The organism is Halorubrum trueperi (genome assembly GCF_042662525.1).
In the GTDB taxonomy this organism is placed as follows: domain Archaea; phylum Halobacteriota; class Halobacteria; order Halobacteriales; family Haloferacaceae; genus Halorubrum; species Halorubrum trueperi.
Genome location: NZ_JBHSXI010000001.1, coordinates 111057 through 167472, shown reverse-complemented (window position 1 = coordinate 167472; position 56416 = coordinate 111057). Strand labels below are relative to the sequence as shown.

Genomic DNA, 56416 nt, shown 5'->3' with positions numbered 1-56416 from the left:
CGCTCCGGTATAATGATGTCTCGAACGGTATCGAACCAGTTCGGGTGAGTGGATTCCACGGTGGCGCATTTTCGTGATAGCCGGAACGAGCGCCGGGAGTCGCCCCGCGCGTATCGATGTCGATCACCGTGGGTGGTTTACGAGAACGACACCTTCAACATTGTCGGGGGTATTCTTTCGTACACACCCCGTCACGGTGTATTCCGGCGATTCCGGCGCGGTTCGATCGTGCACGGAATGGCCGGGACATCACCGGTCGATTCGCTTCCGCACGGCCAGAGTTGCGCCACGGAAGCGGGGGTACACGACGGTTCGCTGGTGGGATGGCAGAGCGGCCCATTGCGCCTGCCTTGAAAGCAGGTAGCCTCAACTGCCAAACAAGCCCCTGTATATTGCCGATTTGAGCCTTCTACTACCCTTCTAGATTGACCTATGGGATAAAGCCGGTGGTGTAATGGAACAATACCAATTCCCGTAGAGTTGAAGATCGGCGGGAGAACAAACACAATTCAGCAAATCTATCCATGGGACTAGAATAGTGGATAAAGGAGTTATTCTAGTATTGTGGACCTGTATTCTATATCTCCCGAAACCGTATGACGGGAGGGGGATAACGATTAATATCTTAATCCAAGTTCTTGTAAAATATATCTAGAACGGGGATGTTATTGTCACATATCAGAGACAAACCCAAATTACAGAGATTATGTTGATGAGGATAACACAGGATAGGGATCCATCCTCAAAGCCGGTCGAACCCGGATCGCTCTGATTGAATCCTTGGGGGATAGGGTAGGGTCAACACTACTAGAACGATTCAGATTGATTCTCATTCTGAACTAGGCTAACAGTCCCACTTACCTCATAGTTAGATATAACCCCGATAGAATACACTCTCTCGCGTCTTTGAGGATAACATGAGGCAAACTACCTCTTACACAGAAAGACGCTAAGAGAGTCATACAATTAGATAGACTCAAAGTGAGAGGATCGCTAAGAGATTAGAGACTAAGAGAATAGCAGAGTCTAAGGATAGAATTGAAAGAACAAACAATTTAGTATAAAAATCTTTTGGTTATTCAAAGTTTTAGCCAAAGTTTCTGTATATTTGTTCATAAGTTTGGAGATAAAGATTACTATCAGTTATCTTATGTCAGCTTAGGAGCAAAAGTCCGTATGGATTTGCTCTTATATTCACGTTATTCTCTCCCACATCTGATTTTTGTGGTCACCGTGCGATTTTTACCGAAGAAATCTCTGCTAAAAATTCACAGATATTATTCTCTCTAGAACAAGCCGAGATTTAAAACAGAGAACCAAACCACAGAGCAAATTCACGTCCAAAACTATGGATTATGTTCATCGCTATGGAATAGGATAGATCAAAGAAGTAACTCGGAAAGTCGTGAATTACTCCGGTTAGTACTACTATGATTTTCGTAGCTATTGAAGCCGCGCCTAGTGGTGCAATACTCCCTAGAGGAGCATTACCAAAAGCATAGCCCCCATATGTCATTAGCTGAATTTTTGGAGCGCACTAACTTAATACCTAAACTAATTCTTTTGATGACCAATAAATCTCTATAGAATTTCTAACCCTCCAAACTCTAGGGGTTCAATCTTTGGTTTCTCTAAAATATCCGTTTTAATTATAAAGACTTAAATAGTTATAGGCCTTTGTATTAAACACAGATGTCTGAAATAAATGACGGTCGAAGCGGGCGGGAGTTTACATCTATTAGTCTCTCCAAGGACATGAGAAAGAAGCTCAAGCTTCGCAAAATAGAAGAGGATGTTTCGTCTTACGATGAATTATTGCGGAATAAATTTGAGGATTAGAATATATGTTTGACCTTTTCAAGGATAATAATAGTGAACCGGTGAATCGCGGCATTGATGAAGAGTTTTCTTTTGAGTTTGATAGCAGAGACGCCCGATCCGAAGCGGTCGATTGGGACGGCGCAGTTTCAAGCGAAGAATTAGCCAAGGATCCCGAAACGGTCGATACCGAAGAGGGAGAGGTAGTTTCTCTTGGCAAATTCGCTAACGACGAAACGGTATTGGAGCTAGGCGCAGATACTATTGAACTATCCTTAAGTGAGATTGAGACTCATAGCTCTTTCTTCCATCCCGATGAGATTGAGGAATTATCCCGCGAAAAACATCATACGAATGAATCACAAAAGGATAGCATCGATAAGGTAGAAGAAGCTCTTAACGATCCTGAATATCCCAATACCCGGCGGGAGCTTTGGAACCAGTTAGCAAAGGATGAAGGTAAGTTCGGGTTAGGACAAGAAGAAGACCTTACCGAAGCCGAAAAGGACGCTAAGACTGTCGAAGCTCTGGAACGGCGCGGGATTGATGCTAGTCCCTCTCATCCCGAGAATAAGCAGGTGCAAGAAATGTCTGGCAGCGAGCTAAAAGAGGTAATGCAGAATGCACTTGGCGATTCTGAACCCCAAGAAGAAGAATTATCTGAACCCGAAACCCCCGAAGAGATTGAAGAGCCTGAAATCAATTCGCCGGAGGTAGATGAATTTTCAGAGGGAGCTAGAGCGTGGGAAGAACTAGGGGGCGTATGGTCGGACTTTGCCTCTGATTTGGAAGCGTCTAGCGAGGTACCTGATACAGAGGTTACTACCCTATCGGACGGGAGCAAACTTATCAAAACGTCTTACGACGATCTCAAGGTAGAATTGTGGGAAATGGATTCAAAGAACGATAAGAAAAGTAAGATTCTAGATAAGTCGGGCAGTGTTTTGAAAGCCATTATCGCGCCGGGGGAATCCTATGACTGAATGTCCTGAATGCGGTGAAACAGGGACATATGAGAGTCATAACGAAACTTGGGGACGGGGACAAGTACGGTTCTTTTCAGAGTGTAGTAACTGCGGATTTTGTCCATAACAATGTTTAATCTAGATGATAACTGCCCAAAGTGTACCTCGCCCGATTATAAAGGCGATTTCTCCCTTTCGCATTGGGGATCGGGCAGGATAATCCTTGAGTGCATCACCGACTGTAAAGATTGTAATTTTGGCGGTACCTATAGCACTTCTTTAGAATGATTCAAACTGCTAATGGCTACTTTGAGTATGTTGTAGACGACAATTATCTTGATGAGATTCAAGAAGATTTGAACGAATATGACGATCTAATCGGTTACTATAACGACGACTTAGAAGGAAAAATTACCATGATTTTGAAGGTGCCAGAGGTACCATCGGAGCTAGGATATATCCATTAACAATAAACCAGTAATATTTGCCTCTTTCTACCGGAAATAATTTCTGGTAACTCGGGGTTTAAATATCTTTAGGTTCTACAATAATACAACGATAAACTAACGAATATTAAAATTCGGTCGATATATCTAATCGACTTTTGAAAAAGCGGTGTGTTGGCGCACACCGGAAGAAGCTAGGAATCTATGACTTCACCTGAATCTAACACCCACGACTGTTTAAATGTATCGGATAAGAGCGATAATATTGAAAAATATCTAGAAATATTCGGTGAAACCCCGGTATTCAATTCAGTAAAGGCGGGCGAAAAAGCCGGATTCAAGAATTGGGATAATCCCGATAAGCTCAAAACAGCAAATGAGATCGGCTTTCTGCTATCTCGACATCGTAATATCGGTATCAGGTTGGGGGTTCAAACTGATAGGGGATATACTGTCGTTTTCGACAAGGAGAGTTACGGTGATATACCTGATAATCTTCTAGAATCAATCTCTGAATTAGCAGTAGCTTCATGGCAAAGTCAATCGGGCGGGGACAATAATCTGCTAACAGTCACACAAGAAGCGTATGAATATCTAGACCAATTCAAAACCAAAGTAACCTTTGAGGGGGACAAGCACGACTTAGAGCTTCTAACGTCGGGATATGCGTTAGTACCACCTTCTAGAATCGATGAGGATCACAAATACGACGATCTACGGACTAACCCCGAAGCACCTACAGTAAACATCGATGCTCTGCGGGATATTTTGACCCATATACCCGTTTCTCGAAAGAACGAGGGGAATACATCCAACCAGAGCGAAAAACAGCATACAGCTGTAGAAATCGATACGTTACCCGATTCATTTGATATTGAATCCTACTGCGAAGATAACTTACCGGGGACGGATTCATTCAGGGAGAGATTGAATCACGTTATCACCGACATCGATAAGGTAAACGAACTATGGTTTGCCGAACCGGAAGATCAATCAGAAAATGAAATAGCACTAAGGAGAGAACTAGCATGGTATTTTTACGGAGATAAGATCATAATTCAGTATATATTTGAACAAATGTTACCTGAATTCCGAGGTAAGGAGCTAAAGTATGGTAATAACGAAACACATACGAAAGATGTGTTAGATTTTGAAGAGTATGTTTCACGTCCCTACTACATTAACGCTCTGTCGTTCAATTTCAGAGAACAATTAGCAAACAAGATCCACCAATATGAGACTGTTACTGCTACGAAAATCCATAATGACGGATTGATTAATACTAATACTCTCGAAAAATACGATGCACGAACGATAAGAAGAGGTTTACAACTATTCAAAGAGTTAGATTTAATTGAACGAAACTCTAAAACTGAATATGAGAACAAACGAATTGATGAACAATACTTAGAAGAATTAGAAAAAGTGAATAACAATCCAGATTATATGCCCATCAAACATCCTGATTACTAACTATGTATTATACAGAATACAATACTATACAAGATAATAACTACTATAATACGTCCATGATATGTCCGGAAACGGAATACGGTCCATTTTCGAGGGTTTCAGGCAGGTAACTAGCTGGTCATTTATATACTCCTATCATGAGTGAACTAGATTACCGCGATGTCGCTCAATCAATCCAAGAAGATCGACCGGAGGGGTTCAGAGTATCAGCTATCCATGTGAACTTTCAGGCGATGGACTTGGATATTCAGTCTAAGGTAAGAGATAGGATATGCGATAGGCTGAAAGAAACTGCGAGCTACTACTTGAATGACGATTTAGAGATATTCACCGATAGCAGCATAGACCAAAAATGGACCTTCGATATTGTCCATGAATGCGGGCAAACTCCGATGTATGATGAATTGAACGAACAATATTATTGTCCTATCTGTGTAGAAGAGACAATTTTTGATTACTAATATGATGGTATCAATCGGATCGGTATGTTTCGATGGCGTAGTGGGATTAGGATTAGCGGCTTTGGTATTTAATGTATGAGTTTATCAGTAGAAAATAATAACGATAGCAGTAACGATTTAAAATTAATTCGCTGCGCGATTAGCGACAAGAATTTGATAAATGCTTTTGAGGATTATACTTACGATAAAAACTATGATGAGAAAATGCTGATTGAAGTAGCATTAGGAAAATTCCTTGAAGAAGAGGGTTATCTTAGCTAAGTGCGATCACTAGTTCGCTGTCTGTTGAATACCAATATATACAACCAGTAAAAGAACCACGCTAAAAACAGTCATAAACTTTTGATCGAATCCTTGAAGAGAAACAATAGCAGTAACAGCCTGAATTGAAGCTGCACCTGCTAGTATCCACGTTAATATTACCAGAGAGAGATTGATTTCTTGACTGCTTTTCTTTTGTTCCCGATCGTGAGCTACGTTGAATCCTTCTTTGTTTAGGGTATATATTAGATGTCTTGTTTTTGTACCTGATATTTCAATATGTCCGGGTTCACAATCAACAATTCCCATAGTACTCATTTTATTTAGTATGTCTCTAATTTCTCCGAGGTTTAATCCGGTTTTCTCTGGTACTTCTTCAATAGATGGATGCTCTATTTCATCAGAAACATCATATTCTTCTGATGTTGATAGATGTATCTCACTATTTTCTTTGTATAGATAATTCAGAATCTTGGCCCAATCGGGATCTTCCATAAATGAGCTACAGGTGTTATTGAATTAGTGTTTGTGGCGAGAAGCACATTTGACAAGAAACTATGTAGGATGCTGCATCAGGGAATACAGTAATCAAATAGAATACACACCATGCTATTGCTGTTCAACCCAATATTGAGAAGCATGATGTCAAATACGAACCATAGCAGAAATACGATCGCTGCGATAGCTTGTACCAATTGAATCATGGCAATGAGTTAGAACCAAGATATTATAAAAGTGGTACTATTTCCAAACCAACTAGAACTAAGGTTAGAACGAATAAGAGAAAGGTGAGAGCTAGCAGGTATCTATTGGTTGTTTGTTGCTGTCGCTCTGTTTTGAGATTATGAGCAAATTGAAGTCCTTCTTGTGTAAGTCCGGGTATCGGAACAACAGTATCTTCGCTCATACTAAGATCACTATCTTCTAGCTGATCACTGTAGTTTGTATTTCTATTTACTTTAACAAATCCTATCTCCTCTAAGTCATCAATTATTAACTCAATATTTCCTTCAATTCTAGGTTCAATTTCATTGTAAAATTCTATAGCCGGTGATATTGACTGATTCAATTCTCTGTCACTCACCCAACCCGCAGTTATAGTAGGATCTACAATAATATCATTTTCATACATCAACTCTAGGACTTTCATCCAATCTTTTTTCGTTTTTTCTCTCTTGTTTAAAATCTCATGTATATATCCATTTGAGAAAGTTACATCAGTGACTTTTGTCGAACTAGAGGATGTTTGTTTGCTTGTAGCTGTGGTTTCTAGGGTGTTTTCTTTGCTCATACCGATTTGTTCAGTTACATCTATATTATTATTGGGTTTAATAGACCAGTCTCATTTAAAATCGCCCGACGTGACGGTAATAACACATTAGGGGGTTGTTATGTGTTATATCCCGATATTCTCACGGTTCAGAGCTTCTAAGTACAGTATTCTATTTTAATTACTACTAGTCATTTTTCTGTTTTAGATTATAGATCGATAGGCTAGGGGGATTGTATCAGTCAATATCAAAGGATGCAGGATTTTGAGTTAGGGTGAAATAGGAGATATGGATAGCTGATAACACAATACTCCACGTTATCACGGGATAGACTATACCCTACCCTCAATTTTAGCTTACCGAGGGAGAAACCCAAATCTCCCCTTAAATATCGTCTTTTAACTTATTTGCCCCAAAAATCTGAAATATCAGAATCTAAAAATGAAATGAAGGGGTTAGAAAGTGAACATTTATTCAAAAATATTAAAGATAAATGGACAAACTTTTAAGTTAGTAGATGCTCTTATACGTAAGGGCAAATTCTTGTCCTTTCGTCCGTTTTGCGGGCGATAAAGAAAGCTCTTCATGCTTTCCGGTTCTAGTGATGATAGAGTCGGTTCAGATACCCTCCTTGGGGGATATACAAGGTAAGACGCTTTTCGCGTCTTTTTCTGTTTGTAGAAGGGTGATTCTACAGAACGTGCATTAGGTTCCGCCGTTCGTTTGAAACAAACCCTTTGCTAAAATAGATTAGATCGGAGAGACTAGCCCATACGCTCTAGAGCTTCCTGCCTCCGCTCTGTAGATACATTATCGTATTTCATCGTTGTTTCCTCTCTCAAGTGCCTAAGCTGCGATTGAGCGGCTGCTAGGCCTTCCTGTTGAGCCATATACGTCCCTGTAGAGTGTCGAATAGCATACCAGCTAAACTCTCTCTCAATACCTGCTATCTCGCGCAAATTGTCTAGCAAAACGCGGAGTGATTTTCCAGTATAGGGGTTCCTATGACGTGTTAACCAGAGACGATCTGAATCTTCATATTTGTCGTATATCCTCCTTTCCTCTAGCCATTGCTTGAGGTATTCTGTAGTGTCCGACCGAAGGCTTACTATCCAATTATCCTCGTTCTTGGAGGAATCCTTAGCTGGAATTCGTAAGGCGCAATTCTCTAAATCGACCCAACTCGGCTTTGCTCTTCCCACTTCGATCGGTCGCAATCCAGCATCAAGAGAGGCATATGAAATTGAAACATACTTGTAGCCATTCGCTTTCTTCCAATCTTCTTGCCCAATTTCGTTTGTTGGCTTCCCAAATCGGCGGGCTAATTCTCTCTTCCATTCTTTTCGTTTGTCGGGCGACAACGCGGCATATGCTGGAACACTACCATACTCTAATACTGCCTCTCTAAGCGCCTTTCGCTCCTTTTCAGAAACGAAATCCTTGGGTTGCTTTGCTCCCGAATTAGAAGGTACGGTAATATCAGGATCCCACTCGTTGTTGTTGAATCGGAAATAGGCTTTCAAAGCGAGCTTGGTGTTATGTAGATGGCTAGAAGAATATTCGTCAGATAGAATTAGCTCTCGGAGATAATTTTCTGCTTGGCTGTGAGTCAATTCCAGAGTAAACGAATTGTCTTCATCCCATACGTAACGATGGAATTTGCAAATACCATTCGAGTAGTTCTGATACGTATCCTTTGCATATCCCTGTAGCTTGTCGGGATCTTTCCCTTGGGTGGCTAACCACCTAATGAGCTTTTCACGGTGGCTCTTGTACGCAACAAGTTCCCGTTGATTTAGCCGCTCTTCTACAGGCTCATAGATTAGAACGATACTTTCAACCCGGTCGCGGTTAGACATTGCTATACCCCTTACAAGATCGGGATCGAGCCGTTTCAAGTCCGTTCAACTTAGGCGAAATGGAACAATTCCGTTTCATGCTTAATTTGGTCTTGAAGGCTCAAAACCGCAAGAGGGGACAAGGATCGCAAAGGATCCTAAGGGTGGGATGGCAGAGCGGCCCATTGCGCCTGCCTTGAAAGCAGGTAGCCTCACGGCTTCCTGGGTTCGAATCCCAGTCCCACCGTGAGCGCGCGGCGCACTTCGCGTCGTGCGCGTCTCGTGATGTGAATTCAAATCAGAAAGTGGGAGGTGTCGATTTTGGGAGTGGGGATCTCACTGCGTTGGGGTGATCGGTTATAAGAGAACGAGTGGCGTTGCTGGCGGCTGTATATATATCGTTGCTGGCGCGGTGGACTGTTTGAAATCTGGTGTTGATCGTTTATAAGTGGTTAACTGCGCGGTGAACACGTCCAAAGCCCCAGCCGCACCTCACTCCTCCCCAGCCTCGCGGCTCCCTGCGGTCGCCGCGTCCAGCGAGAATCGAAGATTCTCTGGCAGCCGGCGGCTTCGCCGCCGGCGACGCCACCACCACGTTCATTTATAAACAGTCGTCGCTACCACGCTCATCGCTTTTAAATTCCACGTCGCCGTCGGCGGTCTGCGATCCTTACTCCCGATATCTATCGCCGCTGATCCTGTACGTAGCGGTTCGCTCACTCGGTGAGACGGGCCCGAGAACTGTTCGCCGACCCCTCGCGTTCGGTCAGCGGTTGTAAGCGAGCGAGGCTCCCGTCGTGTACGATTTTTGCACGGCTGCCCGCGTCACGGCGAGCAAAATCGGCCGACGTGAACACGTGATGTCACTTCTGTCGCACAAAATGTACCCATAAGTTATGGATGGTCGGGGAGTGGTTACGCGGATATAGAATTGTGCAGTACAGACACAACTGTTATATTCTCGGATCGGGTACGGGGTACTGTGCAGAAATGTACGACACACGAACTACTGTTCGCGGCGATCGGTGTATAGACTGATGGGGGGACTCGAAGTGCCGACGTGGGACCCGGAGACGGCCATACTGATCGGCACGATCCTCTTCGAAGCGATCGTGCTCTACGTCGGATACGGGGGTCTCGAACGGCTCGTCGGCCCTCGTCTCATGAAACTGCTCGTCGGAGGCGGATCCGATGCTCGGTAGGCTGCTGGGAATCCTCGGCGGCTCTCCCGAGACGATGGCGCTTTTCGTCGGATTCGGACTGGTCGTCGGGCTCCTCTTCGGCTTCTTCGGCATGGGCGGCTCGTTCCTCGTGACGCCCGCGCTGTTGATGATGGGATACCCGGCAACCATCGCGGTCGGGAGCGGAATGGCGTTCGTCTTCGGAACGGCCGTGATCGCGACGCTCAAACACCACGACCTCGGTCAGGTCGATTACAAACTCGGGGCGATCATGATCGCGGGCACGACGATCGGTATCGAGGTCGGCCGCGCGAGCGTGTTCTACCTCGAAGCGCTCGGACTCGCCGGCGGGATCATCAGCGTGGTCTACGTGTTCCTCCTCGGTGGCATCGGGACGTTGATCACCCGAGAGGCTCTCGAAGACGGCGACGGCGACTGTAATGGCGACTGTAATGGCGACTGTAATGGCGACGGCGACTGTAATGGCGACGGCGACTGTAATGGCGACTGTAATGGCGACGGCGACGGTGACGGTGACTGTGACGGCGACGGTGGTGGCGTCGGTCACGACACCGCGGAAAGGGACCTCGATGAATACGAGATTCCGGAGATTGCGACGCGGATCCAAGAGACCGTCCGGATCCCGCCGATGGTCGCGCTCCGCGGCGACGTCCGCGTCTCGGTTTGGGTGATCACGGCCGTCGCGTTCTCGACCGGACTGCTCTCGGGCTTCCTCGGCGTCGGCGGCGGGTTCATCCGGATGCCCGCGATGATCTACGCGATCGGCGCTCCGACCCCGGTCGCCGTCGGGACCGACCTCTTCGAGATCGTGTTTTCCGGCGGCATCGGGAGCTACCTCTACGGCCAGAGCGGCGGCGTCGACCTCGGTATCGTCGCCCCGCTCCTGTTCGGGAGCGCGCTCGGGGCCCGCATCGGCTCCGCCGCGACCGCGGTCGTCGACTCCGACGACATCAAAGTGTACTTCGGCGGCATGCTGCTCGCCGGGGCCGTCGCGGTCGGTATCGGTGAGGTCGGGACTTACCTCGGAAACGATATCCTAGAGGCAGTCGGACTGTTCCTCGTCATCGGAGCCGCCGTCGTCGTGGCGGGAGCGATCGTCGTCACGACGCTGCGGTCGCTCCGTGCGACCCGTGGCCGCGTCACCGCGACCGCGGACTGAGTCGGGCGCACGACCACATTCATATCCCTTCCGACCCGCTCGTTCCTATGGCCTGTCCCCACTGTGACGCGACCGTCGTCGCGTTCGCGGTTCCGCCCGCGCTTCGCGAGCACGCACCGGCGGACGCGACCGCTATCTGCACGCGCTGTCTGCGAACGGTCGCGGCCGACGAGGCCGGAGCGACGCCGGGATCACCACCGGATCTGTCCGCCGTCGATTCCTCGTTCCCCGGCGGTGAGGCCGGGATAGCGCTGGCGCTCGTCTGCGGTCAGCTGGAGTCGCTCGCGCTCAACCGCGCCTCCGTCGAGGCGCTCGTCGAGCACGCGGAACGGGAGGGTGCGGACCCGCTCGCGTTCCTCGATCGACTCGACGCGTCGGCGGCCGCGTTCGATCTCGACCGGCGGCGGTCGACGCTGCTCGATATCCTGTGACCGCCGGTGTCATTGATATCCGCGGTATCGTTCAGGCGTCGACTCCGTCCGGATCGTTCCACTCGTCGTCTTTCGTCCTCTCCTCGCCGTCGCCCTCTCCGACGTCGTCACCGTCGCCCCCGACGACGTCGCCCTCGACGACATCGTCCCCGTCGCTGTCACAGTCCCCGTCGCCTTTGACGACGCCGTTCGCCTCGGTTCCCGCCGGGCCGAGTGCCCGCTCTCCCCGCCGAGATTCGTGGACCGCGAAACCGGCCGCGCGACCGTCGCCGCCGCCGGCGTACGGGTCTTCGGAGGGGTCGTAGTCCAGTTCGGAGCGCTCGAAGAGGTACGCGAAGAACCCGAACAGCGGGACGAAGAGGGCTATGGCGGCCCACTTTCGCCGGCTCATCCCGTGTCTCGGCGCGTCGACGTAGACGTAGGCCGCGAATCCGACGAGCCACGCGAGCGGGACGCCCACAAGGATGGCGGCCGCGAGGGGATCCATACCGACGCTTCGGGCTCGACGCCAAAAGCGCACGGGTCGGTGCCGGGTGTAGGAGCCGTCACGCTTCCTCACTCGTCGTCACGCGTCGGGCCGCCCGGCGGGGCGAGCGCGATCCGAACCGAACGGATCCGACGATTTAAAAGGATCTCCGCGGATACGGACCGCTAATGAGTCTCGTCGTTACCGACACCCTATCGGACGAGCGCGTCGAGTTCACCGCGGACGGCGACGTCACGCTGTACGTCTGCGGGCTGACGGTGTCGGACGACCCTCACCTCGGGCACGCCCGCCTGTGGTTCCACGCCGACGTCCTCCACCGCTGGCTGGCGCACCTCGGATACGACGTGCGCCACGTCGAGAACGTCACCGACGTCAACGAGAAGATCACGGCCAGGGTGGGCGAGCGCGACGCGTGGACCGAAGAGCGGGACGTGGCCGAGACGTTCACGGCGAGCACCTTCGACGCGATGCGCGGGCTGAATCTGTTGCGCGCGGAGGTGTACCCCCGTGTCACGGAGCACGTCCCGGAAATCGTCGACCTCGTGGCGACGCTCGTCGAGAAGGGGTACGCCTACGAGTCGAACGGCTCCGTCTACTTCGACGTCACCAGCTTCGACGACTACGGAACGCTCTCGAACCAGGACGTCGCGGAGCTGGAGGCGCAGGGCGAGCCGGACGAGCGGTCCGAAAAGCGACACCCTGCCGACTTCGCGCTCTGGAAAGCCGACGGCGTGAGCGAGACCGCCGCCCGCGAACACGCGAAACACGACCACGGCGACCGGACGCCCCCGGGCGAGACGTGGGACTCCCCGTGGAGCGAGGGCCGGCCGGGGTGGCACGTCGAGTGCTCGGCGATGTCGACGACGCACCTCGGCGACACCCTCGATATTCACATGGGCGGGCGGGACCTGGTCTTCCCGCACCACGAAAACGAGATAGCGCAGTCGGAGGCGGCGACCGGCGAGACGTTCGCCCGCCACTGGCTCCACGTCGGCCTGCTCGCGATGGACGGCGAGAAGATGTCCTCCTCGGTCGGTAACTTCTGGACGGTCCCGGACGCCCTCGACGAACTCGGCGTCAACGTCGTCCGGACCTTCTACGCGGGGGCCGCCTACCGCTCCGAGCAGGCGCTCACCGAGGAGACCATCGCGGAGGCCGAGGAGCGCTGGGACCGGCTCTCGCGCACCTACGACCGCGCCGTCGACGCCCTCGACTCAGTGGACGCTCGCGCGAAAGCGGCGGACGATGACCTCCGCGAATCGATCGAGACGGCCCGCGACGACTTCGCCGCGGCGATGAACGACGACCTCAACCTCCGGGAGGCGACCGCCGGACTGTTGGAGCTCACCGACGCGGTAAACCGGCACCTCGACTCCGACATCCCGTACGACTACCGCGGGCTCCGCGAGGCCGTCGAGGCGTTCGACGAGCTCGGCGGCGACGTGTTGGGCCTTCAGTTCGACTCGACGAGCGACGGCGATGTCGATCTGGCCGGCGAACTGGTCGAGCTGATTCTCGACGTGCGCGCGGCCGAGCGGGAGTCAGGAAACTACGAACGCGCCGACGAGCTCCGGGACGCGCTCAGCGAGGTCGGCGTCGAAATTGAAGACGGGCCGGACGGGGCGAGCTACCGGTTCGAGTAGCACACGTACTCGGGTATTGATAGAGAGATCGTGGGTACGGCGACGATTGTTGGTGACGGAGCCGCGCAGGTATCGATGATTGAATACTGTACGGTGAACATCCACAAAGCCCCAGCCGCTCGGCTATACCCGATTCGTATCGAACCGTCGGTGAACACCTCCAAAGCCCCAGTCGCGAGGGCGGCGCACGCTCGCTGTCGTTCGAAAATCGAAGATTTTCGTGATGACGAGAGAGCTTTGCCCTCTCGAACCACGCTCCTCACTCGGTCGCTCGTGCTCCTTCGCTGCGGTGTCGCCGGCGCTTCGCGTCGGCTTCAAGAGGGACCTCCGGTCCCTCCCTGCTTGTGTCGCCTCCGCCCGCCTCGCGGCTGCCCCTTTGAGTCCACCCCACCGCAACAGCCCCGTACCTCACGCCTCCCCAGCCTCGCCGCTTCGCGCCTTTAAAAGGTGCTCGCGGCGTCCCTCGCACGGGCTCCTCGCGGGCCAACGGCCCGCTCAGAGGCGTGCGCCACCGCTGGTATTTATCAATACTACGTCGTTGGCGATGGTCGTGACCGCCTTCGGGACGATCCCTACTCCAGCACGTGCTGGGTGTCGTACGAGCCGAGCACGCGGACCCACCCGTTGTCGGCGATCGCCTCGATGTCCGCGACGGCGGCCGCCATGTGCTCCTCGTAGAGCCCGGCGTCGACGTCGAAGTGGAACAGGTAATCGCCGAGACGCTCGCCGCTCGGGCGCGACTCGATGCGCGAGAGGTTGAGGTTGCGGTCGGCGAAGGCCTCCAGCAGTTCGAGGAGGAGACCGGGATAGTTCGCGTTCGGGTAGACGATGAGGGTCGTCTTTCCGCCGGCGTCCGAGCGCGCCGACTCGGGCGAGACGACGAGAAAGCGCGTCGCGTTGGAGGTGCGGTCCTGGATGTCCTCGGCGAGGATGTCGAGGTCGTCGCCGGCGTTGTCCGGGTGACCGATCCCGGCGATTCGGGCGTCTTCGCGAGCGCGCTCGACCCCGCGGGCGGTGGAGGCGACCGCTTCGAGCCCCGCGTTCGGATAGTGCTCCTCCAGCCAGTTTCGGCACTGCGCGAGCGCCTGCGAGTGGCTCGCCACGACCTCGAACTCGGGGCCCTGCGCGAGGAGCGCGTGGCGGATCGGGGTGACGACCTCTCGGGTGACGGAGACGTCGTGGTCGGCGAGCGCGTCGAGGCTCTCCGTGACCGACCCCTCGATGCTGTTCTCGATCGGGACGACTCCCCGCTCGAACTCGCCGGATTCGACGGCGTCGACGATGGCGGTGACCGACTCGCGGAACGACACCTCGGCGGCGACGGCCCGCGCCGCACGGTGTGAGTACGTGCCGGCGGGACCGAGCGTGACGGCGTTCATCGACTGCACGTATCAGACGACGTTAGAAAAACGTGCGGGTGGAACGGACACCACCGCGCCGGGTGGACGAGGGAGTCACGCGACGAACTCCGGCTCGACGAGCAGGTCCCGTTTGGCCCGCCGAACCTCGGGGCCCTCGGGAACCAGTCCGGGGATGACGGCGGGTCCGTCGAACCGGTCCGGATCCGGCCGCAGCGACCCGAGATATTCCGAAAACACCGGCCCGCGTCTACCGGTGATGTGGACGAACCCGCCGTACCGGCGGTCTTCCAGCGGGGTCGCGTCCGGATCCGGGAACGCGTCTCGGATGCAGTCGACGTTCTCGCGGATGTACTCGGCGGCCTCACGCTGTGAGTACTGACACTCCGCGTGGTATCGCTCCCGGTGGCGTCGAGTCAGGTCGGTGTCGTCGTGCTGGGTCGACTCGTACCGAACCGCGGCAGCAGTGACGTCGCCGACGGCGAAGCCCAGGTTAACGGTGAAACAGTCCGGATACCGGAGTATCGCCAAAAAGAAGATTTCGTCGTCGAGCGTGTAGCGCTCCTGCAGTCGGTAGTCGCACTCCTGATAGTACACCGCGAGCGCGCCGATCCAGTCGTCCCGATCGCCGCGGATGTACGCGTCTGCGACGGCGTGGTAATCGTCGCCGGCGAGCTGCTGGAGGCGGTGTTCGAAGCCGCGTCTCGTCTGGGTGTGTTCGTACTCGTACGCCTCGGTGAGCGGGACGTTGGGGTCGGCGAGCAGCTCGCTTTTGTGGACCCTGGCGTCGGCGATGCGCATCATGTGCCTGTGAAGCGTTCGCTCGTCTTCCTCGTTCGCGAGGGGGATCCGAACCGCCCGCTCATAGAGAACGTTCGCGCCGTCCTCCCAGCGATGTCGCCGCATATCCATCGAACACCTCTTAACAGATACTAGTTAATAAGGTGATCATTTACGGTGTGTGTCATAAATGTTGGCCGCAGTTCGCTCGCCGGCGGCGGTCCCACACCGACGATCCCGCGACGACGATCCCGCGCCGTCGACCGTCCGCCACCGTCGACGATCGGCGGGTCACTCCCCGCCGACGGGAACCGCCTCCAACGACGCCTCGACGACGCGAACCGCGGTCGCGCCGTCGCGCCGTCCGACGACCACGACGAGGGCGTCTCCGGCGACGCCGGCGGCCGACACCTCGACGTCGACGGCGGCGAGGCGACGAAGTGCGCCCGCGAGCGCCGCGGCGTCGACCTCGCCGGTCGCGAGGACCGCGGTGTCGCGTCCGCCGTCGGTGACGGCCGCGCCGCCGACGCTGACGAGCGGTCGGCTGTCGCCAGCGGCGGCTGCGTCGGCAGCGGCGTCTGCATCGCCAGCGGCGTCTGCATCGCCAGCGGCGTCGGCAGCGGCGTCGGCGCTCCCGTCGCGAGCCGCTTCGGCGTCGACGACCGCCACGCCGCTTCGCATCGACACGCTCGCGGCGCAATCGTCGGTCGCGTACGCGGGGAGCTCCTCGCGGAACCGGCGGAGTGCGGTCGCGATCGCGTCGCCGTCGCCATCGAGGTCGGCCTCGTCGGCGAGCCACGCGGCGGCGGCGCTGTGATTCACCAGTCCCGCGCGGAGCGCGTCGAGGACGAACGGGTGCTTCCGGACCGCCTCGCGCGTCTCGGCTGCCAGCGACATGGACGATCCTGCGCCGCGGGCGGACATGGCGATTTCGGTCCCGTCGCGTTCCCGCTCACTCGCAGCCTCCGAAGTCCCTAAGAGCGGCGCGCCCCCAGCACGGGTATGCAGTCGCTCGTCATCGTCGCACACGGCTCGCACCTCAATCCGGGGTCGAGCGCGCCGACGTACGATCACGCGGACACCATCCGCGCGACCGGGGCCTTCGACGAGGTGAAAACCGGCTTCTGGAAGGAGGAACCGCATTTCCGGGAGGTGCTCCGCACCGTCGAGGGCGACGAGATCTACGTCGTCCCGCTGTTCGTCTCCGAGGGGTACTTCACCGAACAGGTGATCCCCCGCGAGCTTCGCCTCGACGGCTGGGACGTCGCGGAGTGGGACTCCGACGGACTCTCCGCCGACCAAGCGACCCTCGTCGCCGAGGACATCGACCGCGAGGTTCACTACTGCGGCCCCGTCGGAACCCACCGCGCGATGACCGACGTGATCGTCCGTCGGGCGGAGTCGGTCACCGGCGATCCAGACGTGGGCGAGGGGTTCGGGCTGGCCGTCGTGGGCCACGGCACCGAGCGCAACGAGAACTCCGCGAAGGCGATCGAGTACCACGCCGACCGGATCCGCGATCGCGAGCGCTTCGACGAGGTGGAGGCGCTCTACATGGACGAGGACCCCGAAGTCGACGACCTCCCCGACTTCTTCGAGAGCGACGACGTCGTCCTCGTCCCGCTGTTCATCGCCGACGGCTACCACACCCAGGAGGACATCCCGGAGGACGTGGGGCTCTGTGAGGACCACACCGAGGGGTACGACGTGCCGACCGCTGTCGACGGCACGCGGATCTGGTACGCTGGCGCGGTCGGCACGGAGCCGCTGATGGCCGACGTGATACTAGAGCGCGCGGCCGACGCCGGGGCCGATCTCGGGACCGCGCTCGACGACGTGCGCGAGACGACCCGCGTCGCCACGGGGGACTGATCGTGGCGGACCCGACGCTCGACGCGGCGGCCGAGACGGGAGACGGCGAGCCCGAAGTCCCAGACGTCGACCTCCCGAGTGACGCCTTCGACGCCGTGCTCGACGCCCTCGCCGACCGCGCCCCCAGCGAATCCCTCCGGTTTGAGGGATTCACCGTCGCGCGCGACGACGAGGGAGAGTACGTCCTCGCCAACGGCGACCACCGGGCCGGACTCTCCGAGCGTGACCTCCGCGAGGCGCTCGCCGACCGCGCCGCGGCGGTCACCGACTGGTACGTCTTCGAGTGCGTCGTCGGCGAGTTCGGCCCGCGTCGCGCGTTCCTGCGCTGGATAGAGGACGCGGACGGCGCGACCGTGGCGGCGCGGTACGCCGCCCTCGCCGAAGGGATCGAACGCGCGTGGGGGGAGTTGCAGATCACCGCCACGCTCACCGACCGCGGGGAGCGCCGATACGACGTGCGCCACGCCGACGACGCGGACGTCCCGAGCGAGGAGCTCGACGCGTACGACGACCCCCTCGACGCTCGCGATCTGGTGACGCTCGACGAGACGGGACGGTACCGGCCCCTCAAGACCGCACCGTCGCTCGCGGGCGGGTGGGTCTTCCCGGATCTGGGGCCGCGGGACGCCTACGAGCTGGTGGAGACTATCTACCCCGCGACGGTCGCGAACTGGTACCGAGAGCGCGAGGGCGAACTCGACGTGACGCACTGGCGCGAGACGATGGCGCGGCAGTCGGGCATCTACGGCGTGATCCAGACGTGGGACCGCGGCGGGGGCCACGAGCACGTCGACTGGGTCGCCGAGGCGTGCTGTGACGACTCGCAGTGTCTCAAACGTCGGGAGTGGCAGTACGACGACGACACCGATCTCGACGTCGACGGTGGCGACGGCGTCTTCCCCTGCCGCGAGCCCTGCTCGGTCGTCGTGAGCGCCGCCCGCAAGTGGACCCGCCTCGAGAGCGAGCACCCCCGAACGTACGAGTTCGAGCTGACGCCGAGCGAGAAGGAGCAGGTCGAAGAGATCATCGACGCGGTCGCCGACGGGCGGATCGACGACATCCGCGAGGCTGACACGAAGGACGGCGCGAACCGCTATCGCGCCCGATTTTTGCGCGCCAAGCTGTTCGACGACGAGGGGAACCTCGGCGGCGTGCCGACCGATCCTGACGAAAAATCGTAGAGCGGGGCGCGACACGTCACACCGCCCCCCGAGTTTTCGGAGCTGTTTATAAGGAATCACGAGCGGAGCGGAGACTGTTTATGTATCGTCGGCGGTGCGGTGGCGTGCCTCCGAGCGCCCGAAGGGCGCGAGGAGTCCGCGAGATCGCCGGATTACGTCCGGCTGTCACCGGGCGAAGCCCGGTTGCCCGAGGGACTGTGTCCCTCGCTGCCAGAGAATCTTCGATTCTCGCTGGACGCGGCGACCGGAGGGAGCCGCGAGGCTGGAGAGGTGTGAGGTGCGGGGCTGTGCTGTCCCGCGAGTGAAACGAGCGGGAGTACGGAAGTCGCAGCGCCGAGCGGAGCGAGGCGACCAAGGCGAGACCGAAGGCCTCACTTGCTCACGCGGTGAAACCGCGTGACCGTCTTCCGGTGGTACGGGGTGGGCTTTGGAGGAGTTCACATCCAGGGCAATAATATATAAACGGATAGCCAGATCGATGGCGATCGCACTGACCGACTTTACGGAAGATTCGAGGGGAAAGCCTCGTGCTTCAGCGCGGAGAGGATGTCACGAAGGAACGTTCTGATGACCGCCTGTCCGGACGCTGTGGTCCTGAGTCTTGGAGCGTCTTTACGCGCGTGTGTTCGCACGTCCGCCCGCGCAAGTTTAAGCAGTATCACGAAACGTTTAGACCGAGGACCGGCCTATCTCGGAGTAATGAGTCGCGGCCCCGAACTGATAATCACGGAAAAGGACAACGCGGCGCGCCGCATCGCCGACATCCTGAGCGGCGAGTCCGCGACGGCGGAGCGGCAGAACGACGTCAACGTGTACAAGTGGGGCGGCAAGCGCTGTATCGGCCTCTCCGGCCACGTGGTCGGCGTCGACTTCCCCGCCGAGTACAACGACTGGCGCGACGTGGAGCCCGTCGAGCTGATCGACGCCCCGACGACGAAGCAGCCGACCCAAGAAGGGATCGTCGCCGCGCTTCGGAAACTCGCGCGAAACGCCTCTCGCGTCGTCATCGCAACCGACTACGACCGCGAGGGCGAGTTGATCGGGAAGGAGGCGTACGAGCTGGTCCGCGAGGTCAACGAGGACGCGCCGATCGACCGGGTTCGATTCTCCTCGATCACCGACAACGAGGTGCAAGAGGCGTTCGCGAACCCCGACGAGCTGGACTTCGATCTGGCCGCGGCCGGCGAGGCCCGCCAGGTGATCGACCTCACATGGGGCGCGGCGCTCACCCGCTTTCTCTCCCTGTCGGCACGCCAGCTCGGCGACGACTTCATCTCGGTGGGACGGGTGCAGGGACCGACGCTCAAGCTGATCGTCGACCGCGAGCGCGAGATCCAGGCGTTCGACCCCGAGGCGTACTGGGAGCTGTACGGGAACCTGACGAAGACCGGCGGCGACCCCTTCGAAGCGCGGTACTTCTACCTGAACGACGAGGGCAACGAGGCCGAGCGCGTCTGGGACGGCGACGTCGCGGAGGTGCTCACCGAGGCGCTCGACGCGGCAGAGGCGGCCGTCGTCGACGACGTGCGTCGCCGGACGCAGACGGACGAGCCGCCGACCCCGTTCAACACCACCGCGTTCATCCGCGCGGCTGGCTCGCTCGGCTACTCCGCCCAGCGCGCCATGTCGCTCGCGGAGGACCTGTACACCGCCGGCTACCTGACGTATCCCCGGACGGACAACACGGTGTACCCCGAGGATCTGGATCCGCGGGAGCTGATCGAGGAGCTCCAGGCCGCTTCGACCTTCGGGAAAGACGCCGCGAGCCTGCTGGAGCAGGAGGAGATCGAGCCCACCGAGGGCGACGAGGAGACGACCGACCACCCGCCGATCCACCCGACCGGCGAGCTGCCCTCCGCCTCGGACCTCTCCGAGGACGAGTGGGAGGTGTACGAGCTCGTCGTCCGCCGCTTCCTCGCGACCTGCGCCGAGCCCGCGACGTGGGAGCGCCTCCGCGTCGTCGCGCTCGCGAACGGCGAGGCGACGGCGATCGCCGAGCGCGCGGACGGGCTCGCCGCACTTCGGAACTCCGAGTCTGCCGACGGCCCGGCGGACCTCGTCGCCGACGGCGGCCTCCGCCTGAAGGCGAACGGGAAGCGGCTGTTGGAGGCGGGCTACCACGACGTCTACCCGTACCGTTCCAGCGACGAGCGGATCGTCCCCGACGTCGAGGTCGGCGAGACGCTCGCGCTCGACGACCGCCGCACGGACGCGAAGGAGACCCAGCCGCCCCGGCGGTACGGTCAGTCTCGGCTCATCGAGGAGATGGAAAAGCGCGGCGTCGGTACGAAGGCGACCCGTCACCGCACCCTAGAGAAGCTGTACGACCGCAACTACATCGAGAGCGACCCGCCGCGACCGACTCGACTCGCGGAGGCGGTCGTCGAGGCCGCCGAGGAGTTCGCCGAGCACGTCGTCAGCGAGGAGATGACCGCCCAACTGGAGCGCGACATGCAGGCGATCGCGGCCGGCGAGAAGGACTACGACGAGGTGACCGCGGAGTCGCGCGCGCTGCTCGAGCGCGTGTTCGACGACCTCACCGAGTCGCGCGAGGCGGTCGGCGACCATCTCCAGAAGTCGCTGAAGGCGGACAAGACGCTCGGCCCCTGTCCCGACTGCGGCGCGGACCTTCTCGTCAGAAAGTCCCGACAGGGGTCGTACTTCGTCGGCTGCGACGGTTACCCCGACTGCGAGTACACGCTGCCGCTCCCCTCCACCGGAAAGCCGCTCCTCCTCGACGAGACCTGCGAGGACCACGACCTCCGACACGTGAAGATGCTCGCGGGCCGGAAGACGTTCGTCCACGGCTGCCCGCAGTGTAAGGCCGACGAGGCCGACGAGCAGGAGGATGAGGTGATCGGCGGTTGTCCCGACTGTGGGACGGATCAAGGAGGAGAATTAGCCATCAAACGGCTCCGCTCCGGCTCCCGGCTCGTCGGCTGTACGCGCTACCCCGACTGCGACTACTCGCTGCCGCTCCCCCGACGCGGCGAGATCGAGGTGACCGACGAGGTCTGCGAGGAGCACGACCTCCCGCACCTCCGCGTCCACTCCGGCGACGAGCCGTGGGAGCTCGGCTGTCCGATCTGCAACTACCGGGAGTTCACGGCCCGGGAGGAGGGATCGGAGCTGCAGGCCGTCGAGGGGATCGGCGAGAAGACTGCGGCGAAGCTGCAGGACGCGGGCGTCGCCGGCGTCGACGAACTCAAGTCGGCCGATCCCGACGAGTTGGCGGCCGACGTCGACGGCGTGGGGCCCGACACCGTTCGTGACTGGCAGGCGAAGGCGGATTGACGGAGGAGCCGAGAGAACAACACCGCAAGGACGGCGAGGACGGCGAGGACGGCGAGAATCGCGGGGGTGGTCCGGATACCCGAGCGTTGGGATAATAACCCCGGCATCCGTCGGTTGGCTTACGGATGGGTCGCGATCACGGCGAGGACCGATCAGAGGACGGGGATCGCCCGTTCGAAGACGGCTCGGTGGGTCCACAGGACACGAACTCCCTGGGCGGAGATCTGCCGCCGCCGGCGATTCGGTCGTTCGTGGAGTCGATCCCGACGCCGACGCTCGTCTGCGACCCCGAGACGCGGGCGATCCGAGCGGTGAACGATCCCGCCGCGGATCTGCTCGACCGGGACCCGTCGGCTCTGACGCTGCTCTGTCTGACCGATCTCCGACGCGCGGCGACGACGGCGAGCGGCGACCCGATCGGCGCGGCCGTCGCCAACGCCCCCGACGCCGACGAAACCGTCTCGTTCGAGTGGGATATCGACGCCACCGGCGGCGTCGGTTCGCCTGCCGCGGGGCGACGGATCGAACTGTCGCTCCGCGAGGCGACGATCGACGGGGAGGAGTGGCTGATCGTCGGCCTGGCCGACGTCACCGACAGAGTCCGGACCGAGGAGCGACTCCGGTCGCAGCTTCGCGTCACCGACGCGATCGCCTCGACGATCCCCGCAGCGCTGTTCGAATGCACCGCCAACGGAACCCTCGCACGATGGAACGAACGGTTCGCGGCGGAGGTCGGATACGACGGTTCGGAGCTTTCCGGCTCCGCCCTCCCGTCGCTGTTCGACGAGCCGGACGGCGGGGCCGTCGCCGAGGCGCTCCGGAGCGTGTACGCCGACGGCGCGGTCGTGGAGCGCGACGCGACGCTTTTCACCCGCGCTGGCGAGCGCGTCCCGTACCGGCTCACGATCGGACCGATCACCGACGGCGACGAGGTCGTCGGCGCGATCGGGGTCGGCGAGGACGTGACGGCGGTCTCGCTCCGCGAGGAACGGCTCGCCGTGCTGACGCGCGTCCTCAGACACAACTTTCGGAACGATCTCAACGTGGTGACCGGATTCACGGAGCGGGCGATCGACGCGGTCGACGATCCGGAGCTCGTCAGCGAGCTCGAGCGCGTCGTCGACACCGCCGATCGGCTGCTACGGGTCGGCGAGATGTCGAGGCGGGTCGAGCGACTGCTCGCGGACCGGCCGACTCCGGAACCGCTCGATCTGGAGGCGGCCGTCCGTGAGGCGATCGCCTCGCTCCCGGCGGAACTCCGCGACCGCGCCGACATCGAAGTCGACGTTCCCTCCGGGGTCACCGTGTCAGCGATCGGCTACCTCGCCGAGGCGATCGCGGAGCTCGTCGACAACGCGATCCGCCACAACGACGCGGACCGCCCGCAGGTCAGGATCGCCGCCGCCGAACTCCCGAGCGAGGCGTGGGCGTCGGTGGTCGTCGCCGACGACGGCCCCGGGATTCCGCCCGCCGAGCAGTCGGTGCTCACCGGCGAGGAGACGCCGCTGGAGCATGCGAGCGCCCTCGGCCTGTGGTACGTCAACTGGATCGTCGGTGCCGGCGGCGGGTCGTTCGACATCGCCGAGAGCAAGGCGGGCGGGAGTCGAGTCGAGATCGAGCTCCGGACGCCAGACGGGGAGTGAGCGATGACGGGGGGTTCGACGGACGGTGTCCCGGAACTCGACGGACGATATCCCGGAACTCGACCGTCGAGTCACTCCGCGATCCGGATCTCGTCGCCGACCGTGACCGAGTCAGCCGCGCCCGCGGGCAGTTCGATCACCGTATCGGCGCGGGCGCGGCCGATGCCGACGAACGGCGCGAGTCGCCGTTTCTCCGTGACCTCGTCGTCCACGAGCCACAGCGCGTCGATCGCGAAGGGGACGAACAGCATGTGGAGCCACTGCGTGTCCGCCGCTTCGAACGGGAACACGAGCGCGTAGTCGTCGGGGATCGAGCGGCGGAACATCAGGCCGCGGCCCTGTTCGAACGTCGAGCGCGCGACGTCGACGTCGCTCGCGATGACCGTCTCTTCGGAGTCGTCTGACCGACCGTGGCGGTGGACGATTCGCACGCTCGCCACGTCGACGCGGTCGAATAAATAGCCTCGCGATCGACCGGACGGTCGACGCCTCGGGGCCGGCGTCGTCGGTTCGGTGTTCTCCGTCTCGAGGCCGGGTCAGTTCGCGTCGCCGTACGTCTCGTCGAGGTACTCGACGATGTCGTCGCTCTCGGGCATGCCCTCGATCCCGTGCTCCTCGTCGACGAGGACCGGCACGCCGGTCTGGCCGCTGACCGCCTCGACCTCGGTGCGCTCGCCGTGCGAGCGCGGGACCATCACGGAGTCGTACTCTAAGCCGAGGTCCGCGAGCTTGGTCTTCACCTTCGCGCAGTACGGACAGCCCTCCAGTTCGTAGAGCGTCAGGTTCGTCATCACGATCACATAGGACACAGACGCGTAAAGAAGTACGGTGGTCGGTGCGCGCGGCGCGCTCGGTCGAACGCGACGATTCGCGGGTGAGCGGCGAGCGCCTGCGACGCCCGCCTAGAGGATGACGCCGCCCGTCTGGAGGGCGTAGTACGCGACCAGCACGACCGCGAGCACCCACTGGCCGAGGCGCACGTCGGAGCCCTCACCCATGGCGGCTTTCACCAGCGGGAAGGCGACGATCCCGGCGGCGAGGCCGTCGGCGATCGAGTACGCGAACGGCATGATCGTGATCGTCAGCGCCGCGGAGATGGTCCACGCCGGGTGCGACCAGTCGATATCCGTGACGCCCTGGAACATCATCACGCCGACCACGACGACCGCGATGAACGAGGCGTACGCGGGGATCGCGGCCACGAGGGGGACCGCGATGAGCGACGCGAGGAACAGGACGGCGACGACGAGAGCGGTGAGGCCGGTCCGGCCACCCTCCTCGACGCCCGTGGACGACTCGATGAACGTCGTCACCGTCGAGGTGCCGAGCATCGCGCCGACGGTCGTCCCGATCGCGTCCGCCATCAGGGGCTTTTCGGCCTCGGGGAGGTCCCCGTCCTCGTCGAGGAAGTCGCCGTACTGCCCGACGCCGATGAGCGTGCCGGCGGTGTCGAAGAAGTCGACGAAGAAGAACGTGAACACGATGAACGTGAACGTCACGGGATCGATACCGGACAGCCCGTCCACGAACGCGCCCGCGAGCGGCGTGATGTCGTACTGCGCGGCGGGAAGTGTCTCGGGAGTGACCGTTCCGCGCTCGAATACCCCGCCGAGCGTGAGCGCCCATCCGGTGATCGCGGTGGCGAGGATACCGACGATTATCGAGGCGGTTACGCCGCGGGCCCACAACAGCAGCGTCACCGCGACCCCGACGACGCCGAGGATCGACCAGGGGTCGGAGGCGATCGCCCCGAGCTGAACGAGCGTCTCGGGCTCGTCGACGATCACACGCATCTCCTGCAGCCCGATGAACAGTAGGAACGCGCCGATACCGGCCCCGACCGCGTACTTGACCGGCTCCGGGAACAGCTCGATGATGTACCGGCGCGCCCCGACGGCCGTCAGGATCATGAATATCACGCCCTCGACGAACACCGCGGCGAGCGCGGTCTCCCACCGGACCCCGAGGATGTCGACCACCGACACCGCGAAGAAGACGTTCAGTCCCATTCCCGGAGCCAGCGCGAACGGTCGGTTGGCGTAGACGGCCATCACGAGCGTCGCGATCGCCGATGCGATGATCGTCGCGATCGCGATCATCTGGACCACCTGCATGTACTCGTACCCGGAGATCTCGATCGCGTCGGCCAAGATGAACGGGTTCACGACGATGATGTACGACATCGCGAGGAACGTCGTGAGCCCCGCGATCAGTTCCGTACGGACGTCGGAACCGTGCTCCTCCACGTCGAATCGCGTCGACAGCGTGTCTGTAAGCCCCATTGAACAGGTACGAATTCCTACGGATCGGGTTATAAGTGTTTCTGAAGTTTTCGGTCTAGAGTACACGTGTGTAAACAAATAATCCGGATTAACAGCCGATACGAAACGGAACGTGCGAGAACGTGCGTACCCGGGTTACTCGAACGTCGTCAGCGTGCCGACCGGCGCGTCCGTGATCTCCCGCGCGCGCTCCATCCCCTCGTCACCGACCGAGATGAGCGTGAACACGCCGGTGACGTTCGCGTCGGCCTGTAAGGCGATGTCCAGGAGGAGCTCTTGGGTTTCGCCCGAGCGGATGAGGTCGTCGACGACGAGGACGGTGTCACCGGCGTCGATCGCGCTGGCGGGAAGGTAGTAGGTCAGTTCGATCCCGGAGGCGAGCCGCTGGCGCGATTCGATGAACTCCTCGACGGCCGTCTCCTTTGATTTCTTGGCGTACGCGAGCCGCGCGTCGAAAAACGAGGCCATCGCCGCGCCGAGTGTGATCCCGTCGGTGGCGGCGGTGAGGACAACGTCTGGCGATTCGAACTCGAACGTCTCCGCGGCGACGGGCGCGACGAGATCGAGGAACGACTGGTCGAACACGACGCCGGAGTTGTCGACGTACCCCTCGTCGTCGAACTCGACGCGGGCGATCAGCTCGTCGGCGAGCGCGTCGCGGCCGACCGCCTCGACGACCTCGCTCGCGCGATTGGCACCGGGTAGCACGTGCCCGTTGACGTACCGGTTCAGGTCGCCGGCCGGGAGATCGGTCACGTCCGACAACTCTTCGTACGTTCGCGTCTCCTTTAACATCCGCAACACGGCGACAGCCTGCAGCTGGAGGGCCGCCTTCTCTGCTCGGTTCATGCCGATGATCGTGATCGCACAAGCATGAATATGTCGAAGTGCCTTCCGCGATGAAATAACCATGTACGTGGTTCACACGGTCTCCTCCGGATTGGGGCAACAGGCCGCGGAACGCGCCGAGCGCCGCCGGAAATGCGCCGCAGTACGCCGCCGATCGGAACCGGTCGTCCCCTCAAGCACTCGTCGTCGCGTCGAAGAAGACGTCGGGATCGGTTACCTCGATCTCGACGACATCCCGGTCGTCGAGGGGTCGGAGTCGAAGCGCGAGCGTCCCTTCCGTATCGGCAGCGGTGCGGAGCGTGTCGAACTCGGCAGTTCCGAGGTACGTCGGGACACAGACGGCGATCTCCCCGTTTCCGTCCTCCGCGACGACGAGTCGGTATTCGACGCCGTCGATCGCGGCGGCGTACACTCGAACGGCGTCGATCGCGGCGTCTCCGACGACCTCGTTCGCCTCGTTGAACTCCGGACCGGGTAACAGCACGTCGATCCGCGCCGCGTCGGGGACCGGATTCACGTCGCCCGGATGGACGGCGATCGCGGTCCACTCCCGATCACGATACTCGGTCGCCGTCGCGTCGCTATCGGCGACCACGTCACCCCAGCGCTCGCCCGGATCGACTCGTCGCATGGACTGGGGAAGCCGCCCGTCTCGTAAATAGCTGTTCAGTCATCGTGATAGCTGGTCAGTCATCGTGACAGAAGATCAGGTGGTGTGGCGGCCGAGACGCCCGTCTACGTCGTTAAGTTCATAACGCTCCCTCGTTTGGTCTAGCCTATGAGTCCTGATAACGGCAATCATGTCAACAGGCGGACGATGCTCACGTACGCCGGAACCGCGGCCGCGGTCGGCCTCGCCGGCTGTTCCGGGAACGGCGGCGACGGCGGCGACGGCGACGATGGAAGCGACGGCAGCGACGGCGGCGATGGAAGCGACGGCGGCGACGGCGGCGACGATCCATTCGAGATCGGCGTCACCATGGGGCAGATGGACTCCGGGCTCGATCCGCAGGACCACGCGGAGACGAACACGGAGATCATCGTCGGTCAGGTGTACGAAGGACTGATGGACCGCGACAAGGAGGGTGGCATCATCGAGGGCCTCGCCACAGACTGGGAACGCACCGACGACGGCAACGTGCTGTTCACGCTCCGCGACGACGTCTCGTTCCACAACGGCGACGCGCTGACCGCCGAGGACGTGGCCTACAGCATCCGCCGGATCGTCTTCGAGGACGTCGGTATCGTCAGCCCGCAGGCGAACGACCTCGGCGTCATCGACGAGGTCATCGCGGGCGACGGGGAGGTGACCGTCGACTTCGAGGGGTACAACCCGATCGCGTTCCAGCTGTTCGCGACGAACGGCGAGATCATGCAGCAGTCGTGGGTCGAGGAGAACGACGGCGACTACATCAACCAGAACACCAACGGGACCGGCCCGTTCGTCGTCACCGAATACGACTCCGGAAACCAGGTCGTCTACGAGCCGAACGACGACTACTGGGGCGGCGACGTCGACGTCGATCAGCTCACGATGGGGGCCTCCAGCGAGTCGAGCACGCGGGTGAATCGACTGCTCGCGGAGGAGACTGACATCGTGACGAACGTGCCGCCACAGGAGGTCTCCCGCGTCGAGGACTCCGATGTCGCCGGGATCAGCTCCGTCGCGAGCGCGCGGATCATCTTCCTCCAGATGCGGTATGACGTCGAGCCGTTCTCGAGCCAGCAGTTCCGGCAGGGGCTCAACCACGCCGTCGACGTCGAGAGCATCATCGAGAACGTCCTGAACGGGTTCGGGACGATCACCGGCCAGCCGACGCTCGACGGACACGTCGGCTACAACCCGGACATCGATCCGTATCCGTACGACCCCGACGAGGCCGAACGCCTCGTCGAGGAGTCCGGATTCGCCGGCGCGGAGATCACCCTGGAAACGCCTATCGGGCGCTACCTCGGCGACGTGGAGATCGCACAGGCGGCGGCGAATCAGATCGATTCGCTGTCGAACGTCTCCTGTGAGCTCGAACAGCGGGAATTCTCCTCGCTCGTGCAGGACGTGACCGCCCCGGACATCGAGGATCGTCCGCACTTCAACCTTCTCGGCTGGGGGAACGCCGAGTTCGACGGCAGCCAGACGCTCACGCCCCTGCTCTCCTCCGACGGTGCGCTGACCGTCCTCGAGAACGAGGAGCTCGACGGACTGCTCTCCGACGCGGAGAACACCGAAGACTCCGACGAACGGGTCGAGATTCTCCAGGAGGCGAACCAGCTCGCCCACGACCTCGCGCCGTGGGTGTTCCTCCACCAGCAGTTCAGCGTTTACGGCGTGTCGAACGCCATCTCGTGGGAGCCGCGGAGCGACGAGTTCATCGATCCCGACACGGCCACGAGACAGTAACGCGAACCGAGCGTCTCACATCAGTTATTAATGTCATTCGGTAGATTCGTACTCAAAAGGAGCCTCCAGGGTCTCGGCGTCGTCTGGGGGGTCGTTACCGTCGTGTTCGCGCTCCGGTTCGTCACGCCCGGGAGCCCGATAAACGCGGTCGCTCCCCTCGACGCGAGTCCGGAGACGCGGCAGGCGATCGCCGCCGAACTCGGCTTGGACCAGCCGTTGTACATCCAGTACGGGCAGTATCTCTTCGATCTGTTGCGCGGCGATATGGGGTATTCGTACATTCGCGGCCAGGAAGTCTTCGGACTCGTGTTCGGTCGTTTGCCGGCGACGGTGGAGCTGGCGCTCGCCGCGAGTATCGTCGCCATCGTCCTGTCTATTCCCCTCGGCGTGCTCAGCGCGACCCGCCGGAACGAGCCCATAGACTACGGCGCGACGCTGTTCTCGCTCGGGGGAATCAGCACGCCGAACTTCTGGCTCGGCATCATGCTCATCCTGATCTTCGCCGTCGAGTTCAACGTGTTCAACACGAGCGGCCGCGGCGTCGACGCCGGCGACGTCGCGCTGTCGGTGATCGGCCCGGAACCGATCGTCGGCACGCTGCTCGCGTGGCTCGCGTACCTCACTCTCCCCGCCATCGCGCTGGGGACGTACTTCATGGCGCTGATCACGCGGTTGACTCGCTCGGGGATGCTCGACGAGCTCAGCAAGGGATACGTACAGGCCGCCCGAGCGAAGGGCCTTCCGCGGACGCTGATCCGGTACAAGCATGCGCTCCGGAACACCCTCATCCCCGTGATCACGGTGCTCGGCCTCCAGCTCGGGACCCTGATCGGCGGCGCGGTGATCACCGAGGCCGTCTTCTCGTGGCCCGGACTCGGAACCCTCGTCATCGAAAGCATCAACCGCCGCGACTGGCCGGTGCTACAGGGAAGTCTCATCGTCATCGGCACGAGCTTCGTTCTCGTGAACGTCCTCGTCGACACCGTCTACGCCTACCTCGACCCACAAGTGGTGAATGAGTAATGGTTTCCGAACGTGTTATTCGAAATCTCAAAACGGAGTTCAGAAACAGCGCGCTCGCGAAGATCGGACTGGTCCTGGTGGTCAGCATCCTGCTGATCGCCACGTTCGCGCCGTTCGTCGCCCCGCACGATCCGACGGAACAGCGGCTCGACCAGAGCCAGCTGCCGCCGCTCGGCTTCACCGAGACGACCGAACGGACCACCTCGCAGATGGTCGACGGAGAGATCCGATCGGTTACGGAGACCGTCGAGATAACGCCGGACTCGGACTACGTGCTCGGGACCGACAGCCTCGGGAGGGACATGCTCTCGCGTATCGTCTACGGCGCTCGAACGTCGCTGGCCGTCGGCGTGCTCGGGACGATGTTGGCGGCGATCATCGGCGTGCCGGTCGGCCTGTTGGCCGGGTATCACCGCGGGACGGTCGACGACGTGCTGATGCGCGTCGCCGACATCAGCCTCGCGTTCCCGTCGCTCGTGTTGGCGGTCGCGCTCATCGGGCTCTGGGGACGCGCGGCGGTGGACATCCCCGACCCCTTCGTCGCCGCCGGGCTGGCCCCTGAGATGCCCGAGAGCTTCGTGTTACCGATAACTGTGGTGATCGTCGTCGGGCTCGTCAACTGGGTGTGGTTCGCCCGCGTCGCCCGCGGCGAGGCGCTCTCCTTACGGGGGCAGGAGTACGTCAAGGCCTCGCGAGCCCTCGGAGCCGACGACAACGAGATAATCTGGACCCACGTCCTCCCGAACGCGATCACGCCCATCATCGTCCTCGGGACGGTGCAGGTGGCGGCGATCATCCTCCTGGAGAGCTCGCTGTCGTTCCTCGGCTTCTCCGGGACGACGCTTTCGTGGGGCTTCGACATCGCGCAAGGGCGCGACTACGTCTCCTCGGGACAGTGGTGGATCGCGTCGCTTCCCGGCCTCGCGATCATGTTCTCCGTCATCGGCATCAACCTGCTCGGCGACTGGCTCCGGGACTCCCTCGATCCCGGTATCGAGGGTGAAGGGGGTGCCGCATGAGCGGACGCGTCCGGACGGAGACGTCGCCGAGAACCGACGACGTCCTCTCCGTCTCGGACCTCTCGACCCGGTTTTTCACCGAAGAGGGACAGATCAACGCCGTCGAATCGGTCTCGTTCGACCTTCGAGAGAACGAGATACTCGGGATCGTCGGCGAGTCGGGCTCGGGGAAGTCGGTGACCGCGCTGTCGCTCATCGATCTGATCGAGTCACCGGGACGGATCACCGGCGGCGAGGTCTGGTACCGGAGCCCGGATCTCGCCGAGGAGTTCCGGACAAATGACGTGGTCGCCGTCGACGGCGACCACGTGGATCTCCGAACGGTTCCGCCGCGAGTTCGGCGGTCGCTTCGTGGGCCGTCGTTCAGCACCATCTTCCAGGACCCGATGAGCAGCTTCAACCCCTCGATCACGGTCGGCGAGCAGATCGCCGAGGCAGTCGAAGTCCAGCGCCGCGCGACCGCGAACCCGCGGTCGACGCGGTCGCGGACGCAGGGGTACGGACTGGGACAGTACCTCCTCGACGGGATCGTTCCCGGCCGCGATTACACCAGCGAAGAGAGCATGGAGCGGGCGGTCGAGCTGCTCGAACAGGTCGGGATCCCGGACCCAGCGGACCGCGTCGACGAGTACCCCGGTCAGTTCTCCGGCGGGATGCTTCAGCGCGCCATGATCGCCCAGGCGCTGGCCGGCGAGCCCGACGTGCTGATCGCCGACGAGCCGACGACGGCCCTCGACGTAACCATCCAGGCGCAGATCCTCAACCTCCTGCGGGAGGTCCAAGCGGCGCGGGGGATGAGCATCGTCCTCATCACCCACGACCTCGGCGTCATCGCGGAGATGTGCGACCGGGTCTGCGTCATGTACGCCGGCGAGATCGTCGAGCGCGGTACCCTCGACGCCGTGTTCGACGACCCGGTCCACCCGTACACGGAGGGCCTGTTGGGGTCGATCCCGGACTTGGAGGACCCGAAACCGCGGCTCCAGCCGATCGAGGGGAACGTCCCCGGACTGCTCGATTCGGAGATGGACGACCGGTGTTACTTCGCGGACCGGTGTCCGAAGGCGATGGAGTCGTGTCTGGAGAAGCCCGACGAGACGGTCGTGGACGCCGACGCCGAACACGGCGCGAAGTGCGTCCTCGCGGAGCGACCGTACGATCCGAGCGAAGCGCTCGCGGACGATCACTTCGGTGGTGAGTCTGAATGAGTGACGCTGACTCCGGAACCGATGCTAACGCCGGCACCGACGCTGGCACCCGCGCCGATGCCGACGCCGTCGCCGATGTCGGCGCGGACGCCGGCTCCACCCCCGGCACCGAGACGGGCGGCGAGCCGCTCGTCTCCGTCGAGGGGCTCAAGAAATACTACGCCGACGAGCAGTCCATCCTCGATCGGGTGCTCGGACAGGAGACGGAGAGCGTGAAGGCCGTCGACGGCGTCTCCTTCGAGGTCGCCGAGGGCGAGACGCTCGGGCTCGTCGGCGAGTCCGGGTGCGGCAAGTCGACCACCGGCGAGACCGTCCTCCGCCTCCGCGAGGCCACCGAGGGGTGGATCACCTTCGACGGGGACGACCTCCTCGCGATGGACGACGACGAACTGACCCAGTTCCGAAAGCGCGCGCAGATCGTCTTTCAGGATCCGTTTTCCAGTCTCGATCCGCGGATGACCGCCGGCGACATCATCACGGAGGGATTACGAATCCACGGGATCGCCGACCGGGCCGAGCGCCGCGAGCGAGCCGGGGACCTGCTCGAACGCGTGGGGCTGTCGGCCGACCAGATCGACCGGTACCCCCACGAGTTCTCTGGCGGGCAGCGCCAGCGGATCGGGATCGCTCGGGCGCTCGCGCTCGACCCCGAGTTCGTCGTGCTCGACGAGCCGGTCTCGGCGCTCGACGTGAGCGTGCAAGCGCAGATCCTCAACCTGCTCGACGATCTCCAGGCCGAGTTCGGGCTCACCTACCTCTTTATCGCGCACAACCTCAGCGTCGTCCGGCACATCTGCGATCGCGTCGCGGTGATGTACCTCGGCGAGATCGTCGAGATCGGCCCTGTCGAGGAGATCTTCGCGGACCCGAAGCACCCGTACACGGAGGCGCTGTTGTCGAGCGTTCCGCGCGTGACCACGGAGGAGCGCGACGGCGACTTCTCGACGCTCCGCGGCGACGTGCCGTCGCCGCGCAACCCACCCGCCGGCTGTCGGTTCCACACTCGGTGTCCGGAGGCCCGCGCGGCCTGTCGGGAGTCGACGCCGCCGGCGTACGCGGTCGGCGATCGGCGTCAGGCGGCGTGTTTCCGGGCCGACGAGGACCACACGTACTGGGAGAGCGAGCCGATTGAGGAGAATGCCCGCACCAACGACGCGGGTTCGGAGCAGTAGCGGTCGGCGCGGTGGGTTCAGTGCGGGTGGCGCGGTGGGTTCAGTGCGGGTGGCGCGGTGGGTTCAGTGCGGGTGGCGCGGTGGGTTCAGTGCGGGTGGCGCGGTGGATTTTGGCTGATTTATAAGAGCTGTGTCAGTTTTGCGGATGTTGTTTATAAGTTCACACCAGCTGTGTGACGGGATCACATCCGTTTCGATCGGGTTCTCTCGACTGAAGCGGCCGTTCACTGACGAACTGCGTGTGATCGAGAACTTGAGTGAGTGTTGTACGCGGTTGGAGTGGATGTTTATAAACGAAAGCGTGGGGTGCTGGCAGTTATTTATATATCGTTGTTGGTGCGGTGAACACCTCCAACGCCCCAGCCGGTCGTTTATAACTGGTTGCTGACGGATCGGTGGTGAACACTTGCAAAGTCCCACCCGACCGCACAGCACCGCAGCCTCACGCCTCCCCAGCCTCGTCGGCCGCCCTCCGCGTTGCTCCGGGCGACCGACTCCCTCGCGGGCTCCTCGCGCTCGCTTTTAAGCGAGCGCTCGGAGGCGCGCCTCCGCTCCGTTCATTTATAAGTGATCGTTGCCGGCATCATCGCCGTCGCTCGCGTCTGCTCACAAATCCGTTCGGTCGGGAAAATCGGTGGCTCGGCTGCCGTCAACTATCGCTCCCGCACGACGACGAACTCGGCGAGGTCTCGGAGGTACTCTATCGCCTCCGTCTCCGGTGGGTCGGCGTCGTCGAGTGCGGCCAGCGCGAGCTCGGACTCCTCGCGGGCCCGCTCGTCTATCTCCTCGGGGGTGAGTGAGGTGACTTGCAGGACCGAGGGGCGGTCCATCTCGGCGTCTTGGCCCGTCGGCTTGCCGAGGTCGGCGGCGTCGGCGGTCGCGTCGAGCACGTCGTCGCGCATCTGGAAGGCGACGCCGACGCGCTCGGCGTACTCGCCGAACGAGTCGATCGCGTGCGGGTCGGCACCGCCGGCGACCGCGCCCAGTTCGGCGGCCGCCCGGAACAACGCGCCGGTCTTCCGCCGAGCGAGCTCCATGTACTCGCCCTCGGTGGCCGGCCTGGCGGCCAGTTCGGTCGCCTCGCCCTCGCCGAGCTCCACCATGGCCTCGGCGACGGTCCGCATCGCGCGCGGCTCCCCGGAGAACAGCGCGAACGCCTCGCCGAGCAATCCGTCGCTGGCGACGATCGCCGGACCGTAGCCGAACTCGGCCCACGCGGAGGGGGTCCCTCGGCGAACCTCGGAGCGGTCGATGATGTCGTCGATCACCAGCGACGCGTTGTGGACGAACTCGATCCCGGCCGCGAAGTCGACGGCGTCGTCGGGGTCCCCGTCGAACGCCTCGCAGGCGAGGATCGTCACCGCGGGTCTGACCCGCTTGCCGCCGGCGAGGACGACGTGGCCGACCTCCTCGGAGAGCTCGTCGGGTTCGACCTCGTCGATGACGGCTTCGAGCCGCTCCTCGACCAGCGCGACCCGGCGCTCCAGGTACTCCATCTATCTCCCGGAGGACCCGGTCGCGCAAAGGCCTAACGGAACGGCGGTCGCGGGCTCCCTCACGTGAACTCGATCCCGAGGTCGTGGAGCCCCTCGTTGTTCGACGCGACGTTGATCAGGAGCGGCGTGAGGCCCTCTATCTCCGGGGCGTTGGCGATTCCGCCGACGTCGAGCGCGCGCAGTCCCTCGATCCCCTCGGCGACGTCGATCACCGTCGTCTTGGCGTCCTCGTCGTCCCCGATCACGAGCGTGTCGATTCCCAGTTCGGCGTCGAGGTTCGCGAGACGCGCGGCCGCGAGGTTGTGGAACGCGCCGACGACGTCGACGCCCTCGGGCGCGGCGTTCGCGGCGATCTTCGTCACCGAGCCGGCTCCGGGCCGATGATAGTGAAATCCCTCCTCGTCGCGCTTCATCCCGGTCGCCGGGGAGACGAGGACGTCGCCGGCCACCAGCGCGTCGGCGACGGCCTCGACCGTGTCGCCGACGTGGTACGGCGGCACCGCGAGGACGACGATCCGAGCCGCGGCGGCCGCGTCCTCGTTCTCGGCTCCGGCGACCGCGGCGTCGAGCCCGCGGCTCTCCAGTTCGGTGGTGTACTCCTCGGCTTTCGTCTCGGCCTTCTCCGCGTCGCGCGAGCCGACGGTGATCTCGTGGGCCGTGTCGGCAGCGAGCCGGAGGGCGAGTCCCTGCCCGATGTCTCCAGTACCGCCGAGTATCGCGATCTTCATACAAATTCTCCGCTCGCTCCGCCCTTAGGGGTTGCGTGACCGGAGGTCCTCGCCACCGTCGGCTGTTCTCGGTGCGCACCGTTCTCGCAGCGCCGTCCGACGGACCGCGGATTTCGGCGGGGCGTCGGTCGAGATTCCCCGAGCCGGCTGTGCGTTCAGACGAGGTCGTCGAGCTCGGCGGCCGCGAAGTCGACGTTGTCCGCGACGAGGTCGGCGGCGCGGTCGTACGGAGATCGGCCGCCCGGAGACCCGTCGTCCGAGGACTGGTCGGCGGAGTCCGTCTCCTCCCCCGACGCATTCGACGGCGTCGGTACCTCCTCACGAGCCGCGTCCATAGCCGCCGACCGCGACCTCCCCGCGGCGGCGAAGACCGCCTTCACGAAGGCATTCCGAACGTTCTCGTTCTCGAAGAGTCCGTGGAGGTACGTCCCGAGAACCCGCTCCGTCGCCGCGCTCTCGGGCCCCAGCGGTCGAGCAATCGACTCGGACGACCGAACCGCTGACGTCCGACCCATGTGTATCTCGTAGCCGGTCGCGGTTCCGCTCGCGCCGGCGACGAGGCCGACGCCGTGGACGGTCTTCGTCACTCGCTTGACGCGCTTGTCGGGCGAAAACCGCGTCTCGACCGGGAGCACGCCAAGCCCCTCGACGGTCGACGCCGACCCCGTTCCCTCGACGTCCGCCCCGGTGAGCCGCTCGCCGAGCATCTGGTACCCCCCGCAGAGCCCGACGATCGGGCCGTCGAACCGGCGGATCTCTTCGTCGAATCCGGAATCGCGCAGCGCGAGCAGGTCGTCGACGGTGTTTTTCGACCCCGGAAGCGCGACCGCGTCGGCGTCGTCTAAGCTGGCGTCGAGCGAGGCGTCAAGCGAGACGTCGAGAGGGACGTACGCGACCCTGACGCCCGGTACGCGCGCCAGGGGCTCAAGGTCGGTGAAGTTCGAGATGTGGGGCAGTTTCGGAACGGCGATTCGTACCGCCTCGCTCTCCGGGACGCCGTCGTCGTCGCCGAGGATGGACGAGCCCGATCCGTCAGCCGTCGACAGCGAGAGGCTGTCCTCCGCGGGGAGCCCGGGATCGTCGTACGGGACGACGCCGACGATCGGGACTCCCGTACGATCCTCGATCTCGTCGATGCCGGGCGCAAGAAGCGACGCGTCGCCGCGGAACTTCGTGATGACCGCTCCTACGACCCGCTCTCGGAGGTCTTCGGGGAGCAGTTCGAGCGTCCCGTAGAGGCTCGCGAAGGCTCCGCCGCGTTCGATGTCGACGGCGATCAGTACCCGCGCGTCGGCGAACCGCGCGCACTCCACGTTCGCGAGGTCGCGGTCGTGGAGGTTTATCTCGGCGATGCTCCCCGCGCCCTCGGCGACGATCACGTCGTGATCGGCCGCTAGTCGGCGGTGCGCGGCGATTGCGGCCGCCCGCGCGTCGTCCCAGCGCGACGCGTAGTACTCGCCGGCCGCGACGTTCTCGACGGCCTCGCCGTCGATCACCAGTTGGCTCTCGCCGTCTCCGCGCGGCTTGAGCAGCACGGGATTCGTGTCGGTCGTCGCCGGAACGCCCGCGGCTCGGGCCTGCACGTGCTGGGAGACCCCGATCTCGCCCCACTCCCCGTCCGGGGTGAGCGCGACGCGCGCGTTGTTGCTCATGTTCTGCGCCTTGAACGGGGCGACCGAGACGCCCCGCTGGGAGAGCAGACGACAGAGACCGGCCGCGAGCGTGCTCTTTCCGGCGTGGCTCGCGGTGCCGGCGATCAGGACGGTGTCGGCGTCGAGGTCGGTCATGTTGCTCTGAATCCGGAAGTCACGTCAGTACTCCGTCCCCCGCCGGGCCCGGTGGCCGGCGTCGAAGGGGTGCGCCACCTTCCGGACGTTCGTGATCAGGTCGGCGACGCCGTCGAGGTACTCGGGCTCCGCGTGGCTTCCGGTGAGGACGAGTTCGAGGCCGTCCGGCTTCGACTCCGCGAGCTCGACGACGTCGTCGGGGTCCACGAGCCCGCGGTCGGCGGCGTAGAGGATCTCGTCGAGGATCAGCATGTGGACGCCGTCGTCGGGGTCGCCATCGAGCGGCAGGGGAGCGTCGAGGTCCGCGTCGGCGGCGGCCGCGACGAGTTCCTCGGCGCGCTCGAAGGCGGCTTCGGCCTTCGCCGCGTGCTCGTCGTTGTCCGACCCGTCGAGCAGGCCGTGCCAGCCGTAGTGGCCGGCGTTCTCGTAGGAGAATCCCGGTATCGCCGCGATCGCGTTGTACTCGCCGCGCACCCCGTCGACGCTGTCGGCACCGCCCTTCATGAACTGGAGCATGTGGACGCGGTGGCCGTGGCCGGCCGCACGGAACCCCATCCCCATCGCCGCTGTGGTCTTCCCCTTCCCGTCGCCCCACCAGGCCTGCACGAGTCCGAACTCCTCTGGTGCGGCCGCCTCGATGGGCTTCGGTTCGGGGGACGCGCCACCGCCCGGAGTTCGGGCGTGAGGGTCGCTGTCGGTCGATCCGTCTACGTCGCCGTCGGTGTCTGTGGTGTCATGGTGTGTCATAGTTCGAAAACCTCCGCCCGGTCGTCGGCGACGACGCCGTGTTCGGCGTCGACGGCCGGTCCGGGCACGTCGCCGTCCGGATACCGCGATCGCAGGCTCGCGCGCACCGCGTCACGGACGCAGACGCGCGCCGCCGCGCCGACCGGGGTCGCGCTCCCCGAGAACGCGGCGGGCTCCCCCTCCGGATTGTCGGCGACCACTATCGCGTCGCTGGTCGTCCCCGGAACGCCGGCGATTGCGAGCAGCGTCGTCGCCTTCGCCTCGGCCGCGACGGCGACGAGGTTCGGCGCGGCACCGTCCGCGAGTCGCCGGGTCGTCCCGACGATCAGGTTGACCGTTCCGGGAGGGCTCGGTTCGCCCTCCGCGGCCGCGGAGGCGAGTCCGTCGCTCGCGGTCTCCGGTTCTCCGGCCGCATCCGTCGGATACATCGGGAGCATCGCCGGATTCGAGAGCCCGACGGTCGCGTACGCCGCGACCGGCCCGAACCGCGCGCCTCTGGCGTGTTCCATCGCGACGCCGGTGAACAGGGTCGGCGTGTCGCCGTCTCGTCCCGCGTCGCCCTCGCTTTTAAACCCCGCCCGCGCCAGCCGCTCGTCGCGGTACGCGCCGAGATCGGTCCGGTCGAATCCCTCCGGAACCGAAACGTTGTACGCCGCGTCCCCCCGAGATCGCCCGCCGGCCCAGCCGGTCGAGAGCCAGCGTGTCCCCGGGCGTCGGAGGCGGAGGACGCCGTCGCGCACGGTCGCCTCAAACATCGTCGTCCCCCGTGGCGTCAGTCGATGCGTCCTCGACGCCGAGCGCCGCCAACAGACGGTCGTTCTCGGCGGGCCGGCGCACCGCGACGCGGACGTGCGAGTCGAGTCCGCGGAAGGTGGTCGCATCCCGAATGGCTATCCCGCGGTCGCGGGCGTCGGCCACGATCCGCGCGACGGAGCGTCCGCTCTCCCCCACGTCGAGGAGAAGGAACGGCGCTTCGGAGGGGGTGACTTCGTAGCGCTCGGCGAGGGCCTCGCGCATCCGGGACCGCTCCGAACGAACGCGATCGCGGGTCGCCCTTATAAACTCCTCCCGTCGCATGCAGTACGCGCCGGTCGAAAGCGCCGGGGCGCTCACGTTCCACGGCCGACGCGCCCGTCGGAGCGCCGCGCCGAATTCGCCGGTCGCGACCGCGAAGCCCGCCCGGATCCCCGGGAGTCCGAACAGCTTCGTCAGCGACCGGGCGACGACGACGCCCTCGGCCCCCGCGATCGACGGGCGGTCGGTGAACCCGCGGAACGCCTCGTCGACGAGCAGGGGCGTGTCGGCCGAGCGGCACCGGACCGCGAACCGCTCCAGCGCCCCTCGGTCGTAGTCGGCTCCGGTCGGGTTGTTCGGGGCGCAGACGACCGCGAGCGCGTGGTCGCTCGGGTCGGCTTCGAGGACCGACTCGTCCGGGACGAACGAGGGCTCGCCCCCCTGCAGCCGGACCTCGCGGGGGTACTCGCCGAAGCTCGGCGCAGGGACGAGCGCGGAGTCGCCCGGCCCGACCGCGAGCGCGATCGTCGCCCTGATCGCGGCGAGTCCGCCGGGGGTCGGCACCACCGCGTCCGGGTCGCAGTCGACGTACTCGGCGGCGGCCTCGCGGAACGCAGCGGGCGGCTCCGCCGGATACGTCCGCGACTCGGCGAACGCCTCGCGGTAGACGTCCTCGACGCCCTCGGGAACCTCGGGGTTCGTGTTCGCCGAGAAGTCCAGCAGGCCGGGGTCGTCGCTGCTCCCGTGCGGCTCGCGGTCGAGATCGATTGCGTGGTCGAAGTTCATGGGTCGGAGCGAGTGGTGTCCGCGTTGCCGTCCGGGGCCTCCGCGTCGTCGTCGTTCGGAGCGGCCGCGTCGTCCGGACCGGAAGCGATCTCCTCCGCGAGGAGTCGCTCGGCGATCCGCACGTCCGACGGGTAGTTGACGTTGACGGCGTATCGGACGTCGTCGGTGCGGTAGACTTCGCCGCCGTCGCGACCGGTGCCGTCGTCGGCGTCGCGTTCATCGGGTTCGTCGCGGCTGTCGCCGGAACGAACGCTCCCGCCCCCGACGACGTTGACCCCGGCGGGGACGACCTTCCGGCCGTCGATTTCGGTCGACGCGTCGGCGCTGACGCCGAGCGCGCGCTTCTGCTCCGCCGGAACGCAGACCGTGAGCGAATCCGAGTTCGCCGCGCTGGCCGCGTCGAGGACGGCGTCGACCGCCTCGCCGTCGAGCAGCGGGAGGTCGGCGGCGACGGTCAGAACCGGCGGATCGACGGCGTCGACTTCGGTCAGCGCGTACCGCAGGTCGGCGACGTAGCCGTCGCCGGGCGCGTCGATCAGCCGGAGACCGGATCGGTGCGCCGCGCTCCCGGCGCTCCCGGTGATCTCGGCGAGGTGCTCGCGCGTCTCGTTCGTATGCGGGGAGACGACGGCGACCGTCGTCTCGACCCGGCTCCGGTCGAGCGCGCCGAGCACGCGGTCGACCATCGGACGCCCCGCAATCGGAGTGAGCGGTTTCTCCGCGTCGCCACCGAGCCGCGTCCCTCGCCCGCCGCACATCAGGAGAGCGTCCACGCGATCACCCCCGCGTGCAGCGCGGCGACCCGCGCGATCTCGTTCGTCGCGCCCAGCACGTCTCCGGAGACGCCGCCGAGACGCCGGACCGCCCATCCCCGGATCAGGGCCGCCGTCGCCAGCGCGGCGAGTAGGGCCGCGAGACCCGACAAGACCCGCGGCCACGCGAGCAGCGCGGCCGGCGCGGCGAGCGCGAGGATCGGGGCCGACGACCGGCCCGCCGATCCCCGAGTCAGCGACGAGCCGAGCCCCTCGTGGGCCGCGTCGCCGACGCAGACGAGCGTCGCCGTCGCTGCCTTCGCGCCGACCTCCGCGGCGACGACGATCCCGATCGCTGTCGAGACGCCGCTTCGCGCGCTCGAAGCACCGTTCTGCGCGGTCGAGATCTCGGCCAGCCCGAGCGCGGCGGTCGCCAGCCCGAGCACGACCAGCGCGAGCGCGACGGTTCCGCCGACGCCGAGCGCGGAGTCTTTCATCACCCGCCGGCGCTCCTCGCGGTCCCCGTGGACCACCGCCGCGTCGCCGAGGTCAGCCACGCCGTCGAGGTGTGCGATCCCGGTCGCAGCGTAGACGACGAGCACGAACGCCAGCGCGATCGTCGGCGCGGGAATTGAAACCGGCGCGAGTCCGGAGAGCAGGAACGGAAGCGCGACGATCCCGCCGACGACGTACCCGACGACCGGGAACGTCCACGGCGACCGCGCGAACGCCTCCCACGCCGCGTCGCTACGCCCGACCGGGATCCGCGTGAGGAACCCGATCGCGCCCCGAAGCGCGGTCAGGGCCATCCGACCACCTCCGCGGGGGGCAGCGGCCATCCCGCCGAGAGCAACGTCCCCACAGCGAGTAACCATCCCGCGGTCCCCGCGACCGCGACGCCGCCGGCGACGCCGACGAGCCTGACCGCCCGCTCCGCATCGGTGACGCTCGGCGGACTCGCGTCCGGGTTGAGGACGTAGTGACCGGGTTTTTCCAGTCGCACGTCGAGCGCGGCCGCGACGGTCGCCATCGGCCACCCGGAGTTCGGCGACGCGGACTCTCCGGCCCACGAGGCGGCCCGGCGGAGGATTTCGATCGACCCCACGGCGACCGCCAGACAGACCGCGGTCGCGCGGGCGGGGAGGTACATGACGGCGTCGTCGAGCCGCGCGCTCGCCCACCCGACCGGCTTCGACCGGTAGCCGAGCATCGAGTCGAGCGTGTTCACGGCCTTCACCCAGACCGCGCCGGCGACGCCGATTGCGGGGGCGAACGCCGGGTCGATCGCCGGAGCGGCCGCCGAATCGACAGCGAGGGGGAACGCCAGGCCCAGCGTCGATCCGACGGCGAACCCGCCGAGGGGCGCGACGAACCCGTCAGCGAGGTTCTCGGCAGCGCTCTCCACCGCGGCGCTTCGGAGGTCGCCCGGCGAGAGTGCCGTCGTGTCCCGCCCGACCAGCGTTCGGACCGACTCGCGCGCCGTCGCCGGGTCCGCCTCCGTCAGGCCGACGACCACGGCGGTGACGTCGAGCAGCAACCGGAGGCTCACGACCGAAAAGAGGAGCGCGCCGGCGACGAGGGCACCGAAGGGGGACGTATTCCCCGGCTGCGCCCCGGCGAGGACCGCGACGTCGACTACCGCGGCGGCGAGGACCGCGGCGGCGATGACCGCGACCGCGACGACGCCCCCGGCGAGCGCGGCGGCTCCCGCCGGCAGGAATATGGCGACCGCCACGCCGACGAGCCGGGGTCTCGTCCACGGCCGGTCGAACGGCTCGACGACCGAGCCGAACATGGCGACCGGGTGAACTCGGCTCGGCGGCTCCGCGAGCGCGAGGTCGAGCGCGATCGCGACCGCCAGCGCGGCGAAAGGCGCAAACGCGGGGGAGTACACGAGGAGCGTCACGGTCACAGCCGGTCGCAGAACGCGTCGAACGCCCCGCTCTCCGGGTGGACGTGACAGTACGTTCCGAGCGTTCGGTGTTCGATCAGCCCGTCTCTCCCCGCGTCGATCCCGGTCCCGCGCTCCACGTCGAAGGCGAACCGGGCGTCGCTCGCCGCGTCGGCCGCGGAGTAGTGGAACTCGTGGCCCCGCAGGACGCTCCCGGCCGAGACGGTCGGCGCGTCCCGGGTCGCACGCAGTTCGACGTGGTCGAGCGCCTGGTAGCGGTCGCGCATCTCCACGTCGGCGGGGAGCACTCCGGCCATCTCGTGCGTGTCGCCGTCGACGGTCGTCAGCGACTCGGAGAGCGCCATCAACCCGCCGCACTCGCCGAGGATCGGGATCCCGTCCGCGGCCGCCGCCGCGACGTCGTCGAGCGTCGCGCTCCCGGCCAGCGCCTCGGCGTGCAACTCCGGGTAGCCGCCGGGGAGGTACACCCCGTCGCAGTCGGGTAGCGGGTCGCCCGCGGTCGGCGCGAACGTCTCGACGGTCGCCCGCTCGCGCAGGCGCTCGACCGTCGCCGGGTAGACGAACCGAAAGGCGTCGTCGCGGGCGACCGCGACCCGGGGTCGGTCGCCGGCGGTCGCCTCGCCGTCGGTCGTCGGGGTCGTCTCTGTCGCCTCGACCCCCTCCCCTGATTTCGTCACACCCGCCGGCTCCCGAGCGACCTCGACCAGTCGGTCGGTCCGGAGTTCCTCGGCGGCCGCGTCGAGCGCGTCGTCGTCGATCGGCGACTCCTCGCCCATGTGTAGCCCGAGGTGACGGTCGGGGACCGCGAGCGCGTCGTCCGGGGGGATCCGGCCGAAGTAGGTCAATCCGTCGGGGAGCGCGTCGCGGATCCCCCGCTCGTGTCGGCCGCCGTGCGCGCGCTGGGCGACGACGCCCGCGACGTCGAGGTCGCGACCGATGCGCTCGGCGTACGCCGCGAATCCGAGCGCGGTCGCGGCCACGCTCTCCATGCCCGCGCTCGCGTCGACGACGAGCACGACCGGGAGATCGAGCGCCTCCGCGACCGCGGCGGTGCTCGATTCGTCGCCGTCGTACAGTCCCATGACGCCCTCGACGACGCAGACGTCGCCCTCGCCGCGGGCGTAGTTCCGGCGGAGGCCCGCTTCGCCCTGAAGCCACAGGTCGAGGGTCCGCGAGGGTCGCCCCGCCACGCGCTCGTGGTGGCTCGGGTCGATGAAGTCCGGACCCGCCTTCGCGGGCTGGACCGCGAGTCCGGCGGTCTCCAGCGCGCGGATCGCCGCGAGCGCCGCGACGGTCTTGCCGACGCCCGAGCTGACCCCGCCGAGGACGAGTCCCTTCACCGGGAACCGCCTCCGTCGCTCGGGCCCGTCGCTTCCGCGGGCGACGCCGCCTCCCGCTCGGCCAGCAGTCGGTCGGTGAGTGCGGCGACCCGCTTACGCACGTCGGCGCGGGGTGCGCGAGCTCGCTCGGCGAGCGCCAGCGCGCCGCCCATGCCGACTCCCTCCTTCGCCTCGCCGCGGGCGTACGCCGCCATCGCCGGGTGGTCGCTCGCCCCGAACCCGGGGTCAGTCGCGGTGAGCGACAGGTCGAGGTCGTCCGCGAGCGCCGCCACGTCCGCGGTCGGATCGTCGGCGACGAACGACGTCGTCGCGAGCGGGAGCCGTCGCTCGATCCCCGCGTGCCGCGCGAGCGCCGCCACCGCGGCCAGCTGGGTCCCCCCCGCGAGGGTCACGTCGATCCCCCGCTCGACTGCGCCGGCGACGAGCCCGGCCGCCGCGGCGAGCACCGGGTCGCCCATCAGCCGGACCGCCTCGACGGGGTCGCCCGCGGCGTCTCCGGGGCCGAGTCCGCTCGCGGCCAGCCCCTCGTCGACGACCTCCCGCTTGGTCGCGAGGGGGTTCGCCGCCAGCGACGAGGAGACGATCGGGCGCTCGCCGAGCGCGGTCAGGACGCCGAGCGCGGTCGTCGTGCCGCCGGGGATCGTCTCGGCGACGAGCAGGTCGTCCGGGCCGTCGTCACCGGGGGGGTTCCCGTCCGATCCGCCCTGCGCTCCGACTATCTCGCCCGCGATGGAGCGCGTCCGATCGAAGGCGGCCGCCGCGTCCGGCACCGGTTCCGGGTCTCGAACGTCGCCGCCGGGCGCGACGTTTGCGCCGCGGGTCGGGATCTCGGCGGGGACCGCGAGCCCGGCGTCGATCCCGACGAACTCGAAGCCAACCAACTCTCTTACCGCTCGCGTGACGACCGCCGGCGTCGGGCAGCCCGCGGGGCTGACCGGAACCGGCGACCCAGAAGCCGGGCGGCCGTCGGCGACGATCTCGAGATCGGCGTTCGGCGTGTGCGCCCGCAGCTCCGGATCGGCTCCCGCGGCGCTGATCCCGTCGATCGCGGCCGTCTCGGTCGTCCCCGCGACGACGGCGAGGGTCACGCCGGACACGCGACACCCCCGTCACGTCTCCCGGAGCGACCGAACCCTCGTCGCCCGGAGCGACCGGGGGCTCGTCCCGCTCGGTTCCGCCCGTCGGCCGCGGCGTCAAATATCACCACTAGCGGTTGGTTACCACAAGCGAACTTTAATCGATCGGGTCGGCCAGAGGGGCGTCGATCGGTGGGCCTTGGTCGGACGAGCGTCGATCGGTGGGCCTTGGTCGGACGAGCGTCGATCGGTGGGCCTTGGTCGGACGAGCGTCGATCGGTGGGCCTTGGTCGGACGAGCGTCGATCGGAACGACTTCGATCGGCGGGAGTGCGGATTCGTCACCGGGTCCGCACAGCGGCCGTCGGCGTCACCTTGTCGGTCCGCTCACACGACAAGGTACTCTTCGAGCCGCTGCCGGTCCTCGACCGCCTCGCCGGTGATCTCGTCGACGATCGTTCCGTGGTCGATCGCGTAACACCGCTCCGCGAGCCCCTGGATCACCGAGAGGTTCTGTTCGACGAAGAGGATCGTCGTCCCGAACTCCCGATTGGTCCGTTCGAGGTCAGTCGGTAGTCGCGTCGCCGACGACAGTCGTGACTGCCGCCGCTCGGTGGTCCAGACGGGGTTCCGGTCGAGATCCGACCACGTGGCCACGCTCCCCCACCGCGATCCGCCGAGAGCGACCCCACACGAGACGGAGCGCATCGCTCGCCGCGGAACACGACGGAGTCGCGGACCGAAACGTGAACGAACACCGGGTTTTGCGGACGATATCCGAGCGAACGGACGACGCGATCGAAAATGTTGCCGAGCGAGTTGCGTATCTTCCACACATCGTCGACATAACGGCACAGAACTACACTAAGAGGAAGTCTTTTACCCGTATTATTCGAAGAATTCTCCAGTATGATTGACGAACAAGTACCTACCTTCGTTCAGATACGAGGAGGTGGGCGGAGCGATGAGTGACCTCGTTCCGGGCGAACTGCTGCCGGCGGACGAGCCGATCGAGATCAACGCCGGGCGGGAGACGGCGTCGGTCAGCGTCGAGAACACCGGCGATCGGCCCGCGCAGGTCGGGTCGCACTTCCACTTTTTCGAGTGCAACCGGGCGCTCGATTTCGACCGCGAGGCCGCCTACGGCATGCGACTCGACATCCCGGCGGGCACGGCGGTCCGGTTCGAGCCGGGCTGTGCGGAGGACGTCGACCTCGTCGCCATCGGCGGCGATCGGATCGTCCGCGGCATGGGCGGGCTCGTGAACGGTGATCTCGACGACGAGGACGTCCGGGAACGCGCGCTCGACCGGGCGGCGGAAGCGGGATACCTGGGGGCCGACAGGTGAGCCGCGAACTCTCGCGGAAGGCGTACACCGACCTGTTCGGCGCGACCGAGGGCGACCGCCTTCGGCTCGGCGACACCAACCTCCTTGCGAAGATCGAGACCGATCACGCCGTCTACGGCGACGAGGCGGTCTTCGGCGGCGGGAAGACGATGCGCGACGGCATGGGGATGCAGCCGGGGACGACTCGCTCCGACGGCGCGCTCGACTGGGTCTACAGCAACGTGGTCGTCGTCGATCCCGTGCTCGGGATTCAAAAGGGCGACATCGGCGTCCGCAACGGCGAGATCGTCGGCGTCGGGAAGGCGGGCAACCCCGACACGATGGACGGCGTCGACGAGGACCTCGTCGTCGGTGCGAGCACGGACACCGTCCCGGCCGACGGGCTGATCGCCACGCCGGGCGCGTTCGACATCCACGTCCACTTCAACAGCACGGAGCTGTTCGAACACGCCCTCGCGAGCGGGATCACGACGATGTTCGGCGGCGGCTTCGGCGGCGGCGCGACCACCTGCACGCCCGGCCCCGAGAACATCGAGCGGTTCCTCCAGGCCGCGGAGGAGTGGCCGATGAACGTCGGCTTCTACGCGAAGGGGAACAGCAGCAGTCCGGAGCCCCTCCGTGAACAGATCGAGGCCGGCGCGGCCGGGCTGAAGCTCCACGAGGACTGGGGGTCGACGCCCGCGGTCATCGACGCCGCGCTCAACGTCGCCGACGAGGAGGACGTGCAGGTGTGTATCCACACCGACACGCTGAACGAGTCCGGCTTCGTCGAGGACACCTTCGACGCCGTCGACGGCCGGACGATCCACACGTTCCACATCGAGGGGGCGGGCGGCGGTCACGCGCCCGACGTGCTCGAACTGATCGGGCACGAGCACATGCTGCCGTCGTCGACGAACCCGTCGATGCCGTACACGACGAACACCTTCGACGAACATCTCGACATGGTGATGGTCTGTCACCACCTCAACCCCGACGTACCGGAGGACGTCGCCTTCGCGGAGTCGCGAATCCGCGCCGAGACGATCGCCGCCGAGGACGTCCTCCACGACACCGGCGCGATCAGCATGATGACTTCCGACTCCCAGGCGATGGGGCGGATGGCCGAGGTCATCTGTCGGACGTGGCAGACCGCCCACAAGATGAAGGCCCAGCGCGGGCCGCTACCGGCCGACGAGGGGACCGAAGCCGACAACGCCCGCATCCGGCGATACGTCGCGAAGTACACGCTCAACCCGGCGAAAGTGGCGGGGATAGACGACCACATCGGTTCGCTCGAACCGGGAAAGATGGCCGACATCGTCCTGTGGGAGCCGGAGTTCTTCGGCATCAAACCGGCGTTCGTGATCAAGGGCGGGTTCCCGGTCCACAGCGAGATGGGCGAGGCCAACGGCTCGCTGATGACCTGCGAGCCGGTGAAACAGCGGTCGCGGGCCGGCGCGATGGGCGGCGCGAAACACGCGGTGAGCACGACCTTCGTCAGCCGGGCGGCCTACGAGAACGACGTCGGCGAGGCGTACGGCCTCGACACGCCGGTCCGCCCGATCGAGGGGACCCGCGACGTCGGCAAATCGGACATGCTACACAACGACCACCGACCGGACGACATCGACATCGACGCGCAGACGTTCGAGGTGTCGATCGACGGCGAACCGGTCACCTGCGAACCGGCCGAGGAGATCCCACTCACCCAACGGTACACCCTATGAAACTCTCACCGAAAGACGAAGAGCGGTTGACGATATTCATGGCAGCGGAGCTGGCCAGACGGCGAAAGGAACGCGGTATCGAACTCAATCACCCCGAGACGGTCGCGTACATCTCCGACTGGGTCTGCGAACGCGCCCGTGAGGGGGAACGCGTCGCGGCGATCCGCGCGGAGGCGACGGGTCTCCTGTCCAGAGAGGACGTGATGGAGGGCGTCCCCGAGCTGGTCGACGTGGTCCAGGTCGAACCGACCTTCCCGGACGGCACCAAGCTCGTGACGGTTCACGACCCGATCCGTAGCGACAGCCGGGAGCAGCTGAACGACGGCGGAGGTCCGGAATGACGGGACACAGGGACGTCGCCACGGTCGGCCTCGGCGGGCCCGTCGGATCGGGGAAGACCGCGCTCGTGCAGCGGCTCGTGCCGCGGCTCGACGACGCGGGCTACGACGTCGGCGTCATCGCCAACGACATCATGACGCAGGCGGACGCCGACCGCCTCCGCGAGTCGTTCGCCGACCGGCTCCCGCCGGACCTGGTCGCGGGCGTCGAGACCGGGGCCTGCCCGCACACGGGGATCCGGGAGGACCCCTCGATGAACCTCGCGAAGATTGACGAATTCACCGAGCGACACCCGGAGCTCGACGTGGTCCTGATCGAGTCGGGCGGCGACAACCTCGCCGCGACCTTCAATCCGGAGCTCGCCGACTACTTCATGTTCGTCATCTCGGTCGCGGAGGGGGACGACATCCCGCGCAAGCGCGGTCCCGGCGTCACGCAGGCGGACCTCCTCGTCGTCAACAAGACGGACCTCGCGCCGCACGTCGACGCCGACCTCGACGTGATGCGGGAGGACGCATCGGCGGTCCGCGGCGACGACCCGACCCTCTTCACGAACTGCAAGACCGAAGACGGGGTCGACGCCGTCGTCGACTCGATCGAACGGAGCGTCCTGTTCGCGTGAGCGCCGATACTCTCGCCGACGCGGACGACACCGCCGACGCCGACGACACCGCCGACGCGGACGACACCGCCGACGCCGACGACGATGGGGTCGATGAGGACGGGGTCGCCGTCCCGCCCGCGTTCCGCGAGTACGGCGAGCAGGAACTCCGGCAGGCCCCGGCGTTCGGACACGGCAAAGACGGGGTCGCCGATCTCGTGGTCGCCCGCGAGGGCGACAACCCCACTCGGCTGCTGTCGGACTTCGTGACGGTTCCCTACCACCTGACCGGCACCCTCGACACCGACCCCGCGCCGGGACTGACGACGATTTGCCTGCAGGACCCGACCGCTGTCGTCACCCAGGGCGACCGCCGACGCCTCTCGGTCGAGGCTCGCGCCGGTTCGCGCACGCACGTGACCACCCAGAGCGCGACGAAGGTCCAATCGATGAACGCCAGCTACGCCCACCTCGACGCGACGCTCGTCGCGGAGTCGGGAGCGCATCTCGAATATCTCCCCGGACCGACGATCGTCAACGAGGACGCCCGGTGCCTCCAGACGACGATGGTGTCGATGGCTTCGGACGCGACGGTCGTCGTCGGCGACGTGTTCGTGTCGGACGGGCTCTCGGACCACGAGCCGTTCGGCTTCGACCACTACCACAGCCGACTGGAGGCGCGGATCGACGGGTCGCTCGTCTGCGCCGACGCCGTCGACCTCCGTCCCGACGAGCGCGATCCCCGGGGACCGGCGACGGTCGGCGAGTACGGCGTCGTCGGGACGCTGTACGTCTTCGCCCCGAACGCGGCGGACGTCGGAGCGCTCGCCGATCGGCTCCACGACCGGGTCGCTCGCGGCGGTGGCGGTGGGGTCGCCGAGAGCGGAGAGAGCGCCGAGAGCGCCAAAAACAGCCGCGAGATTGCCGATTGCCGCGACACTACCGAGTGCGCCGAGGCCGGTCGCGAGGTCACAGCCGGGGCGTCGGTGCTCCGGGACGGGGGCGGCGTCGCGGTTCGTGTCCTCGGAGACCGGAGCGCCGACGTGACCGCCGCCGTCGAGGCGGCGTGGGACGAGGCGCGCGAGGCGCTGCTCGGCGTCGGCGCGCCGTTGGAGGGACGCGGCCGATGAGACGCGTCGACGGCATCGTCGGCAACGTCGACGCGGACCCCGACCTCGCCGAGGCGGTCGCGAGCCACGAGCGGGACGGGACGCTCGAACGGATCGTCCTCGACGACACCGAGCGGCGGCGGTCGCGGCTCCGGGTGACGACCGAGGCGGGGACGGAACTCGGCGTGCTCGTCGATCGCCCCGAGCTCGCCGCCGGCGACGTGCTCCTTATCGAGGACGACCGCGCCGTCGTCGTCTCATTCGAGTCGCGCGAGGCGTTCGTGGTCGAGTTCCCGGCCGCCGAGGCGGCGGTGTCGACGGCGGTAGAACTCGGACACCGGATCGGCAACCAACACTGGGACGTCGCGGTCGAGGACGGCACCGTCTACGTTCCCGTCGAAGCCGATCGGTCCATCATCGAGGACGTGCTCGGTCTGTACCTCCCGGCCGAGGCGACGACGCGGTACGAGACCGTCGAGGCCGAGCGCTTCATCGAGGGAAGCGGCGACCGCGGCGACGGAGACGGCTCCGAGCACGGCCACGAGCACAGTGACAGTTCCGCCACCGGGCACGATCACAGTCACGGCGCTGGCCACGGTCACGGACCTGACCACAGTCACGGCGCTGACCACGGTCACGGTGCTGACCACGACCGCGATCACGCCACCTACCGCGACGCCGACCACGGCCGCGACGCCGACCACGGCCGCGACGGCGACGCCGACCACGTCGATCACGGCGGCGATCCCTCGTCGGATTCGGAGGGGTCCGGATGAACGCGGACGCGTTCCTCACGGCCATGCGGCTCTCGGATTCGATGCTGCCCGTCGGCACGTACACCGCGTCCTACGGGGTCGAACAGTACATCAACGAGGGAGAGATCGAAACGGCCGGTCAGTTGGGCGATCTCGTCGCTGGCTACCTCAGGGGGGTGATCGGCCCCGCCGAGGTCGTCGCGCTGGGCCACGCCCACCGGTCGGCCGCGGCCGGCGACCTCGACGGCGTGCTGGCGGCCGACGAGCGGCTTGGCGCGACGACGCTTCCGGCGGAGTTCCGCGACAGCTCGACGAAGGCCGGCGGGAAGCTGTTGGACCTCCTCGCCGAGGCGGACGGCGGATCGGTCGATGGACCGGTCGCCGGCGTCGACGGGAAACCGTCGGGGGAAGACGCCGACAGACCGATCGCCGGGATCGCGGTCGAGGGGGTCGTCGCCGACTACGCGGCGGCCCGCGATGACGGGCGGACCGACGGCCACTACCCGGTCGCGCTCGGCGTCGTCTGTCAACGGGCCGGGATCGGCGTTCGAGAGGCGGCGCTGGTGAGCGCCTACGCGTCGGTGGCCGGGCTGCTCGCGGCCGCCCAGCGGCTCGGTCGGTTCGGACACACCGCGATCCAATCGCAGCTCGCGGAGCTGTTCCCGGTGATCGAGGAGGTCTGCGACCGGTACCACGACGCCGAACTCGACGCGATGTGCTCGTTCGCGCCGCTGGCGGACGTGATGGGAATGTCTCATGAGCGGGCCGACAGGCGACTCTTCATGAGCTGACGGGGATCGCTGTGCGGGGTCGGCTTGGGCCACGACCCGAAGACAACGGTGTCAAAGCAGTCCGCCCAGCGAGAACACCGCGTAACAGAGCGCAACGAGGAGTCCGGAGTGCAACAGGGCCTCGTACCGCCCGCGCGAGGCGGTGCCGGCGAACCACCCCGAGGCGAGCATCGTCGCCTGCGTGACGACGTACAGTCGGAAGCGTTCGAGGTCGGGGTGGACCGACTCCGGCTCGGTCACGAGATCGGTCCGCGCGGCGAGCTCCGCGAGCCGGGCGGCGTCGATCACCTGCGTGTTGACGACGGCGACGACGCCGGCGACGAGCGCGGCCGCCGCCCAGCCGACCGCGACGTACGGGTGCATCGACGACCGGAGCGCCCGCTGCTCGCTGTACAGCTGTCCCACCTCGATCCGGAGGGTTTCGAACACGGCGTCGGCGTCGCTGCCGGCGTTCAGCGCCCCGGTGACCAGCCCGAGCGTCCCCTCCGCGAGCGGGGTCCCGACGCGCTCGACGAACCGGTCGATCGCGGCCGCACGGACGTCGGTGGCCTCGCTGTCCTCGCCCCCCTTGGACCCCGACCGCGACCCCCCGGTCGCGGTCGTCGACCGGAGCGCGAACGCGAGGTCCGCGACGTCGTCGTCGAGCACCCCGAGGTCGACGTCCCGGGAGACGGCCGCCACCGCGTCCGGGAACGGGCGGCCGTGCGCGACGTGGCCGGAGACGGCGTGGACGAAGTCCGCCAGCTCGCGGTCCTTCGCGTCGTCGATCCGGGTCCGCCTGCCGGCCACGGCACCGACCGGCACCGCGAACGCCGCGTACGCGAGCAGTATCACGTTGACGAGGGTGTACCCCGCGAGCGCGAGCCCCGCGGCGAGGAGGAGCGCGGGCGGCGCGGCGACGACCGCGGCGCTCGTCGGGTTGTGCCCAACGGAGCCGAGGATCTCGCGTGGAGACCCCGACAGCTCGTAGCTCGCGCGTTGATTCGGCGGGCGGAGCGTCCCGACGGCGACCGCGCCCGCGAGACCGAGCGCGACGAGGAAGGCGACGGAACCGTAGAGGACGACAGCCCGGGTCGGCACGACCCCGACCGGCGTGTCGACCGGCGGGAGGAACTCGGGGATCACGACGGTGAGCGCCGTCGCCGCGATCACGATCAGCGCCGGCAACACCAACACCGCGACGAACAGCTCCGTGAGCAGCTCCAGGAATCGCCGGGCGCGCTTGCGAGCGCGGTCCTGTCGGTGGGCGAGCATCCGGCTCTCCGTCCGGAGGTATTCCGCGAGCGCCGCGTCGCCGGTCGCCGCGTGCTTGCGGAACTTCAGGAGGAACGGCGCGAGCAGCTCCCTCGACGGGGTGTCGCGGGCGACGCGCCGAAGCCCCTCGTCGAGGCTCCCGGCGAGCCGCGCCGCGTTGAGCGCCTTCCGCAGCGAGGTCGCGGTCCCGCCGTACGCGTCGCTCGCGGCGGTCTTCGCGACCATCGATCGGGGCCCGTCGCTGCCCGAGGCCAGCAGTTCGAGGTACCGGACTGCGGCGGGAAGCGTTCGCTCGATGTCGGTCCGGCGGGTCGCCGTCAGCCACCGGAGGTGGAGCCCGCCGAGCCGCACCGTCGCCCGCTTCGCGAGGAGCCCGACGGCGACCGCGACGGCGACGGCGACCCGCTCGGGCGGCATCGATGAAAGCGGTACCGGGAACGCGCCGGCGGCTCGGACCGCGGCCGCCGCGAGCAGGCTCGGGAGCGCTCCGAGGGCGACGATGAGGGTTGGCACGGCAACGACGACGTAGACGAGCCACGAGAGCCCGTACATCCGAGAGAGATACGTCTCGAATCCAGTGTCGAGCGCGGTCCCTCGATACCGCTTCCGGTCGGCGTCGTGTCGTCGGTCGCCGGCGTGCCGCGCGAACAGCGCGTACAGCACCCGGTCGACGACCGAGAACCGCCCGGACCGCAGGAACCCGTCGCCCGCCGCGGCGTCGAGCGCGCTCACGGTCCCGCCGGACGCGTCGTCGGCGTCACGGGTCGGATCGCTCCTCACGGATCCCTCTCTCGGCTCGCGGGCTCGTTACGCGGGTCCGGACCGTCCTCTCGCTCGCTCATCGTGCGCGCCGCGCGCTCGACCGTCGCCGCCTCGTCGGTCCTGAGGTCGGCGAGGAACTCGAACAGGTCGTCGGCGTCGTCGATTCCCTCCCGAACGAGATACTCGACGTAGCGTCGCTTGGAGGCGAACTCGGCCTCGACGGCGTCGACCTCGCGGTCGGTGTGGTTCGCGAGCCGGGCGAGCGCGTGGAGCGTCCGTCCCTCGCGGGGCTTGGAATCCGTTCCGGGCGCGCCCGGAAAGCGAAACTCGCCGTCGGCATCTCGCCACGCGAGCGTGTTGTAGTACACCGCTTCTCCGCCCTTGTCGACGACGCCCGCACCGCCGTGTTTCGGGTTCCCGGTCGGGCTCCGTTTCGCCTCCGAGTCGAGCGCCTCGTACTCGTCGGCCGAGAGCAGTTCGACCGCCCGCGAGACATACCGCTCGCCGCCGATCTGCCGGGGGAAGACGACGAGATCGATCTCGCGCAGGAGGTACGGGGGAAGGCCCCGCTCGATCACGCGGTTGACGAGCGCCTCGACGTCCTCGGCGTGGGTGGTCCCGATCACGCCGTGACCGGTGTAAAGTGCTAATCTATTAGTACTCACATGAGAACGTGTGCGTAGGGAAATGGGCGACACCGAAACACAGGCGGCCATGACCTACCCCACTGTCGACCAGTACGAACAGTGGAAGGCCGACGCCGCCGACATGGATATGTCTGTGTCCGAATGGATACAGGCGATGGTTGAAGCGGGGCGCAAGAAGTTCGACGCCTCGATCGAGCCGGACGAATCGGCTCAGGAACTCCGCGAGCAACGGAACGACCTGAAAGCCGAGCTGGAACACACCCGCGGCCGCGTGGAGGAACTCGAAACGCAACTTCACCGGAGCGAACGCGAGAAGATCAAACAGTACGTGGAGGATAACCCCGGCGCGACGATCGGGGAGATCGGCCAAGAGTTGGCCGACACGATCCCCGAGCGCTTGGACGCGCACCTCGACGCGCTCGAAGGCGTCGCCGTGACCGTCGACGGCGAAGCGTGCTATCCCGTGGAGGATTCATAATGGCGAGCGCACGGACGCCTCGCGACCGGCTGGGTGTGTTCAAGGACCTGTCGGACGTTCCCGAGCGGCGTCGCTTAGAACGCTTTTCGAGCGCGTACACCGACCGCGACGTGTGGGGAGAGTACCGCGCGACGGTCGACCTATCCGACCGGATGGGTGAAGATTGGGCGCTCTTCGCCCGTCGGTGGAAAGAACACACCGCCGACCGCGGGCGGCACCACGCGCTCGCCCGCCCGAGCGACGTGGAGACGTGGTCGGGCTGGCTGTTAGACCAGTTCTCCCGCGATCGGGCGTACCAGCACTGGAACGTTATCGAGGGGTTCTACGCGTGGCTCATGTGGCATACCGACCACCGGCACAGTTACAACCCGTTCCACATGGCCGCGGCCGACACCGAGAGTAGCGCGTACACGATCTGGACACGGAAAATCGAGAAAGCAAATGACTGATACCGACGCACGGCAGGAACTCGCACAGGCGTTCAACCGAAACCTCGATCCGCTCGCGGAGTTCGCCGACACCTTCGAGACGACCGATATCGATCCGTTCGGCGTGTACGCGGACGAACGGCTCGCGACCAAGGACCTCGCCGACGCCACGATCGGGGAGTACCACCGATCGTTTCGGGAGTGGCGCACCTACATGAGTCGCGTGGATCGGCACCCGGCGTGCCCGAACGAGGACCACGTGAAGGGGTTCATCGAGTACCTGAGTACGGAGCGTGAGAACGCGGCGTCGACGATCAAAAACCGGCTCATGTACCTGAACAACGCCTACAAGTATTGGCAAGACGACGCCGCCTTTCCCCACCCGACCGATTACAACCCGTTCGACTTAGCGAAAGACGCGGTGAACCTCCAAGGGGAGAAACCGAAGGAACCCCCGCGGCTGACCGTGGCGGAACTCCGCGACGAACTCCGTGATATCACCCACATCCGGGACCGCGCGCTTGTGCTTATTCAGTTGAAGCTCGGGCTGCGAGCGACGGAAGTGTGTAACATCAAACTGAGCGAACTCCACATCAAGCACCCGGACCTACAGGACCACTACGACGAACTCGGGAGTTCCACCAAACTACAGGGTCGGGAGAACGCGATCTATATCCCGCACGATCGCGACGGAAACAAGTCGCAACGGCCGCGGTTGCTCCCGCTCGACGACGAACTTCGGGCGGCGCTGGTCCGATACCTGTTGATCCGTCCGGACACCGGCGAGCCGTGGCTATTCCTCTCCAAGAACGCGCGCGCACAGCTCCGGAAGAACGATATCAACAAAGTCTGGAAGGCGGCGTTCCACCCGAAGTACGCCGAGACGGACGAACACCGCGCCGTGACTTCACACTTCGGGCGGCACTACTTCACGACCTACTGGCGCGTGGAGAAGGACCTGAACCGCGAGAAGATCAAGTATATGCGCGGCGACACCGCGGGATCGTCGACGATCGAGGACCGC

The 56416-nt window shown here is 64.4% G+C and carries 52 protein-coding genes, 1 tRNA gene and 1 pseudogene (1 of these 54 running past the window's edge); 28 read left to right on the top strand and 26 right to left on the bottom strand.

Annotation, left to right across the window (positions count from 1 at the left end):
• Positions 1 to 1844: 1844 nt before the first annotated feature.
• The 4 genes from ACFQEY_RS00820 to ACFQEY_RS00805 all read left to right on the top strand — a co-directional run bounded on the left by ACFQEY_RS00820 (position 1845) and on the right by ACFQEY_RS00805 (position 5424).
• Positions 1845 to 2801: a hypothetical protein gene (locus ACFQEY_RS00820; protein WP_379763823.1), complete on the top strand. Its 957-nt coding sequence runs from the start codon at positions 1845 to 1847 to the stop codon at positions 2799 to 2801.
• 632 nt (positions 2802 to 3433) lie between these two features.
• Positions 3434 to 4702: a bifunctional DNA primase/polymerase gene (locus tag ACFQEY_RS00815; RefSeq protein WP_379763821.1), complete on the top strand. Its 1269-nt coding sequence runs from the start codon at positions 3434 to 3436 to the stop codon at positions 4700 to 4702.
• A 137-nt stretch (positions 4703 to 4839) separates the two neighbouring features.
• Complete coding sequence (locus ACFQEY_RS00810; protein ID WP_379763819.1) at positions 4840 to 5163, top strand: hypothetical protein; 324 nt, start codon at positions 4840 to 4842, stop codon at positions 5161 to 5163.
• Between the two features lie 75 nt (positions 5164 to 5238).
• Positions 5239 to 5424, top strand: a complete 186-nt coding sequence (locus ACFQEY_RS00805) for a hypothetical protein (protein ID WP_379763817.1) — start codon at positions 5239 to 5241, stop codon at positions 5422 to 5424.
• A gap of 9 nt (positions 5425 to 5433) precedes the next feature.
• On the opposite strand, the gene ACFQEY_RS00800 is transcribed toward ACFQEY_RS00805, so the two are convergent.
• From ACFQEY_RS00800 to ACFQEY_RS00790, 3 genes are all read right to left on the bottom strand, one after another.
• Positions 5434 to 5919 (bottom strand): hypothetical protein, encoded by a 486-nt coding sequence (locus ACFQEY_RS00800; protein WP_379763814.1) that lies wholly within the window; start codon positions 5917 to 5919, stop codon positions 5434 to 5436.
• Between the two features lie 232 nt (positions 5920 to 6151).
• Positions 6152 to 6715: a hypothetical protein gene (locus ACFQEY_RS00795; protein ID WP_379763812.1), complete on the bottom strand. Its 564-nt coding sequence runs from the start codon at positions 6713 to 6715 to the stop codon at positions 6152 to 6154.
• Positions 6716 to 7459: 744 nt separating this feature from the next.
• Positions 7460 to 8554: a tyrosine-type recombinase/integrase gene (locus ACFQEY_RS00790; RefSeq protein ID WP_379763810.1), complete on the bottom strand. Its 1095-nt coding sequence runs from the start codon at positions 8552 to 8554 to the stop codon at positions 7460 to 7462.
• A gap of 142 nt (positions 8555 to 8696) precedes the next feature.
• On the opposite strand from ACFQEY_RS00790, the gene ACFQEY_RS00785 reads away from it, so the two are divergent.
• The 4 genes from ACFQEY_RS00785 to ACFQEY_RS00770 all read left to right on the top strand — a co-directional run bounded on the left by ACFQEY_RS00785 (position 8697) and on the right by ACFQEY_RS00770 (position 11325).
• Positions 8697 to 8780 (top strand) — tRNA-Ser (locus tag ACFQEY_RS00785).
• A 790-nt stretch (positions 8781 to 9570) separates the two neighbouring features.
• Positions 9571 to 9735 (top strand): DUF7512 family protein, encoded by a 165-nt coding sequence (locus tag ACFQEY_RS00780; RefSeq protein ID WP_379763808.1) that lies wholly within the window; start codon positions 9571 to 9573, stop codon positions 9733 to 9735.
• Positions 9725 to 10894: a sulfite exporter TauE/SafE family protein gene (locus ACFQEY_RS00775; protein ID WP_379763806.1), complete on the top strand. Its 1170-nt coding sequence runs from the start codon at positions 9725 to 9727 to the stop codon at positions 10892 to 10894. Before ACFQEY_RS00780 ends, ACFQEY_RS00775 begins: the two co-directional genes overlap by 11 nt.
• 47 nt (positions 10895 to 10941) lie before the next feature.
• Positions 10942 to 11325, top strand: coding sequence for a DUF6276 family protein (locus ACFQEY_RS00770; protein WP_379763804.1), 384 nt, complete (start codon positions 10942 to 10944; stop codon positions 11323 to 11325).
• 31 nt (positions 11326 to 11356) lie between these two features.
• Here ACFQEY_RS00770 and ACFQEY_RS00765 read toward each other — a convergent pair whose 3' ends face one another.
• Positions 11357 to 11812 (bottom strand): hypothetical protein, encoded by a 456-nt coding sequence (locus ACFQEY_RS00765; RefSeq protein WP_379763803.1) that lies wholly within the window; start codon positions 11810 to 11812, stop codon positions 11357 to 11359.
• 167 nt (positions 11813 to 11979) lie between these two features.
• On the opposite strand from ACFQEY_RS00765, the gene cysS reads away from it, so the two are divergent.
• Positions 11980 to 13455, top strand: a complete 1476-nt coding sequence (cysS, locus tag ACFQEY_RS00760; protein ID WP_379763801.1) for a cysteine--tRNA ligase — start codon at positions 11980 to 11982, stop codon at positions 13453 to 13455.
• A gap of 572 nt (positions 13456 to 14027) precedes the next feature.
• Here the strand turns inward: cysS and pheA are convergent.
• The 3 genes from pheA to ACFQEY_RS00745 all read right to left on the bottom strand — a co-directional run bounded on the left by pheA (position 14028) and on the right by ACFQEY_RS00745 (position 16490).
• A complete protein-coding gene (gene pheA, locus ACFQEY_RS00755) occupies positions 14028 to 14834 on the bottom strand; it encodes a prephenate dehydratase (protein WP_379763798.1) in 807 nt (268 codons plus the stop codon).
• Between the two features lie 75 nt (positions 14835 to 14909).
• A complete protein-coding gene (locus ACFQEY_RS00750) occupies positions 14910 to 15719 on the bottom strand; it encodes a hypothetical protein (protein ID WP_379763796.1) in 810 nt (269 codons plus the stop codon).
• A 165-nt stretch (positions 15720 to 15884) separates the two neighbouring features.
• Positions 15885 to 16490 (bottom strand): DUF7523 family protein, encoded by a 606-nt coding sequence (locus ACFQEY_RS00745; RefSeq protein WP_379763794.1) that lies wholly within the window; start codon positions 16488 to 16490, stop codon positions 15885 to 15887.
• A gap of 105 nt (positions 16491 to 16595) precedes the next feature.
• Here ACFQEY_RS00745 and ACFQEY_RS00740 point away from each other — a divergent pair, with 105 nt between their 5' ends.
• The 4 genes from ACFQEY_RS00740 (at position 16596) to ACFQEY_RS00725 (ending at position 23583) form a co-directional block, all read left to right on the top strand.
• Positions 16596 to 17465 carry a CbiX/SirB N-terminal domain-containing protein gene (locus ACFQEY_RS00740; RefSeq protein ID WP_379763792.1) on the top strand — a complete coding sequence of 290 codons (870 nt, stop codon included), beginning with the start codon at positions 16596 to 16598 and terminating at the stop codon, positions 17463 to 17465.
• 2 nt (positions 17466 to 17467) lie between these two features.
• Positions 17468 to 18646, top strand: a complete 1179-nt coding sequence (locus tag ACFQEY_RS00735) for a DR2241 family protein (protein WP_379763789.1) — start codon at positions 17468 to 17470, stop codon at positions 18644 to 18646.
• 699 nt (positions 18647 to 19345) lie between these two features.
• A complete protein-coding gene (locus ACFQEY_RS00730; RefSeq protein ID WP_379763787.1) occupies positions 19346 to 21940 on the top strand; it encodes a DNA topoisomerase I in 2595 nt (864 codons plus the stop codon).
• A 125-nt stretch (positions 21941 to 22065) separates the two neighbouring features.
• On the top strand, positions 22066 to 23583 hold the full coding sequence (locus tag ACFQEY_RS00725; protein ID WP_379763785.1) for a PAS domain-containing protein: 1518 nt from the start codon (positions 22066 to 22068) through the stop codon (positions 23581 to 23583).
• A 71-nt stretch (positions 23584 to 23654) separates the two neighbouring features.
• Here ACFQEY_RS00725 and ACFQEY_RS00720 read toward each other — a convergent pair whose 3' ends face one another.
• The 5 genes from ACFQEY_RS00720 to ACFQEY_RS00700 form a co-directional block, all read right to left on the bottom strand.
• Complete coding sequence (locus ACFQEY_RS00720) at positions 23655 to 24023, bottom strand: DUF192 domain-containing protein (protein ID WP_379763782.1); 369 nt, start codon at positions 24021 to 24023, stop codon at positions 23655 to 23657.
• Positions 24024 to 24119: 96 nt separating this feature from the next.
• Positions 24120 to 24374 carry a glutaredoxin family protein gene (locus ACFQEY_RS00715; RefSeq protein ID WP_379763780.1) on the bottom strand — a complete coding sequence of 85 codons (255 nt, stop codon included), beginning with the start codon at positions 24372 to 24374 and terminating at the stop codon, positions 24120 to 24122.
• Positions 24375 to 24485: 111 nt separating this feature from the next.
• Positions 24486 to 25865, bottom strand: a complete 1380-nt coding sequence (locus ACFQEY_RS00710; protein WP_379763777.1) for an NCS2 family permease — start codon at positions 25863 to 25865, stop codon at positions 24486 to 24488.
• Positions 25866 to 26000: 135 nt separating this feature from the next.
• Positions 26001 to 26714 carry a phosphoribosyltransferase family protein gene (locus ACFQEY_RS00705; protein ID WP_379763773.1) on the bottom strand — a complete coding sequence of 238 codons (714 nt, stop codon included), beginning with the start codon at positions 26712 to 26714 and terminating at the stop codon, positions 26001 to 26003.
• A gap of 172 nt (positions 26715 to 26886) precedes the next feature.
• On the bottom strand, positions 26887 to 27345 hold the full coding sequence (locus ACFQEY_RS00700) for a DUF7529 family protein (protein ID WP_379763771.1): 459 nt from the start codon (positions 27343 to 27345) through the stop codon (positions 26887 to 26889).
• Between the two features lie 147 nt (positions 27346 to 27492).
• Here ACFQEY_RS00700 and ACFQEY_RS00695 point away from each other — a divergent pair, with 147 nt between their 5' ends.
• From ACFQEY_RS00695 to ACFQEY_RS00675, 5 genes are all read left to right on the top strand, one after another.
• The gene (locus tag ACFQEY_RS00695; protein WP_379763768.1) at positions 27493 to 29112 is read left to right on the top strand and encodes an ABC transporter substrate-binding protein; all 1620 of its coding nucleotides are present in this window, start codon (positions 27493 to 27495) and stop codon (positions 29110 to 29112) included.
• 30 nt (positions 29113 to 29142) lie between these two features.
• Positions 29143 to 30135, top strand: a complete 993-nt coding sequence (locus ACFQEY_RS00690) for an ABC transporter permease (protein ID WP_379763766.1) — start codon at positions 29143 to 29145, stop codon at positions 30133 to 30135.
• The gene (locus ACFQEY_RS00685; RefSeq protein WP_379763764.1) at positions 30135 to 31154 is read left to right on the top strand and encodes an ABC transporter permease; all 1020 of its coding nucleotides are present in this window, start codon (positions 30135 to 30137) and stop codon (positions 31152 to 31154) included. The genes ACFQEY_RS00690 and ACFQEY_RS00685 overlap by 1 nt, the downstream gene beginning before the upstream one ends.
• Positions 31151 to 32362 (top strand): ABC transporter ATP-binding protein, encoded by a 1212-nt coding sequence (locus ACFQEY_RS00680; protein ID WP_379763762.1) that lies wholly within the window; start codon positions 31151 to 31153, stop codon positions 32360 to 32362. Before ACFQEY_RS00685 ends, ACFQEY_RS00680 begins: the two co-directional genes overlap by 4 nt.
• A 176-nt stretch (positions 32363 to 32538) precedes the next feature.
• Positions 32539 to 33534, top strand: a complete 996-nt coding sequence (locus ACFQEY_RS00675) for an ABC transporter ATP-binding protein (protein ID WP_379765069.1) — start codon at positions 32539 to 32541, stop codon at positions 33532 to 33534.
• A gap of 653 nt (positions 33535 to 34187) precedes the next feature.
• Here ACFQEY_RS00675 and ACFQEY_RS00670 read toward each other — a convergent pair.
• The 12 genes from ACFQEY_RS00670 to ACFQEY_RS00615 all read right to left on the bottom strand — a co-directional run bounded on the left by ACFQEY_RS00670 (position 34188) and on the right by ACFQEY_RS00615 (position 45828).
• Complete coding sequence (locus ACFQEY_RS00670; protein WP_379763760.1) at positions 34188 to 35030, bottom strand: polyprenyl synthetase family protein; 843 nt, start codon at positions 35028 to 35030, stop codon at positions 34188 to 34190.
• Between the two features lie 59 nt (positions 35031 to 35089).
• Positions 35090 to 35758, bottom strand: coding sequence for an NADPH-dependent F420 reductase (npdG, locus tag ACFQEY_RS00665; protein ID WP_379763758.1), 669 nt, complete (start codon positions 35756 to 35758; stop codon positions 35090 to 35092).
• Between the two features lie 155 nt (positions 35759 to 35913).
• Positions 35914 to 37545, bottom strand: a complete 1632-nt coding sequence (locus tag ACFQEY_RS00660) for a cobyric acid synthase (RefSeq protein WP_379763755.1) — start codon at positions 37543 to 37545, stop codon at positions 35914 to 35916.
• Between the two features lie 24 nt (positions 37546 to 37569).
• The gene (locus ACFQEY_RS00655) at positions 37570 to 38292 is read right to left on the bottom strand and encodes a cob(I)yrinic acid a,c-diamide adenosyltransferase (protein ID WP_379763753.1); all 723 of its coding nucleotides are present in this window, start codon (positions 38290 to 38292) and stop codon (positions 37570 to 37572) included.
• Positions 38289 to 39047 carry an adenosylcobinamide amidohydrolase gene (locus ACFQEY_RS00650; protein ID WP_379763751.1) on the bottom strand — a complete coding sequence of 253 codons (759 nt, stop codon included), beginning with the start codon at positions 39045 to 39047 and terminating at the stop codon, positions 38289 to 38291. Before ACFQEY_RS00650 ends, ACFQEY_RS00655 begins: the two co-directional genes overlap by 4 nt.
• A complete protein-coding gene (locus ACFQEY_RS00645; RefSeq protein WP_379763750.1) occupies positions 39040 to 40092 on the bottom strand; it encodes a pyridoxal phosphate-dependent aminotransferase in 1053 nt (350 codons plus the stop codon). Before ACFQEY_RS00645 ends, ACFQEY_RS00650 begins: the two co-directional genes overlap by 8 nt.
• Positions 40089 to 40850, bottom strand: coding sequence for an NTP transferase domain-containing protein (locus tag ACFQEY_RS00640; RefSeq protein ID WP_379765067.1), 762 nt, complete (start codon positions 40848 to 40850; stop codon positions 40089 to 40091). The genes ACFQEY_RS00645 and ACFQEY_RS00640 overlap by 4 nt, the downstream gene beginning before the upstream one ends.
• Positions 40850 to 41653 (bottom strand): adenosylcobinamide-GDP ribazoletransferase, encoded by an 804-nt coding sequence (gene cobS / locus ACFQEY_RS00635; RefSeq protein ID WP_379763748.1) that lies wholly within the window; start codon positions 41651 to 41653, stop codon positions 40850 to 40852. Before cobS ends, ACFQEY_RS00640 begins: the two co-directional genes overlap by 1 nt.
• A complete protein-coding gene (locus tag ACFQEY_RS00630) occupies positions 41644 to 42756 on the bottom strand; it encodes a CobD/CbiB family cobalamin biosynthesis protein (RefSeq protein ID WP_379763746.1) in 1113 nt (370 codons plus the stop codon). Before ACFQEY_RS00630 ends, cobS begins: the two co-directional genes overlap by 10 nt.
• A complete protein-coding gene (locus ACFQEY_RS00625) occupies positions 42753 to 44096 on the bottom strand; it encodes a cobyrinic acid a,c-diamide synthase (RefSeq protein ID WP_379763744.1) in 1344 nt (447 codons plus the stop codon). The genes ACFQEY_RS00630 and ACFQEY_RS00625 overlap by 4 nt, the downstream gene beginning before the upstream one ends.
• Positions 44093 to 45193 carry a nicotinate-nucleotide--dimethylbenzimidazole phosphoribosyltransferase gene (locus tag ACFQEY_RS00620; RefSeq protein ID WP_379763742.1) on the bottom strand — a complete coding sequence of 367 codons (1101 nt, stop codon included), beginning with the start codon at positions 45191 to 45193 and terminating at the stop codon, positions 44093 to 44095. The genes ACFQEY_RS00625 and ACFQEY_RS00620 overlap by 4 nt, the downstream gene beginning before the upstream one ends.
• Before the next feature lie 365 nt (positions 45194 to 45558).
• A complete protein-coding gene (locus tag ACFQEY_RS00615) occupies positions 45559 to 45828 on the bottom strand; it encodes a hypothetical protein (protein WP_379763741.1) in 270 nt (89 codons plus the stop codon).
• A gap of 307 nt (positions 45829 to 46135) precedes the next feature.
• Here ACFQEY_RS00615 and ACFQEY_RS00610 point away from each other — a divergent pair, with 307 nt between their 5' ends.
• From ACFQEY_RS00610 to ACFQEY_RS00580, 7 genes are read left to right on the top strand one after another with little or no spacing between them, the layout of a single operon-like run.
• Entirely contained in the window at positions 46136 to 46519 is a 384-nt protein-coding gene (locus ACFQEY_RS00610; protein WP_379763739.1) for an urease subunit beta, read from the top strand.
• Positions 46516 to 48228, top strand: a complete 1713-nt coding sequence (ureC, locus tag ACFQEY_RS00605) for an urease subunit alpha (RefSeq protein ID WP_379763737.1) — start codon at positions 46516 to 46518, stop codon at positions 48226 to 48228. Before ACFQEY_RS00610 ends, ureC begins: the two co-directional genes overlap by 4 nt.
• Positions 48225 to 48569: an urease subunit gamma gene (locus ACFQEY_RS00600; protein ID WP_379763734.1), complete on the top strand. Its 345-nt coding sequence runs from the start codon at positions 48225 to 48227 to the stop codon at positions 48567 to 48569. The genes ureC and ACFQEY_RS00600 overlap by 4 nt, the downstream gene beginning before the upstream one ends.
• Entirely contained in the window at positions 48566 to 49189 is a 624-nt protein-coding gene (gene ureG / locus ACFQEY_RS00595; RefSeq protein ID WP_379763731.1) for an urease accessory protein UreG, read from the top strand. The genes ACFQEY_RS00600 and ureG overlap by 4 nt, the downstream gene beginning before the upstream one ends.
• Complete coding sequence (locus ACFQEY_RS00590) at positions 49186 to 50298, top strand: urease accessory protein UreD (protein WP_379763729.1); 1113 nt, start codon at positions 49186 to 49188, stop codon at positions 50296 to 50298. The genes ureG and ACFQEY_RS00590 overlap by 4 nt, the downstream gene beginning before the upstream one ends.
• Entirely contained in the window at positions 50295 to 51053 is a 759-nt protein-coding gene (gene ureE, locus ACFQEY_RS00585; RefSeq protein ID WP_379763727.1) for an urease accessory protein UreE, read from the top strand. The genes ACFQEY_RS00590 and ureE overlap by 4 nt, the downstream gene beginning before the upstream one ends.
• A complete protein-coding gene (locus ACFQEY_RS00580) occupies positions 51050 to 51823 on the top strand; it encodes an urease accessory protein UreF (protein ID WP_379763725.1) in 774 nt (257 codons plus the stop codon). Before ureE ends, ACFQEY_RS00580 begins: the two co-directional genes overlap by 4 nt.
• Before the next feature lie 51 nt (positions 51824 to 51874).
• On the opposite strand, the gene ACFQEY_RS00575 is transcribed toward ACFQEY_RS00580, so the two are convergent.
• Together ACFQEY_RS00575 and ACFQEY_RS00570 are read right to left on the bottom strand one after the other, a co-directional pair.
• Complete coding sequence (locus ACFQEY_RS00575) at positions 51875 to 53857, bottom strand: type II secretion system F family protein (RefSeq protein WP_379763723.1); 1983 nt, start codon at positions 53855 to 53857, stop codon at positions 51875 to 51877.
• Positions 53854 to 54486 (bottom strand): annotated as a pseudogene (locus ACFQEY_RS00570) (secretion system protein); the annotation flags it as partial. The pseudogene ACFQEY_RS00570 and the gene ACFQEY_RS00575, both read right to left, overlap by 4 nt.
• A gap of 28 nt (positions 54487 to 54514) precedes the next feature.
• Here ACFQEY_RS00570 and ACFQEY_RS00565 point away from each other — a divergent pair.
• The 3 genes in view from ACFQEY_RS00565 to ACFQEY_RS00555 are tightly spaced (each overlapping or abutting the next) and all read left to right on the top strand, a layout consistent with a single transcriptional unit that may run on beyond the window.
• Positions 54515 to 54964 (top strand): hypothetical protein, encoded by a 450-nt coding sequence (locus tag ACFQEY_RS00565; RefSeq protein WP_379763721.1) that lies wholly within the window; start codon positions 54515 to 54517, stop codon positions 54962 to 54964.
• Complete coding sequence (locus tag ACFQEY_RS00560) at positions 54964 to 55413, top strand: hypothetical protein (RefSeq protein ID WP_379763719.1); 450 nt, start codon at positions 54964 to 54966, stop codon at positions 55411 to 55413. The genes ACFQEY_RS00565 and ACFQEY_RS00560 overlap by 1 nt, the downstream gene beginning before the upstream one ends.
• On the top strand, positions 55406 to 56416 hold the 5' portion of the coding sequence (locus ACFQEY_RS00555; RefSeq protein ID WP_379763717.1) for a tyrosine-type recombinase/integrase. It continues 84 nt past the right edge of the window; only the first 1011 of its 1095 coding nucleotides appear in the window; its start codon is at positions 55406 to 55408; its stop codon lies off the right edge, out of view. Before ACFQEY_RS00560 ends, ACFQEY_RS00555 begins: the two co-directional genes overlap by 8 nt.

What these genes read in the sequence shown, in the direction of transcription:
- ACFQEY_RS00770 (WP_379763804.1), top strand. Translation starts at nt 10,942, where the DNA reads ATGGCCTGTCCCCACTGTGACGCGACCGTCGTCGCGTTCGCGGTTCCG.
- ACFQEY_RS00695 (WP_379763768.1), top strand. Translation starts at nt 27,493, where the DNA reads ATGAGTCCTGATAACGGCAATCATGTCAACAGGCGGACGATGCTCACG.
- ACFQEY_RS00705 (WP_379763773.1), bottom strand. Translation starts at nt 26,714, where the DNA reads ATGAACCGAGCAGAGAAGGCGGCCCTCCAGCTGCAGGCTGTCGCCGTG.
- ACFQEY_RS00730 (WP_379763787.1), top strand. Translation starts at nt 19,346, where the DNA reads ATGAGTCGCGGCCCCGAACTGATAATCACGGAAAAGGACAACGCGGCG.
- ACFQEY_RS00645 (WP_379763750.1), bottom strand. Translation starts at nt 40,092, where the DNA reads ATGAACTTCGACCACGCAATCGATCTCGACCGCGAGCCGCACGGGAGC.
- ACFQEY_RS00655 (WP_379763753.1), bottom strand. Translation starts at nt 38,292, where the DNA reads ATGACACACCATGACACCACAGACACCGACGGCGACGTAGACGGATCG.
- ACFQEY_RS00810 (WP_379763819.1), top strand. Translation starts at nt 4,840, where the DNA reads ATGAGTGAACTAGATTACCGCGATGTCGCTCAATCAATCCAAGAAGAT.
- ACFQEY_RS00740 (WP_379763792.1), top strand. Translation starts at nt 16,596, where the DNA reads ATGCAGTCGCTCGTCATCGTCGCACACGGCTCGCACCTCAATCCGGGG.
- ACFQEY_RS00775 (WP_379763806.1), top strand. Translation starts at nt 9,725, where the DNA reads ATGCTCGGTAGGCTGCTGGGAATCCTCGGCGGCTCTCCCGAGACGATG.
- ACFQEY_RS00650 (WP_379763751.1), bottom strand. Translation starts at nt 39,047, where the DNA reads ATGTTTGAGGCGACCGTGCGCGACGGCGTCCTCCGCCTCCGACGCCCG.
- cobS (WP_379763748.1), bottom strand. Translation starts at nt 41,653, where the DNA reads ATGGCCCTGACCGCGCTTCGGGGCGCGATCGGGTTCCTCACGCGGATC.
- ACFQEY_RS00765 (WP_379763803.1), bottom strand. Translation starts at nt 11,812, where the DNA reads ATGGATCCCCTCGCGGCCGCCATCCTTGTGGGCGTCCCGCTCGCGTGG.
- ACFQEY_RS00725 (WP_379763785.1), top strand. Translation starts at nt 22,066, where the DNA reads ATGGGTCGCGATCACGGCGAGGACCGATCAGAGGACGGGGATCGCCCG.
- ACFQEY_RS00660 (WP_379763755.1), bottom strand. Translation starts at nt 37,545, where the DNA reads ATGACCGACCTCGACGCCGACACCGTCCTGATCGCCGGCACCGCGAGC.
- ureG (WP_379763731.1), top strand. Translation starts at nt 48,566, where the DNA reads ATGACGGGACACAGGGACGTCGCCACGGTCGGCCTCGGCGGGCCCGTC.
- ACFQEY_RS00580 (WP_379763725.1), top strand. Translation starts at nt 51,050, where the DNA reads ATGAACGCGGACGCGTTCCTCACGGCCATGCGGCTCTCGGATTCGATG.
- npdG (WP_379763758.1), bottom strand. Translation starts at nt 35,758, where the DNA reads ATGAAGATCGCGATACTCGGCGGTACTGGAGACATCGGGCAGGGACTC.
- ACFQEY_RS00780 (WP_379763808.1), top strand. Translation starts at nt 9,571, where the DNA reads ATGGGGGGACTCGAAGTGCCGACGTGGGACCCGGAGACGGCCATACTG.
- ACFQEY_RS00685 (WP_379763764.1), top strand. Translation starts at nt 30,135, where the DNA reads ATGGTTTCCGAACGTGTTATTCGAAATCTCAAAACGGAGTTCAGAAAC.
- ACFQEY_RS00745 (WP_379763794.1), bottom strand. Translation starts at nt 16,490, where the DNA reads ATGTCGCTGGCAGCCGAGACGCGCGAGGCGGTCCGGAAGCACCCGTTC.
- cysS (WP_379763801.1), top strand. Translation starts at nt 11,980, where the DNA reads ATGAGTCTCGTCGTTACCGACACCCTATCGGACGAGCGCGTCGAGTTC.
- ACFQEY_RS00710 (WP_379763777.1), bottom strand. Translation starts at nt 25,865, where the DNA reads ATGGGGCTTACAGACACGCTGTCGACGCGATTCGACGTGGAGGAGCAC.
- ACFQEY_RS00790 (WP_379763810.1), bottom strand. Translation starts at nt 8,554, where the DNA reads ATGTCTAACCGCGACCGGGTTGAAAGTATCGTTCTAATCTATGAGCCT.
- ACFQEY_RS00815 (WP_379763821.1), top strand. Translation starts at nt 3,434, where the DNA reads ATGACTTCACCTGAATCTAACACCCACGACTGTTTAAATGTATCGGAT.
- ACFQEY_RS00700 (WP_379763771.1), bottom strand. Translation starts at nt 27,345, where the DNA reads ATGCGACGAGTCGATCCGGGCGAGCGCTGGGGTGACGTGGTCGCCGAT.
- ACFQEY_RS00750 (WP_379763796.1), bottom strand. Translation starts at nt 15,719, where the DNA reads ATGCGGCGACATCGCTGGGAGGACGGCGCGAACGTTCTCTATGAGCGG.
- ACFQEY_RS00690 (WP_379763766.1), top strand. Translation starts at nt 29,143, where the DNA reads ATGTCATTCGGTAGATTCGTACTCAAAAGGAGCCTCCAGGGTCTCGGC.
- ACFQEY_RS00820 (WP_379763823.1), top strand. Translation starts at nt 1,845, where the DNA reads ATGTTTGACCTTTTCAAGGATAATAATAGTGAACCGGTGAATCGCGGC.
- ACFQEY_RS00670 (WP_379763760.1), bottom strand. Translation starts at nt 35,030, where the DNA reads ATGGAGTACCTGGAGCGCCGGGTCGCGCTGGTCGAGGAGCGGCTCGAA.
- pheA (WP_379763798.1), bottom strand. Translation starts at nt 14,834, where the DNA reads ATGAACGCCGTCACGCTCGGTCCCGCCGGCACGTACTCACACCGTGCG.
- ACFQEY_RS00715 (WP_379763780.1), bottom strand. Translation starts at nt 24,374, where the DNA reads ATGACGAACCTGACGCTCTACGAACTGGAGGGCTGTCCGTACTGCGCG.
- ureE (WP_379763727.1), top strand. Translation starts at nt 50,295, where the DNA reads ATGAGACGCGTCGACGGCATCGTCGGCAACGTCGACGCGGACCCCGAC.
- ACFQEY_RS00680 (WP_379763762.1), top strand. Translation starts at nt 31,151, where the DNA reads ATGAGCGGACGCGTCCGGACGGAGACGTCGCCGAGAACCGACGACGTC.
- ACFQEY_RS00800 (WP_379763814.1), bottom strand. Translation starts at nt 5,919, where the DNA reads ATGGAAGATCCCGATTGGGCCAAGATTCTGAATTATCTATACAAAGAA.
- ACFQEY_RS00610 (WP_379763739.1), top strand. Translation starts at nt 46,136, where the DNA reads ATGAGTGACCTCGTTCCGGGCGAACTGCTGCCGGCGGACGAGCCGATC.
- ACFQEY_RS00640 (WP_379765067.1), bottom strand. Translation starts at nt 40,850, where the DNA reads ATGTGCGGCGGGCGAGGGACGCGGCTCGGTGGCGACGCGGAGAAACCG.
- ACFQEY_RS00795 (WP_379763812.1), bottom strand. Translation starts at nt 6,715, where the DNA reads ATGAGCAAAGAAAACACCCTAGAAACCACAGCTACAAGCAAACAAACA.
- ACFQEY_RS00560 (WP_379763719.1), top strand. Translation starts at nt 54,964, where the DNA reads ATGGCGAGCGCACGGACGCCTCGCGACCGGCTGGGTGTGTTCAAGGAC.
- ACFQEY_RS00805 (WP_379763817.1), top strand. Translation starts at nt 5,239, where the DNA reads ATGAGTTTATCAGTAGAAAATAATAACGATAGCAGTAACGATTTAAAA.
- ACFQEY_RS00600 (WP_379763734.1), top strand. Translation starts at nt 48,225, where the DNA reads ATGAAACTCTCACCGAAAGACGAAGAGCGGTTGACGATATTCATGGCA.